Source organism: Bradyrhizobium canariense (assembly GCF_018130465.1).
Lineage (GTDB): Bacteria > Pseudomonadota > Alphaproteobacteria > Rhizobiales > Xanthobacteraceae > Bradyrhizobium > Bradyrhizobium canariense_C.
Genome location: NZ_JAFCKJ010000008.1, coordinates 1 through 54,487, shown reverse-complemented (window position 1 = coordinate 54,487; position 54,487 = coordinate 1). Strand labels below are relative to the sequence as shown.

The 54,487-nt window shown below is 64.3% G+C and carries 59 protein-coding genes (1 of these 59 cut by a window edge); 30 read left to right on the top strand and 29 right to left on the bottom strand.

The window, feature by feature from the left end:
- The 3 genes in view from rnr to JQ591_RS21265 are tightly spaced (at most 33 nt apart) and all read left to right on the top strand, a layout consistent with a single transcriptional unit that may run on beyond the window.
- Positions 1-1,161: the end of a ribonuclease R gene (gene rnr, locus JQ591_RS21275; RefSeq protein WP_211397952.1), read on the top strand. It extends 1,188 nt beyond the left edge of the window; 1,161 of the gene's 2,349 nt are visible here — the last part of the coding sequence; its start codon lies beyond the left edge, outside the window; it ends in the stop codon at positions 1,159-1,161.
- Positions 1,155-1,589 (top strand): DUF983 domain-containing protein, encoded by a 435-nt coding sequence (locus JQ591_RS21270; protein WP_211397951.1) that lies wholly within the window; start codon positions 1,155-1,157, stop codon positions 1,587-1,589. The genes rnr and JQ591_RS21270 overlap by 7 nt, the downstream gene beginning before the upstream one ends.
- A 33-nt stretch (positions 1,590-1,622) precedes the next feature.
- Positions 1,623-2,384, top strand: a complete 762-nt coding sequence (locus JQ591_RS21265) for an NUDIX hydrolase (protein ID WP_211397950.1) — start codon at positions 1,623-1,625, stop codon at positions 2,382-2,384.
- Here the strand turns inward: JQ591_RS21265 and JQ591_RS21260 are convergent.
- Positions 2,381-3,745 (bottom strand): metallophosphoesterase family protein, encoded by a 1,365-nt coding sequence (locus tag JQ591_RS21260; RefSeq protein ID WP_211397949.1) that lies wholly within the window; start codon positions 3,743-3,745, stop codon positions 2,381-2,383. The genes JQ591_RS21265 and JQ591_RS21260 overlap by 4 nt on opposite strands.
- Before the next feature lie 73 nt (positions 3,746-3,818).
- A complete protein-coding gene (locus JQ591_RS21255) occupies positions 3,819-4,361 on the bottom strand; it encodes a hypothetical protein (protein WP_211397948.1) in 543 nt (180 codons plus the stop codon).
- A gap of 215 nt (positions 4,362-4,576) precedes the next feature.
- Between JQ591_RS21255 and JQ591_RS21250 the strand changes: the two genes are divergently transcribed.
- The 6 genes from JQ591_RS21250 to arsA all read left to right on the top strand — a co-directional run bounded on the left by JQ591_RS21250 (position 4,577) and on the right by arsA (position 11,908).
- Positions 4,577-5,902 (top strand): LLM class flavin-dependent oxidoreductase, encoded by a 1,326-nt coding sequence (locus JQ591_RS21250; protein WP_211397947.1) that lies wholly within the window; start codon positions 4,577-4,579, stop codon positions 5,900-5,902.
- 124 nt (positions 5,903-6,026) lie between these two features.
- Positions 6,027-6,194: a 50S ribosomal protein L33 gene (gene rpmG / locus JQ591_RS21245; protein WP_007603295.1), complete on the top strand. Its 168-nt coding sequence runs from the start codon at positions 6,027-6,029 to the stop codon at positions 6,192-6,194.
- Positions 6,195-7,491: 1,297 nt separating this feature from the next.
- Entirely contained in the window at positions 7,492-8,712 is a 1,221-nt protein-coding gene (locus JQ591_RS21240) for an acyltransferase family protein (protein WP_249137433.1), read from the top strand.
- A gap of 114 nt (positions 8,713-8,826) precedes the next feature.
- Positions 8,827-9,579 carry a DUF6064 family protein gene (locus JQ591_RS21235; protein ID WP_249137431.1) on the top strand — a complete coding sequence of 251 codons (753 nt, stop codon included), beginning with the start codon at positions 8,827-8,829 and terminating at the stop codon, positions 9,577-9,579.
- Positions 9,580-9,645: 66 nt separating this feature from the next.
- A complete protein-coding gene (locus JQ591_RS21230; RefSeq protein ID WP_211397946.1) occupies positions 9,646-10,098 on the top strand; it encodes a DUF6789 family protein in 453 nt (150 codons plus the stop codon).
- 55 nt (positions 10,099-10,153) lie between these two features.
- Entirely contained in the window at positions 10,154-11,908 is a 1,755-nt protein-coding gene (arsA, locus tag JQ591_RS21225; RefSeq protein ID WP_211398195.1) for an arsenical pump-driving ATPase, read from the top strand.
- Positions 11,909-11,950: 42 nt separating this feature from the next.
- Here arsA and JQ591_RS21220 read toward each other — a convergent pair whose 3' ends face one another.
- Positions 11,951-13,189 carry an MFS transporter gene (locus tag JQ591_RS21220; protein ID WP_211397945.1) on the bottom strand — a complete coding sequence of 413 codons (1,239 nt, stop codon included), beginning with the start codon at positions 13,187-13,189 and terminating at the stop codon, positions 11,951-11,953.
- Between the two features lie 129 nt (positions 13,190-13,318).
- On the opposite strand from JQ591_RS21220, the gene JQ591_RS21215 reads away from it, so the two are divergent.
- Positions 13,319-13,930: a TetR/AcrR family transcriptional regulator gene (locus JQ591_RS21215; protein ID WP_211397944.1), complete on the top strand. Its 612-nt coding sequence runs from the start codon at positions 13,319-13,321 to the stop codon at positions 13,928-13,930.
- A gap of 310 nt (positions 13,931-14,240) precedes the next feature.
- On the opposite strand, the gene JQ591_RS21210 is transcribed toward JQ591_RS21215, so the two are convergent.
- Both JQ591_RS21210 and JQ591_RS21205 read right to left on the bottom strand, forming a co-directional pair.
- Entirely contained in the window at positions 14,241-15,614 is a 1,374-nt protein-coding gene (locus JQ591_RS21210) for a PleD family two-component system response regulator (RefSeq protein WP_211397943.1), read from the bottom strand.
- A gap of 14 nt (positions 15,615-15,628) precedes the next feature.
- Positions 15,629-15,994, bottom strand: a complete 366-nt coding sequence (locus tag JQ591_RS21205) for a response regulator (protein ID WP_211397942.1) — start codon at positions 15,992-15,994, stop codon at positions 15,629-15,631.
- 228 nt (positions 15,995-16,222) lie between these two features.
- Between JQ591_RS21205 and JQ591_RS21200 the strand changes: the two genes are divergently transcribed.
- On the top strand, positions 16,223-16,534 hold the full coding sequence (locus JQ591_RS21200; RefSeq protein ID WP_211397941.1) for a DUF3572 domain-containing protein: 312 nt from the start codon (positions 16,223-16,225) through the stop codon (positions 16,532-16,534).
- Positions 16,531-17,820, top strand: a complete 1,290-nt coding sequence (locus JQ591_RS21195) for a DNA polymerase IV (protein WP_211397940.1) — start codon at positions 16,531-16,533, stop codon at positions 17,818-17,820. The genes JQ591_RS21200 and JQ591_RS21195 overlap by 4 nt, the downstream gene beginning before the upstream one ends.
- A gap of 16 nt (positions 17,821-17,836) precedes the next feature.
- On the opposite strand, the gene JQ591_RS21190 is transcribed toward JQ591_RS21195, so the two are convergent.
- Positions 17,837-17,992, bottom strand: a complete 156-nt coding sequence (locus JQ591_RS21190) for a hypothetical protein (protein ID WP_211397939.1) — start codon at positions 17,990-17,992, stop codon at positions 17,837-17,839.
- Between the two features lie 197 nt (positions 17,993-18,189).
- Here JQ591_RS21190 and JQ591_RS21185 point away from each other — a divergent pair, with 197 nt between their 5' ends.
- Both JQ591_RS21185 and JQ591_RS21180 read left to right on the top strand, forming a co-directional pair.
- Complete coding sequence (locus JQ591_RS21185) at positions 18,190-18,597, top strand: ACT domain-containing protein (RefSeq protein WP_211397938.1); 408 nt, start codon at positions 18,190-18,192, stop codon at positions 18,595-18,597.
- Positions 18,598-18,665: 68 nt separating this feature from the next.
- The gene (locus JQ591_RS21180) at positions 18,666-19,076 is read left to right on the top strand and encodes a nuclear transport factor 2 family protein (RefSeq protein WP_211397937.1); all 411 of its coding nucleotides are present in this window, start codon (positions 18,666-18,668) and stop codon (positions 19,074-19,076) included.
- Here JQ591_RS21180 and JQ591_RS21175 read toward each other — a convergent pair.
- The 3 genes from JQ591_RS21175 to JQ591_RS21165 all read right to left on the bottom strand — a co-directional run bounded on the left by JQ591_RS21175 (position 19,053) and on the right by JQ591_RS21165 (position 20,958).
- The gene (locus tag JQ591_RS21175) at positions 19,053-19,493 is read right to left on the bottom strand and encodes a MerR family transcriptional regulator (protein ID WP_211397936.1); all 441 of its coding nucleotides are present in this window, start codon (positions 19,491-19,493) and stop codon (positions 19,053-19,055) included. The two genes, JQ591_RS21180 and JQ591_RS21175, sit on opposite strands and share 24 nt — an antisense overlap.
- Positions 19,494-19,542: 49 nt before the next feature.
- Positions 19,543-19,944, bottom strand: coding sequence for a RidA family protein (locus JQ591_RS21170; RefSeq protein WP_211397935.1), 402 nt, complete (start codon positions 19,942-19,944; stop codon positions 19,543-19,545).
- Positions 19,945-20,112: 168 nt separating this feature from the next.
- Positions 20,113-20,958, bottom strand: coding sequence for a cell envelope integrity EipB family protein (locus tag JQ591_RS21165; protein ID WP_211397934.1), 846 nt, complete (start codon positions 20,956-20,958; stop codon positions 20,113-20,115).
- Positions 20,959-21,202: 244 nt separating this feature from the next.
- Between JQ591_RS21165 and JQ591_RS21160 the strand changes: the two genes are divergently transcribed.
- From JQ591_RS21160 to JQ591_RS21145, 4 genes are read left to right on the top strand one after another with little or no spacing between them, the layout of a single operon-like run.
- Complete coding sequence (locus tag JQ591_RS21160; protein ID WP_007611287.1) at positions 21,203-21,670, top strand: RidA family protein; 468 nt, start codon at positions 21,203-21,205, stop codon at positions 21,668-21,670.
- Positions 21,671-21,675: 5 nt separating this feature from the next.
- Entirely contained in the window at positions 21,676-22,422 is a 747-nt protein-coding gene (locus tag JQ591_RS21155; RefSeq protein WP_211397933.1) for a glycerophosphodiester phosphodiesterase, read from the top strand.
- Between the two features lie 54 nt (positions 22,423-22,476).
- A complete protein-coding gene (locus JQ591_RS21150) occupies positions 22,477-23,718 on the top strand; it encodes a GNAT family N-acetyltransferase (RefSeq protein WP_211397932.1) in 1,242 nt (413 codons plus the stop codon).
- 52 nt (positions 23,719-23,770) lie between these two features.
- A complete protein-coding gene (locus JQ591_RS21145; protein WP_211397931.1) occupies positions 23,771-24,199 on the top strand; it encodes an HIT family protein in 429 nt (142 codons plus the stop codon).
- Between the two features lie 118 nt (positions 24,200-24,317).
- Here the strand turns inward: JQ591_RS21145 and tsaA are convergent, their stop codons facing one another.
- The 4 genes from tsaA to JQ591_RS21125 all read right to left on the bottom strand — a co-directional run bounded on the left by tsaA (position 24,318) and on the right by JQ591_RS21125 (position 27,065).
- Complete coding sequence (gene tsaA, locus JQ591_RS21140) at positions 24,318-24,809, bottom strand: tRNA (N6-threonylcarbamoyladenosine(37)-N6)-methyltransferase TrmO (protein ID WP_211397930.1); 492 nt, start codon at positions 24,807-24,809, stop codon at positions 24,318-24,320.
- Positions 24,810-24,840: 31 nt separating this feature from the next.
- The gene (locus JQ591_RS21135; protein ID WP_007603256.1) at positions 24,841-25,191 is read right to left on the bottom strand and encodes an AzlD domain-containing protein; all 351 of its coding nucleotides are present in this window, start codon (positions 25,189-25,191) and stop codon (positions 24,841-24,843) included.
- Positions 25,188-25,928, bottom strand: coding sequence for an AzlC family ABC transporter permease (locus tag JQ591_RS21130; RefSeq protein ID WP_211397929.1), 741 nt, complete (start codon positions 25,926-25,928; stop codon positions 25,188-25,190). Before JQ591_RS21130 ends, JQ591_RS21135 begins: the two co-directional genes overlap by 4 nt.
- Positions 25,929-26,045: 117 nt before the next feature.
- Positions 26,046-27,065 (bottom strand): lytic transglycosylase domain-containing protein, encoded by a 1,020-nt coding sequence (locus JQ591_RS21125; RefSeq protein ID WP_249137424.1) that lies wholly within the window; start codon positions 27,063-27,065, stop codon positions 26,046-26,048.
- A gap of 39 nt (positions 27,066-27,104) precedes the next feature.
- On the opposite strand from JQ591_RS21125, the gene JQ591_RS21120 reads away from it, so the two are divergent.
- Entirely contained in the window at positions 27,105-28,157 is a 1,053-nt protein-coding gene (locus JQ591_RS21120) for a TRAP transporter substrate-binding protein (protein ID WP_211397928.1), read from the top strand.
- Positions 28,158-28,212: 55 nt separating this feature from the next.
- On the opposite strand, the gene JQ591_RS21115 is transcribed toward JQ591_RS21120, so the two are convergent.
- On the bottom strand, positions 28,213-28,413 hold the full coding sequence (locus JQ591_RS21115) for a hypothetical protein (RefSeq protein WP_211397927.1): 201 nt from the start codon (positions 28,411-28,413) through the stop codon (positions 28,213-28,215).
- A gap of 78 nt (positions 28,414-28,491) precedes the next feature.
- Complete coding sequence (locus JQ591_RS21110; protein ID WP_211397926.1) at positions 28,492-28,788, bottom strand: hypothetical protein; 297 nt, start codon at positions 28,786-28,788, stop codon at positions 28,492-28,494.
- 232 nt (positions 28,789-29,020) lie between these two features.
- Here JQ591_RS21110 and JQ591_RS21105 point away from each other — a divergent pair, with 232 nt between their 5' ends.
- Positions 29,021-29,659, top strand: a complete 639-nt coding sequence (locus JQ591_RS21105) for an HAD family hydrolase (protein ID WP_211397925.1) — start codon at positions 29,021-29,023, stop codon at positions 29,657-29,659.
- A 4-nt stretch (positions 29,660-29,663) separates the two neighbouring features.
- Here the strand turns inward: JQ591_RS21105 and JQ591_RS21100 are convergent, their stop codons facing one another.
- Positions 29,664-30,704, bottom strand: a complete 1,041-nt coding sequence (locus tag JQ591_RS21100) for a phenylacetaldoxime dehydratase family protein (RefSeq protein WP_211397924.1) — start codon at positions 30,702-30,704, stop codon at positions 29,664-29,666.
- Positions 30,705-30,731: 27 nt separating this feature from the next.
- A complete protein-coding gene (locus tag JQ591_RS21095; RefSeq protein WP_211397923.1) occupies positions 30,732-31,748 on the bottom strand; it encodes a carbon-nitrogen hydrolase family protein in 1,017 nt (338 codons plus the stop codon).
- A gap of 197 nt (positions 31,749-31,945) precedes the next feature.
- Here JQ591_RS21095 and JQ591_RS21090 point away from each other — a divergent pair, with 197 nt between their 5' ends.
- The 5 genes from JQ591_RS21090 to JQ591_RS21070 all read left to right on the top strand — a co-directional run bounded on the left by JQ591_RS21090 (position 31,946) and on the right by JQ591_RS21070 (position 36,484).
- Positions 31,946-32,902 carry a helix-turn-helix domain-containing protein gene (locus tag JQ591_RS21090; protein ID WP_211397922.1) on the top strand — a complete coding sequence of 319 codons (957 nt, stop codon included), beginning with the start codon at positions 31,946-31,948 and terminating at the stop codon, positions 32,900-32,902.
- Between the two features lie 98 nt (positions 32,903-33,000).
- A complete protein-coding gene (locus tag JQ591_RS21085; RefSeq protein ID WP_211397921.1) occupies positions 33,001-33,237 on the top strand; it encodes a hypothetical protein in 237 nt (78 codons plus the stop codon).
- Positions 33,238-33,353: 116 nt separating this feature from the next.
- Positions 33,354-34,379 (top strand): aldo/keto reductase, encoded by a 1,026-nt coding sequence (locus JQ591_RS21080; protein WP_211397920.1) that lies wholly within the window; start codon positions 33,354-33,356, stop codon positions 34,377-34,379.
- Positions 34,380-34,645: 266 nt separating this feature from the next.
- On the top strand, positions 34,646-34,984 hold the full coding sequence (locus JQ591_RS21075; protein WP_211397919.1) for a c-type cytochrome: 339 nt from the start codon (positions 34,646-34,648) through the stop codon (positions 34,982-34,984).
- Positions 34,985-35,062: 78 nt separating this feature from the next.
- On the top strand, positions 35,063-36,484 hold the full coding sequence (locus JQ591_RS21070; protein ID WP_211397918.1) for an MFS transporter: 1,422 nt from the start codon (positions 35,063-35,065) through the stop codon (positions 36,482-36,484).
- Between the two features lie 75 nt (positions 36,485-36,559).
- Here JQ591_RS21070 and clpA read toward each other — a convergent pair whose 3' ends face one another.
- On the bottom strand, positions 36,560-38,965 hold the full coding sequence (gene clpA / locus JQ591_RS21065; protein WP_211397917.1) for an ATP-dependent Clp protease ATP-binding subunit ClpA: 2,406 nt from the start codon (positions 38,963-38,965) through the stop codon (positions 36,560-36,562).
- A gap of 290 nt (positions 38,966-39,255) precedes the next feature.
- Complete coding sequence (clpS, locus tag JQ591_RS21060; protein WP_018455182.1) at positions 39,256-39,588, bottom strand: ATP-dependent Clp protease adapter ClpS; 333 nt, start codon at positions 39,586-39,588, stop codon at positions 39,256-39,258.
- A gap of 487 nt (positions 39,589-40,075) precedes the next feature.
- On the opposite strand from clpS, the gene JQ591_RS21055 reads away from it, so the two are divergent.
- On the top strand, positions 40,076-41,428 hold the full coding sequence (locus JQ591_RS21055) for a TadE/TadG family type IV pilus assembly protein (protein ID WP_211397916.1): 1,353 nt from the start codon (positions 40,076-40,078) through the stop codon (positions 41,426-41,428).
- Between the two features lie 75 nt (positions 41,429-41,503).
- Here the strand turns inward: JQ591_RS21055 and JQ591_RS21050 are convergent, their stop codons facing one another.
- Positions 41,504-41,842 carry a phasin family protein gene (locus JQ591_RS21050; RefSeq protein ID WP_211397915.1) on the bottom strand — a complete coding sequence of 113 codons (339 nt, stop codon included), beginning with the start codon at positions 41,840-41,842 and terminating at the stop codon, positions 41,504-41,506.
- A 389-nt stretch (positions 41,843-42,231) separates the two neighbouring features.
- On the opposite strand from JQ591_RS21050, the gene JQ591_RS21045 reads away from it, so the two are divergent.
- Positions 42,232-44,082, top strand: coding sequence for a D-alanyl-D-alanine carboxypeptidase (locus JQ591_RS21045; RefSeq protein ID WP_211397914.1), 1,851 nt, complete (start codon positions 42,232-42,234; stop codon positions 44,080-44,082).
- A 223-nt stretch (positions 44,083-44,305) separates the two neighbouring features.
- Here JQ591_RS21045 and JQ591_RS21040 read toward each other — a convergent pair whose 3' ends face one another.
- The 4 genes from JQ591_RS21040 to JQ591_RS21025 form a co-directional block, all read right to left on the bottom strand.
- Positions 44,306-45,031 (bottom strand): DnaJ domain-containing protein, encoded by a 726-nt coding sequence (locus tag JQ591_RS21040; protein WP_211397913.1) that lies wholly within the window; start codon positions 45,029-45,031, stop codon positions 44,306-44,308.
- Positions 45,032-45,098: 67 nt separating this feature from the next.
- On the bottom strand, positions 45,099-45,848 hold the full coding sequence (locus tag JQ591_RS21035; RefSeq protein ID WP_211397912.1) for a VWA domain-containing protein: 750 nt from the start codon (positions 45,846-45,848) through the stop codon (positions 45,099-45,101).
- Between the two features lie 120 nt (positions 45,849-45,968).
- Positions 45,969-46,829 carry an alpha/beta fold hydrolase gene (locus JQ591_RS21030; RefSeq protein ID WP_211397911.1) on the bottom strand — a complete coding sequence of 287 codons (861 nt, stop codon included), beginning with the start codon at positions 46,827-46,829 and terminating at the stop codon, positions 45,969-45,971.
- Positions 46,830-47,173: 344 nt separating this feature from the next.
- Entirely contained in the window at positions 47,174-48,097 is a 924-nt protein-coding gene (locus tag JQ591_RS21025) for a division plane positioning ATPase MipZ (protein WP_007603231.1), read from the bottom strand.
- 281 nt (positions 48,098-48,378) lie between these two features.
- Between JQ591_RS21025 and panC the strand changes: the two genes are divergently transcribed.
- Together panC and JQ591_RS21015 are read left to right on the top strand one after the other, a co-directional pair.
- Complete coding sequence (gene panC, locus JQ591_RS21020; RefSeq protein ID WP_211397910.1) at positions 48,379-49,230, top strand: pantoate--beta-alanine ligase; 852 nt, start codon at positions 48,379-48,381, stop codon at positions 49,228-49,230.
- 75 nt (positions 49,231-49,305) lie between these two features.
- Complete coding sequence (locus tag JQ591_RS21015) at positions 49,306-50,058, top strand: hypothetical protein (RefSeq protein ID WP_211397909.1); 753 nt, start codon at positions 49,306-49,308, stop codon at positions 50,056-50,058.
- Positions 50,059-50,061: 3 nt separating this feature from the next.
- Here JQ591_RS21015 and JQ591_RS21010 read toward each other — a convergent pair whose 3' ends face one another.
- The 5 genes from JQ591_RS21010 to JQ591_RS20990 form a co-directional block, all read right to left on the bottom strand.
- Positions 50,062-50,502 carry a DUF1489 family protein gene (locus tag JQ591_RS21010; protein ID WP_211397908.1) on the bottom strand — a complete coding sequence of 147 codons (441 nt, stop codon included), beginning with the start codon at positions 50,500-50,502 and terminating at the stop codon, positions 50,062-50,064.
- A 42-nt stretch (positions 50,503-50,544) separates the two neighbouring features.
- Positions 50,545-51,519 (bottom strand): hypothetical protein, encoded by a 975-nt coding sequence (locus JQ591_RS21005; RefSeq protein WP_211397907.1) that lies wholly within the window; start codon positions 51,517-51,519, stop codon positions 50,545-50,547.
- Between the two features lie 159 nt (positions 51,520-51,678).
- Entirely contained in the window at positions 51,679-51,882 is a 204-nt protein-coding gene (locus JQ591_RS21000; protein WP_007611353.1) for a hypothetical protein, read from the bottom strand.
- 177 nt (positions 51,883-52,059) lie between these two features.
- Entirely contained in the window at positions 52,060-52,428 is a 369-nt protein-coding gene (locus JQ591_RS20995) for a YidB family protein (protein ID WP_211397906.1), read from the bottom strand.
- Positions 52,429-52,516: 88 nt separating this feature from the next.
- The gene (locus JQ591_RS20990; RefSeq protein WP_211397905.1) at positions 52,517-53,179 is read right to left on the bottom strand and encodes a glutathione S-transferase family protein; all 663 of its coding nucleotides are present in this window, start codon (positions 53,177-53,179) and stop codon (positions 52,517-52,519) included.
- 125 nt (positions 53,180-53,304) lie between these two features.
- Between JQ591_RS20990 and JQ591_RS20985 the strand changes: the two genes are divergently transcribed.
- Entirely contained in the window at positions 53,305-54,018 is a 714-nt protein-coding gene (locus JQ591_RS20985) for a DUF599 domain-containing protein (RefSeq protein WP_211397904.1), read from the top strand.
- The last annotated feature ends 469 nt before the right edge of the window (positions 54,019-54,487 follow it).

The following is a 54,487-nucleotide window of genomic DNA, read 5'->3' as shown; positions in this document are numbered from 1 at the left end:
GGCCGGCCGGACGACACCACCGGCCCCCTGCTCGATCCGATCCTGCGGCCGCTCTATGCGGCCTATGCCTGCGTCAAGCGCGCGCGAGACGAGCGCGATCCGCTCAATCTCGATCTGCCCGAGCGCAAGATCCTGCTGAAGAGCGACGGCACGGTCGACCGCGTCGTCGTGCCCGACAGGCTCGACGCGCACAAGCTGATCGAGGAGTTCATGATCCTCGCCAATGTCGCGGCAGCCGAGATGCTCGAGAAGAAGTCGCTGCCGCTGATCTACCGCGTGCATGACGAGCCGACCCTGGAAAAGGTCCACGCGCTCGCGGAGTTCCTGGAGACGCTGGACGTTCCGTTCGCGAAGGGCGGCGCGCTGCGCCCTGCTTTGTTCAACCGCGTGCTGGCGCAGCTCGAAGGCCACGACCACTTTCCGCTGGTGAGCGAGGTCGTGCTGCGCGCGCAGGCGCAGGCGGAATATTCCTCGGAGAATTACGGTCATTTCGGCCTGAACCTGCGCCGCTACGCGCATTTCACCTCGCCGATACGCCGCTATGCCGACCTCGTCGTGCACCGCGCGCTGGTCCGCGCGCTCGGCCTCGGCGAAGGCGCGCTGCCCGACAGCGAGACGCCGGAAACCTTAAGCGAAGTCGCAGCCCACATCTCGGTGACCGAGCGGCGCGCGATGAAGGCGGAGCGCGAGACCGTCGACCGCCTGATCGCCCATCACCTCGCCGACCGCATCGGTTCGAGCTTCCAGGGCCGCGTCTCCGGCGTCACGCGCGCCGGCCTGTTCGTCAAGCTCGCTGAGACCGGCGCCGACGGCCTGATCCCGATAAGGTCCCTCGGCACGGAATATTTCAACTATGACGAGGGCCGCCACGCCCTGGTCGGCACGCGCAGCGGCACCATGCATCAGCTCGGTGACGTCGTCGACGTCCGCCTGATCGAAGCAGCACCCATCGCAGGCGCACTGCGCTTCGAGCTATTGTCCTCGACCGGCGAGACCGCGCCGCGGGGCCGCAGGTCATCCGGTCCGCAACGCCGCCCCTCGTTCAAGGCGCAGCCCGGACGCAGCCCGGCGAAGAAGCACAAGCCGGACAAGCCGAAGAAGCCCGGTAAGGGCAAAAAGACCAAGGGCAAAGGCAAGGGCCAGAAGGGCAAGGCATGGTGAGCACGGCGGCAAAGATCTGGACCCGCGAGACCGGCCTCGTCGAGAAACGCGACGTCTGGACTGCCATGAAGCGCGGCTTTCGCGGTCGCTGCCCGCGCTGCGGCGAGGGAAAGCTGTTCCGCGCCTTTTTGAAGACGGCGGACAATTGCTCAAAATGCAGCCTCGATTTCACGCCGCATCGCGCCGACGATTTGCCCGCCTATCTCGTCATCGTCATCGTCGGCCACATCGTGGTGCCGAGTATTTTGTGGATCGAGACCAACTACACCACGCCGGTCTGGATCAGCTTCGCGGCCTATCTGCCCTTCACCTTCGTCGCCTCGCTCGCACTCCTGCAGCCGGTGAAGGGAGCCGTGGTCGGATTGCAATGGGCTCTGCGCATGCACGGGTTTGACGAGAACCCGACCGATGGTATTCCGCCGGTGTAAGCAAAATAAACAAGAAGCGGTTTGGGTGAGGACATGACGGATACGTCGCAGGCAGCCGACAAGGCCAAGATCCACGAGGGCAAGGAAGCCGACCACCATCCCTATTTCCGCCCACGGGATGCGGCGACACTGATCCTGGTCGATCGCAGCGGCGCAACTCCAAAAGTCCTGGTCGGCAAGCGCCACGACAACGTGGTGTTCATGCCCGGAAAGTTCGTCTTCCCCGGCGGCCGTGTCGACAAGGACGACTATCGCGTGCCGTGCGCGGCGCCCGTCACCGCCGAGCTGGAAGCCAATCTCGCCAAGGGCAGCCCGAAGACGCCGGCCTCGCGCGCGAAGTCGCTGGCGATTGCCGCGATCCGCGAGGCCTGCGAGGAAACCGGTCTCTGCCTCGGGCGCAAGATTCAAGACAAGGCCGAGGGCAAGGCTAAACTCGAAGGCGCCTGGAAGCCATTTGCGGACGCGGGCCTGCTGCCCGATCCCTCCAGCCTGTTCCTGATCGCGCGCGCGATCACCCCGCCCGGCCGCGTCAAGCGGTTCGACACGCGCTTCTTCACGGCTGATGCCTCCGCGATCACCCACCGCGTCGACGGCGTGATCCATGCCGATGCCGAGCTTGTCGAGCTGGTCTGGGTCGAGCTCGGCTCAAAGCCGCTCGCCGATTTGCATCCGATGACGCGCAACGTGCTCAACGAGCTCGACATGCGCCTTGCCACCGGCCCGCTCCGCCACGATGCGCCGGTGCCGTTCTTCCATTTCTACGGCGGCAAGATGCAGAAGGATATTTTGAGCTAAGTCTCAGCGATTTGCACACGCAGGGCCGCACCTCTGAACGCGCGGTCTTCGCTGCCGCCTTGTCCGTGGCCGATGGCCCAATGCCGGGGCCACGAAAGCTGCTCCAGCCCTTGCGCCGACGCAGCGGTGAAGGACGACCAACGGAGAGAGGCGTGATGGCGGTACAGAAGACCGCCGGGACCCATATCCGGATAGAGGGTGACGTGAATATCGAAACTGTCGCCTGCTGGAAGATCAGGTCCAAACCAATAGGACGGACTGCGCCCCGGCGCACGACCAATAATGGCTGTCAGAGTTTGCTTGGGTCCCCGGAGCCCAAGCCAGAATGGCGCGATCGAACCAGGCGCGAAGGCCGTCAAAATCGTCTGGGCTGATGCGACATCGCTCGCGGCGCTTTGTCCCGTCAGTCTCAGCTCGATCCGACCTCCGCTCTGCACAATTCCGCTGAACGGCGCTTCAACATCTCCGAGCGGCAGCTCTCTCCACCGGGCGGGATCAGGGTCAGGCAACGGCCATTCCATCCTCTCCCTGACGACGCCGTCGACATCGAGCACCTGATAACGCAGGCCTTCCTCGTCAAGCGCTGCTTGAACGCAATGCAGATACTCGACGCCTTCCGGCATCCTGTGAGCCGTTCCCGCGCCCGCAGTGCAAATCTGCAGGACGCCGCGATGCGCCTGCACATCGAAGGCGAGGATGTGGCTGCACAGATAGGCAAGCACGTTTTCGTTCACCAGGATGTCCCAAAACGGACGGGAATATTCGTGGCCGATCTCGCGCTGATACGTCCCCGTAAAGCCGTTGATGGGAAACACCGGGTGATGGCCGAGGACCAGTCTATGTCGGGCATCGCCATGGTCTCTGAGCGTTGCTTCCAGCCACGCGAGCTCGACATGGCCCTCACCGCCAAGGCCGCTCCACAGCGTGTTGACGAACACCATCAGGAGGTCGCCGCGCCGCACGAAGTAGGAGAGACCCGCCTGCCCGGGCGGCCCATTGTTCGGCAGCTCCAGCACCGCGCGAAACACCGCCTCGCTCATCACATCATAGGTCGTGTGATTGCCGGTCGTGTGCCACATCGGAGTGGCCGTACGGTCGAGCCATGCCATTTCCGTGTCCAGCCAATATCGCCATTGCGCGCGCAGCGCGGCCGGATCCGGCGTCAGTCCGATGATTTCATCGCCCGGAAAGAGAATGAATTCGGGCTGCGGTCTGAGGCGTTGAACGATCGCGTTGACCGAGGCGAAGGTCTTTTCGTGCGGTGCCCCCGGTACGCCCGAGCAGGAGTCGCCATACAGGAGAAATTGATGGCCCTTGCCGCGCGATAGAATTGCAGGGATAGAATGATTCGTAGAGGTCATGGCCTTCCATCGCATTGATCAGCCGCGAGGATGGCAATTTCCGGAACGGGTAGCAACAGGTCGTGGCTGGACCTTAATCGGCATCAGGCTCGGTGCCGACATAGTCGCGCGCCGGCAGCTTGAGGACGCGGCCGATCTCGTTTGCGAGGCTGTTTGCCTCTTCGCGCCTGGTGAAGCTCATCAACGTAATCGGCTCGGTGCCCCTGTTGCCGCAGAGATTGACGTCATAGGCCGTCAGCTCCGGATCGCAGTCGTCGGTGATGCTGATGAAATGATAGTCGGCGAGATCGCGATGCTTGCGAATATTCAGCGGGCCGAACTGCCTGGTGATGACGATCTGGCGCAGCGTCTCGTTCAGCACGACGAAATAGCGGAAGGTGAGCAGGATGACGCCGGGGATGCCGACGAGCAGCCCGAGCCCCGTGAACACCAGCACCGGCACGAGATCGTCGGCGAGCCTTCCGAAGCCGGAGAAATCCTGGCGCAGGCCGAGCGCGACATTCCACAGCAGATAGCCGCTCGCCGCCAGCAGCGGCAGCGACAGCAGCCGCCCGACCCAGGGCATGGGCCGGTCGATGCGGACGATGCTGCCGTCCACGCTCATTGCACCTGCCATCGAAGGTCTCCTCGGGAGCGAAAGTCATGGCTTGGTCGGGGCGAGCGGCAGATCGGTTCGATGGGACTCCTCCGCCCTTCCGGGCGCGGCCCGGGATGACGCGAATGTGCTGAGCGGCCACCGAAAAACAAAATATTCTTCCCGCCTCCCCCGATGGCGGAGTTCCGCGGCGTGCCTATGTCTTCCCGAACGACACAAAGAACGGACACCGGGCGATGGCACAACGGCAACTCAAGCTTGGCGCGTTCATGCGCCCGATCAGCATCCATACCGGCGCCTGGCGCTATCCCGGAGCCTGGCCGGACGCCAATTTCAATTTTGGTCACATCAAGACGCTGATCCAGAAGCTCGAGGCCGGCAAGTTCGACGCCTTCTTCATGGCCGATCACCTCGCCGTGCTGAACATGCCGGTCAACGCGCTCAAGCGCAGCCACACGGTCACGTCGTTCGAGCCGTTCACGCTGTTGTCAGCGCTGTCCGCCGTCACCGAGCGGATCGGCCTGATCGCGACGGGCTCGACCACCTTCGACGAGCCCTATCACGTCGCCCGGCGCTTCGCCTCGCTCGACCATCTCAGCGGCGGGCGGGCCGGCTGGAACATCGTCACCACCTCGAACCCGGATGCGGCGCTGAATTTCGGCCTCGACGATCACATGGAGCACGCCGAGCGCTACAAGCGCGCCCGCGAGTTCTACGACGTCGTCACCGGCCTGTGGGATTCCTTCGCCGACGACGCCTTCGTGCGCGACGTCGAAAGCGGCCTGTTCTTCGATCCCGCGAAGATGCATGTGCTCGACCACAACGGCAAATATCTGAAGGTGCGCGGTCCCCTCAACATCGCCCGCCCGGTGCAGGGGTGGCCGCTGATCGTGCAGGCCGGCGCATCCGAAGACGGCAGGCAGCTCGCGGCAGAGACCGCGGAAGCCGTGTTCACCGGCGGCGGCAGCCTTTCTGACAGCCAGAAACTCTATGCCGACATCAAGGGCCGCATGGAGAAGGTCGGCCGCGACCCCGAGCACCTCAAGATCCTCCCCGGCGCCTTCGTCGTGGTCGGCGACAGCGTCGACGAAGCCAGGGAGAAGCGCGCCCTGCTCGACAGCCGCGTGCACTACGACAGCGCCATCGCCTCGCTCTCGGTCATCCTCGGCACGGATGCCTCCGGCTTCGATCCTGATGGACCGCTTCCCGAAATCCCAGAGACCAATGCCAGCAAGAGCGGCCGCCAGCGCATGGTCGATCTCGCCGCCCGAGACAAGCTCACGGTGCGCCAGCTCGCCCAGCGCGTCGGCGGCTATGGCGGGCTGTCCTTCGTCGGCACGGCCAAAACTATCGCCGACCAGATGGAGGAATGGCTGGTCGGGCGCGGCTCCGACGGCTTCAACATCATGTTCCCGTTCCTGCCCGCCGGCCTCGACGATTTCGTCGACAAGGTCGTGCCGGAGCTGCAGCGGCGCGGGATTTTCCGCAAAGAGTATGAAGGGCCCACTTTGAGGGAGAATCTGGGCCTGCCGCGGCCGAAAAACCGGTTCTTCGAGGGGTAATCGGGCCGATTTGAGCGCTTTTCGACCCGTAAAATCTTGACATCAGGCGGTTTCTGGCTAGGTTGCCGGCCAACGCGGGCCATTTGGCCGGCTCCAGATTCCCTTCATTCCTGAGGTTCTGAACATGGCCAAAGCGGTCACCATCAAGGTCAAGCTCGTGTCCTCGGCCGACACCGGCTTCTACTACGTCGCCAAGAAGAATTCGCGCACCATGACCGACAAGCTGGTCAAGAAGAAGTACGATCCCGTCGCGCGCAAGCACGTCGAATTCCGCGAAGCCAAGATCAAGTAAGAAGATCAAGTCAGATCGCGGATAGACTGAAGAACTTTTGCGGGGCCCTTTCGGGCCCCGTTTCATTTTGTACCCTCCTCTCTCGTGTCCCGGACGCGCTGCAGCGTGCAACGCTGCTGCGCAGAGCCGGGACCCGGAATGCAATACGGCACGCGGCGGAGACATGGGCCCCGGCTCTACAGCCGCACCGTCGAAGTGACGCTGCGCGGCGCCCGGGGCGCGAGAGCTGAGCTCTGCGGGGCGAGTCATCGGCAGATATTCTATCAACCCCCGGTTGCTCACTTCGAAATGCATGTTACCGTGCACTTACCGGCACGGCATTTCCGTCCCGGCATTGGAAGGACATGGTCATGAGATTCTCATCAAGCCTTGTCGTGCCTTCAGCCGCCGCTGCCTTGTCAACCGTCTTGCTGTGCGCGCCGGCAGCGTCGCAAATCCCGACTGGATCCGCCGCTACGATTCCACCTGTCACGGTCGACGCGCCGAAACAGGTGGCAAGGCCGCACGTGTCGGAGCGGGGAGCAAACACAACGGCGCCGCGTCGGACTGCGTCAACCGATCGAACGTCAACCGCGCGCACGCCTTCGTATGCGCCGGGTTCTGTGATGGGGAGGATTGCCAGCCTGGAGAAAGTCGCCAGCAGCTGCAACGGTGGCTGTGCATCAAGCTTCCCACAAGGCAAGGAGCCCTGGGTTGGATGCAGCGAGTCGGGCGGCAACATAGAATACGGACCTTTCTCGCCGACCTGCCGAGACACCATCACTCACAAATCCTATCTGGACTGCGTCGAGACCAAAACGTTCCTGGGCGAAAACCGAAACAAGGCTCACTGGTTGTGCAGCAGTCTGGCCGCCGGCAACAGGTTCAAGGTCGCCGATCTCAAGCGGCCAGGACGCGCGCGTTAGTCCATACCGCCCGCTGGTCGCGCACGAGCACGTCGGATTCAGCGAAGGCCAAGACCAAACAGGATCGCGGGATAGACTACAGAATTTCGACGGGGCCTTCTGGGCCCCGTTTTGAGTGCTCTCGTGTCCCGGGCGCGCTGCAACGCGTAAGCGTTGCTGCGCAGAACCGGGACCCAGAAAGCCGCACAATAGAACGCTGAGACGTGGGCCCCGGCTCTGCAGCGCACCGCTGAAGAAGCGCTGCGCTGCGTCGGGGGCACGAGAGCTGAGCCGGCAGTCCCCCAGCGGCGGAGCAAGTGTGACCCACCTCAAAGAGCCCAATGAAAGGATTCAATATCTCCAGCGGGATCGTTCAATGAATTTGGTTGATCCCCGTGAAGAGCCATTTGCCGTTGCTGGATCCGCTGCGCTTCTGGGCGGCTCTCGGCGTCGCCATTTTTCACCAGATGTTCTGGTCCTGGGCCTGGGTTTCGATTGACGTCCCGGGTTTCGAGCGCACCGTCGCAGCCGATGTTCTCTACCCGTCCGCCGCACCCTTCACATGGTTCGGCTGGGTCGGCGTTGAAATCTTCTTTGTCATCTCCGGTTTCGTCATCGCGAATTCCGCCAGCACATCTTCGCCGGGCGAGTTTCTTCTTGGTCGCGCACTCAGGATTTATCCGGCGGTCTGGGTTTGCGCCACCGCGACCCTCCTCGTTCTGCTTCTCTTTGGCAGTGGACCGGCATCCGAATTCATTCTGCCCTACATCCACGCCATGCTGATGGTTCCCAAGGGAGTCACGGGTCAATGGCTTGACGAGGTCTATTGGACGCTGGCGGCCGAGACGGCGTTTTATGGCCTCGTGTTCTGCGCAATGCTCACGAAGAAGGTCACCCTGCGGCACCTGGCCTGGGGTCTCACCATCTACAGCGCAATATTCAATGCCGTCGCGCTGCTGGTAGCGTCCTGCACGACGCCATCCGACCTGCCCTATCTCGTCATTCTGATGTTTCGGGTGCCGTGCGCTGCATTCCTGTTGAGCCATGGCTGCTTCTTTGCGCTGGGCATCTGGCTGTTCATATCCGCGAACAGAGAATTGACGAGGCTCGAACAGGTCGCCGTTGCCGTCACGTGTCTTTCGGGCGCAGCGGAAATCTACTTTTTCGCCTCCTTCTTCTTGACGTCCATCCCCGCCGTCTCGGATCAATCGGCTCTTGTGCCGATCACGGTCTGGGCGGCCGCGGTGCTCCTCATTGCTATTGCCGCGAAGCGAAGCAGGCGCTCTGCGGGCACAGCTTCTCCCGAAGCACCGCCCTATTTGAGAACGCTCGGACTGATCACCTATCCGCTCTATCTCACGCACAACGTCATTGGCACCGCGATCATTCGTGCCCTGGTCCAGGCCGGACTGGATGCCACCTCGGCCGTCTGGATCGCGCTGGGCCTGCTGGTGCTGGTCTGCTGGTTCATCTGCGCGAAGATCGAGCCCGTCGTCAGAGGCGCGCTGACACTGACCGTCGCGTATTTCGGAAAGCTGCCGGAGAGACAGCCGAAATCGAGACGTCCGGCGTTGGCTCCGGGGCTGCGCCTTCCGCTGCCCGTTTCGGTCAAGGTGAAGGTCGCGGCGTCCTAGCCGCGCTCTCACAAGAGCTCTGCTGCCCGCAAGGCCGTCAGCAAGACCGGTGCCGGCGACTGTGACGGGCAGCCTCCATGTCACCCCTCGGCCACGAGTTGACCCTGAGGGACGTTGATCCTCATCAAGCAGCGAAGCAACGCAGTCCTCTACGCTCAAACTATCGGGCAGGAGCGCACCATGCTTCCCTTCACGCTTGAGCAGTTCCTCAGCGTCTTCGCGGCCTACAATACGGCGATCTGGCCCGCGCAAGTTTTTGCTTATACGCTTGGAGCCATCGCCGTGGCCGCCCTTTTCCGGAAAGGCCGTGCCTCTGATCGCGTTGTCTCAGCCGTCCTCGGATTGATGTGGCTGAGCACCGGTATTTTCTATCACGGCGTCTTCTTCTCCTCGGTAAACAAGGCCGCGTTCGCCTTTGGCGCCTTGTTCGTCATAGAGGGCGTGGCACTGCTCTACACGGGTGTCGTCCGCGGCGGACTTCGCTTCGCGATGAGTTTCGGGATTCGAGCGGTGATCGGCGCGGGGTTTATTCTCTACGCATCTCTCATCTATCCGATGATCGGAATTGCAACGGGGCATTCTTGGCCGTCGTTACCAATGTTCGGTGTAGCGCCTTGCCCTGTTACCATCTTCACTTTCGGTCTGTTACTTATGACGCCCGACCGCTTGTCCTACTGGCTTCTGGTGATCCCCTTCATCTGGTCAATCATCGGCGGGAGCGCAGCTATCTTCCTGGACGTTCGGCAGGATTGGCTGCTTCTGGTTAGCGGTTTCATTGCCGTTCCGATCGTCGTCGTCGGGAACCGACATGCACCTGCCGTACATGCCGAGACGAGATTGACGCCCTCAACCGAAATGAGCCCATGATTGCAACGAGTGGCAGCGACCGCGCGCCCATGTTGGAAAGCTACTTCCGAGAATGGACGGCTTGGCATGCCTTCAGGCAACAGGATTTGGAAGGCAGTTATTGCAGGATTGTGCGGAAGCATCGCGCATTCGCTGCTGATGTACTTCAAGTTTTGGGCTGGACTACTTCCATCATTCCAGCCCTACGAAAGTTTCCAGACGACGCTGAGCCATGTGACCGGCACGGCAATCCATCCAGTCGTGCCGTGGCTACTTTCATTCCTGAATGGCTCAACCTTCGTCAGTCTCGCCTTTGGACATCTCTATCGATGGCTGCCAGGCAATATCGGAGCGATCAAAGGAATGGCATACGGCGTGCTCGGATGGGCGACCATGGGGTTGGTGTTCTTTCCCATGATCGGGCTTGGATTTTTCGCAGTGCAGGCCGGACTTGGCATTTCGCCAGCACTGTTCTCGCTGGCGATGCTCCTGACTTACAGCGTAATCCTGGGCATCGTTTACGACGCACTCAATTCCTGACTTGTTCGAATATGAGACCAGGCATATGACCGCTCCGGCCGCAGGACAGCCTATGATGCCGCACTTTCGCGCGCTGACCGCCCCAACCCCATATCTGTTTTTCACCGGAAAAGGCGGAGTCGGCAAAACCTCTCTTGCGTGCGCCACGGCCGTTGGCCTCGCGGACCGTGGACTGCGTGTTCTCATCGTCAGCACCGATCCTGCGTCGAACCTCGACGAGATGCTCGAAGTCACCTTGACCGATCGCCCTACGCCGGTGCCTGGCGTGACCGGACTTTCGGCAATGAATATTGACCCCGAGGCCGCTGCCGAGAGTTATCGCAAGAGAGTGCTTGAACAGCTTGGGCCAGAGGTTACAGCTGGCGAGCGATCGACTGTGCGCGAGCAGCTCTCCGGCGCCTGCACCACCGAAATAGCCGCCTTTGACGAATTCGTGGGACTGCTGGACGGCGATATAGCAGGGTTCGATCACATCATATTCGATACCGCTCCGACCGGCCACACGCTACGGCTCCTTAGCCTGCCAAAGGCATGGACCGGCTTTCTCAAGGACAACGATCGGGGCGCGTCCTGTCTCGGCCCGCATTCAGGTCTGAAGATCCAGGAGGACCGCTTTCGCAAGGCGCTCCTGGCCCTGGGTGATTCCAAGCAGACCACAATCATTTTGGTTACCCGCGCCGATCAGGGGGCGATCCGTGAGGCGGCCAGAACATCGGGCGAACTTGATGCGCTCAATCTCTCGAACCAGATTCTCGTGGTGAACGGGCGCTTCCACGCCACGGACCCCAATGATGTCGTCGCAGTTGCCCTTGAACGAGATCAGGACGAGGCGCTTGCCGCCATGCCCGCGTCGCTCAAGAAGCTGTCGCGAGACGAAATTCCTTTGCTTGGCTTCGATATCGTCGGCGTGAAGGCCCTGAGGGCGCTCCTTTCGCCATCCAATCAACCATCGGTTTTATCCAGCGGGTCAAATGCAGAAGCGGTCGACCTGCCGGGCCTGGACCGGTTGGTCGATGACATCGCGCAGGGCAAGCGCGGCCTCATCATGGTCATGGGCAAGGGCGGCGTCGGAAAGACGACGATCGCTGCCGCCATCGCCGTGGGGTTGGCGAAGCGGGGTCATGCCGTCCATCTCAGCACGACCGACCCCGCAGCTCACGTCAGTTTCGTCGTCGATGGCGTCATGCCAGGTCTGACGGTCGACCGGATCGACCCCCGGGTCGAGACGGAGCGGTATGTCGCGAAAATACTGGCGAGCCGTGGCCGTGACCTCGACGAACAGGGCAAGGCCCTGCTGCTCGAGGATCTTGCATCGCCGTGTACCGAGGAGGTCGCTGTTTTTCATGCCTTCTCGCACGTCGTTGCGGAGGCCCGGAGTGCCTTCGTGGTGCTCGATACGGCGCCGACGGGCCACACACTCCTTCTGCTCGACGCGACCGGCGCCTATCACCGCCAGATGACAAGCCAACTTGCACCGACCGGTGCGGGACGCATCGTTACCCCGCTGATGAGGCTCCAGGATCCGACCCACACAAAGGTGATCCTGGTGACGCTGCCGGAGACGACGCCGGTTTCCGAGGCCGCTTCCCTTCAGGATGACTTGCGGCGCGCCGGCGTCGAACCGTATGGCTGGGTCATCAACAAGAGCCTCACCGTCTCGGGCACCCGCGATCCTCTGCTGCGGCTTCGGCTCGACAAGGAGCAGACGCAGATAGCTCGCGTACAGAGCGGGCTCGCAAAACGCGCCTTTATCATCGGGTGGCGAGCAAAGCCGCCAACCGGTGTGGAACAGCTTCGTGCTCTAACATGAACGTTGCGAAGGCTCAGAAAGCCGGCACCTATGAGCCCGCCCCTACGCCGTCCGCAACACCGGCGCCGGCGGCTGCGACGGCCGGATCAGGGCGAACGCCACCTGGATGATGCCGCCGGCAAGGCCCAGCGCCACGCCGATGCGCCAGGCCATGGTGTAGGAGCCGAGTGCGTCGTAGAGCACCCCGCCTCCGTAGGCGCCGAGGAAGCTGCCGATCTGGTGGCTCATGAAGGCGAGGCCCTGGATCATCGCCTGCCAGCGCAGGCCGAACATCTCGGCGACGGCGCCCGCGACCAGGGGACCGACGCCCATCCACAGGAAGCCCATGATGGCGCCGAACAGCAGCGTCGAGGCAGGCGTCGCCGGCAGCATGAAGTACCAGGCGAGCGCGAGCGAGCGCAGGACGTAGATGGCCCCGAGCAGCGCCAGCTTGTTCCAGCGCTGGCCGGCCCAGCCGAAGAACAGCGAGCCGAGCACGTTGAAGCCGCCGATCATGCCGAGCGTCTGCGCGCTCAGCATCGGATCGAGGCCGCAGATGGCGAGATAGGACGGCAGGTGCGTGGTGAGGAACACGAGCTGCATGCCGCAGACGAGATAGGCACAGGTCATCACCACGAAGGACGCGTTGCCGAACGCGGTCTTCGCCGCGGTCACGGCCGTGGCATCTCCGATATCGTCGGCGGCCGGCTTCGGCAGCGGAATCGCATCGACGCGCCCGGCATACCAGGCCGCGGGAATCATCAGCACCGACATGATGACGAAGCCGGCGAGCCCGACGCGCCAGCCAAAGCCCTCGTTGAGCATCTGCCCGATCGGCGCCGACAGCAGCGCGCCGAGCGAGCCTGCGCCGGAGACGATTCCGAGCACGGTGGAGCGCACCGTCGCGGGCACCGCGCGCGCCGCTACCGACATCGCGATCGCAGCCGCGGTGCAGGCGAGCGAGGTGCCGATCAGAACACCGGCGCCGATCATGATGGCGACGAGACCGTTCGCGGTCGCCATCAGCACCAGGCCCGCGATGTACATGAACGAACCTGCGATCATGATGGGACGGAAGCCGTAGCGCGTGGTCATCGCGCCGGCGAGCGGCTGGAGAAAGCCCCAGGCGAGGTTCTGCACCGCCAGCGCCAGCGTGAAGTCGGAGATCGACAGATGAATGTCGTGGGTCAGCGGCTGCATGAAGATGCCGAGGCTCTGCCGCAGCCCCATGCTCAGCGTCAGCATGATCGAGGCGCCGATCAGGATGGGCAATGTCGGGCGCAGGACCTGCAACAGGGGCATTTTCTTCTCCCTTATCGGCGCGGCGCGAGCGCCGTCGTCTGCAATATCAGTTGATTTTGGTTACACAGACCTGTGTACTTAGGCTATGGATGGCGTGCGCTGTCAAGCGAACAGGACATTCACCACCGCATGGCTCCCCCGCCCGCCCCACAGACGATGAAACAGCGGATCCTCGAGACCGCCGACAAGCTGTTCTATCTGCAAGGCATTCGCGCCATCGGCGTCGACACCATCGCGGCCGAGATCGGCATCTCCAAGCGCACGCTCTACAACCACTTCCCCTCCAAGGACGCGCTGATCGCGGCCTATCTGGAGCGCCGCTTCGTGCAGCCTCGCCCCTCGGACAAGCCCCCGGCCGAGCAGATCCTCGCCACCTTCGATTCGCTGGAGCATCGCTTCGCCGCAAAAGATTTTCGCGGCTGCCCGTTCGTGAATGCAGTCGCCGAGCTTGGCCCGGCGGACCGCGCAGTGAAGAAGATCGCGATCGCCTTCAAGGAAAGCCGCCGCGTCTGGTTTCGCGACCGGCTGAACGAGCTCGGCGTGACGAACGCGGAGGCGCTTGCAACGCAGCTCGTGCTGCTGGTCGACGGCTCGATCGCGCAGGACCTCGTCCGCGACGACCCAGCGATGGCGCGTGCCGCCAAGGAAGCGGCGACGGTGCTGCTGCGCAATGCCGGGGTGGAGGTGGATGGTGATGCTGCGAAGCCGGCGATAAAACGTGGCAAGCGCGCGCCGCAATAACTTCTGTCGTCCCGGCGAAGGCCGGGACCCATACCCACAAAAAGCAGTTTGGCGAAGACTCGTGGTTAGCTGTTCAAGCCACAACCCCTCGCGGGGTTATGGGTCCCGGCCTTCGCCGGGACGACACTGAGCGTTAGGCCTCAGTGTTCATCTCAATTCGCGATCCTACCAAAATGCGCCTGTTTTGCCCGACGAGTCAAACGGCTTTGCTGATGCATTTGCTCACGCATAAGCCATTGATCCGGCTAGCGTCGGCTACTGTGCATGGGGTTGTTTTCGCGTTTTTTTGCGCCGGCCTGTGCGAGCGGCCTCACGCCGCGTGCGACACCACGCGATTGCGGCCGTCGTGCTTGGCGCGATACAGCGCGGTGTCGGCGCGCTTGAGGACGTCGCCAACCGCCTCGCCCTTCTGCTCCAGCGTGGTCAGGCCGATCGAGATCGTGACCTCGATGCGCTTGGTGCCCTTGTGGATCGCAAAGGGCTCGCCGGCGATCGAGCGGCGCAGGCGCTCGGCGACCATGCCGGCGACGTGGAGATCGGTCTCCGGCATCACGATGACGAATTCCTCGCCGCCGTAGCGGCAGGCCAGGTCAATGCCGCGGATCGACTTGCGCACCCGCACGGCGAATTCGCGCAGCACGTCGTCGCCGGCGTCGTGGCCGTAATTGTCGTTGATCGACTTGAAGTAGTCGATGTCCAGGATCATCAGCGCCAGCGGCTTGCCGCGGGTCGAGGCTTGCTCGGCGAGCGTCGCGAGATGGCTCTCCATGTAGCGGCGATTGTGCAGCCCGGTGAGCGCGTCGGTGATCGCCATCTCGATCGAGTTCTGCACGTTGTCGCGCAGATGATCGGTGTAGCGGCGGCGGCGGATCTGGGTGCGGGCGCGCGCCAACAGCTCGATCTTGTCGATGGGCCGCAGCAGATAGTCGTTGACGCCGATCTCGAGGCCGCGGAGCAGCCGCGTCGAGTTCTCGGGGTCGGCGATCGCCAGGATCGGCACGTGGCGCGTGCGCTCCAGCGAGCGCGCCTGGCTGCATAGCCGCAGGCCGTCGAAATTGTTGAGGTCGAGCGAGACGATCAGAAGGTCGTAATTGCCCTCGGCGGCGTGGAACAGCGCTTCCGTCGGGTTCGGCTCGACGTCGATGGTGTGCTCGGCGGCGAGGATCGTCGCCAGCCGCTCATAGGAGGACTGGCGGTCGTCGACCAGCAGGATGCGGCCGCCCTTGCCGGTGTCGGAGATCGCAGTGCGCTCGGGCGCCTGCATGCCGATCTCGAGCGAGGTGATGGCGCGCATGCGCAGCTCGTCGGTCATCATCTTCAGCCGCGTCAGCGAGCGCACGCGGGCGATCAGCACGACATCGGAGACGGGTTTTGTCAGGAAATCGTCGGCGCCGGCTTCCAGCCCGCGGTTGCGGTCGGACGGGCTGTCGAGCGCGGTGACCATCACGACGGGAATGTGGTGCGTGGCCGGATCGGTCTTGAGGCGGCGGCAGACCTCGAAACCGTCCATGTCCGGCATCATGACGTCGAGCAGGATGATGTCGCATTCGGCGCGGGCACAGATCGCCAGCGCCTCGGTGCCGTTCGCGGCGGTCATCACGTCGAAATATTCGGCGGACAGGCGGGCTTCGAGCAGCTTGACGTTGGCAGGGACGTCATCGACGACGAGGATACGCGCGGACACTGTGAACTCACTTCCTATCCGATGAAACGCCGGACCGTCTCGATAAATTTGCCGACCGAGATCGGCTTGGACAAATAGGCCTCGCAGCCGCCCTCGCGGATGCGCTCTTCGTCGCCCTTCATCGCGAACGCCGTGACGGCGACGACGGGAATACTGCGCAGCTCCGGATCGTCCTTGATCCAGCGCGTCACCTCCAGGCCCGAGACCTGCGGCAATTGGATATCCATCAGCACGAGGTCGGGCCGCATCGTGCGCACGAGGTCGAGCGCCTCGTAGCCGTTGCTGGTGCCGGAGGTCTGGTAGCCGTGCGCCTCCAACAGGTCGCGGAAGAGCTTCATGTTGAGCTCGTTGTCTTCCACGATCAGGACGGTCTTAGCCATCCCGCCCTCCTGATTGGTCCGCAGACCGATACATGTGACGCCTCAGGCGCCGCTCGCCGGCGCTTCGAAAACTGGATTCAAACTAGCCTCAGATTTGCTCCAGTTTCGTTAAACCCGAGGGCCGACTTTCTGCGATGTGGTTTCCACTTGCTTGTCGGCGGTCTTGAGACTCGGGCATGATGGTTTCAAAGTAGACACCGAAAGTTAACGGAAAGGCAAACCGCCCCCTTGAAAAAGCCTGTTCACAACCCTCGCGAAGTCGCTGAAATCGTTGCGATTCAGGCGCTGTCCTTCGTTGCCGGCGATCCCGAGCGGCTGGGCCTGTTCCTGGCTGAGACAGGGGTCGGACCGGAGACGCTCCGGAATGCGGCCTCGGACCCGAATTTCCTGCTCAGCGTACTCGACTTCGTGATGCGCGATGATGCCACCGTGAAGGCCTTTGCCTCGTCCGCGGAACTGCATCCGACCAACGTTGCCGCAGCGCGGCAGGTCCTCGGCGACGCGCTCGGCGACCCCAATTGGGAGCGCGACGTGCCGTGACCTCCCTGGAGACGGCCGGGCCCCGCTGCTTCTGCCGGGATTGTCTGGCCGATCTGGACATGGGTGTAAGGCGCTGCGGGGCTTGCGGTTCCCCTCGCCTCGTCCGCCACCGCGCGCTGGCGAGCCTGACCATCGCCCATATCGACTGCGACGCCTTCTACGCGACCGTCGAGAAGCGCGACAACCCTGACATCGCCGACAAGCCTGTCATCATCGGCGGGGGCAAGCGCGGCGTGGTGTCGGCCGCCTGCTACATCGCGCGCACCTACGGCGTGCGCTCGGCGATGCCGATGTACAAGGCATTGGAAGCCTGCCCGCATGCGGCCGTGATCCCGCCGGACATGGCGAAATATGTCCGGGTCGGGCGCGAGGTGCGCCAGGCCATGCAGGCGCTGTCGCCGCTGGTCGAGCCGCTCTCGATCGACGAGGCTTTCCTCGATCTGTCCGGCACCGAACGGGTGCACGGCATGATCCCGGCCAAGGTGCTGGCGCGGTTCGCACGCAACATCGAGCGCGACATCGGCATCAGCGTCTCGGTCGGCCTCTCCTGCAACAAGTTCCTGGCCAAGATCGCCTCCGACCTCGACAAGCCGCGCGGGTTTGCCGCGCTCGACCAGGAGGAAGCGCGTTCGATGCTGGCGGAGAAGCCGGTCGGCTTCATCTTCGGCGTCGGGCCCGCGACCCAGGAGCGTCTGGTGCAACGCGGCTTCCGCATCATCGCCGACCTGCAGAAGGCCGACGAGATCGAGATGATGCGGCAGTTTCCGAGCGACGGCCGCAGGCTGTGGCGGCTCGCGCGCGGCATCGACGACCGCCGCGTCGAGCCTGATCGGGGCGCCAAGACGATTTCGAGCGAGACGACGTTCGAGACCGACATCCGGGACTTCGCGACGCTGGAGAAGATCCTGTGGCGGCTCTGCGAGAAGACGTCGTCTCGCCTCAAGAGCAGCGAGCTCGCCGGCTCGACCGTCACGCTGAAGCTGAAGACCGCCGATTTCCGCCAGCGCACGCGCTCGCAGTCGATCGCGGCCCCGACGCAGCTTGCCGCAAAGATCTTCTCGATCTGCCGCGAGATGCTGGCGAAAGAGATCGACGGCACCGCCTTCCGCCTGATGGGCGCCGGCGTCAGCGCGCTGCGCGAGGGCTCAGTCGCCGACGACACCGACATGCTCGACCGCCGCGCCGCCCACGCCGAGCGCGCGGTCGACAGCTTGCGCAAGAAGTTCGGCAGCGCCGCAGTGATCCGCGGCATCGCGTATGAGGGGCCGGAAAAGGCGCAGGAGTGATTTAGCCCGGCTGAAATCAGTCGCGTTCGAAGATCCTGGCGCCCGGATAGTTGCGTCGGGCGTACTGAACGACCAGCTGCCGGTCCTGGGTCTCCAGGAACGGAGTTCGGATTTGACAGGACCCGATGATGAGGTGCCACAAGCCGTTAAGCTTTCGAATGATGACGTTCATTGAGCCTCCTCGCAGTGATCCGAGTTTGCTCAATGTGTAAGAAGCCACCGTCCTCGATCAATTGTACGAGCGTAAGAGCAGCGCATGAGAAGGGATAGAGGATATAGACAAAGGTATGTTGGCGAGGCCCCGTCAGTTTGCGGTGCTGACGGGTTCCGCAAGGGCTCACTCACTTTACGCGCCGGGAGGCTGACACGGTGACAGGCGAACGCGATCTCAACGCGCTGTTGAGGGACATGAAGCCGGAGATGCAGCCAGGCGCCTTCGTATTCTGCACGATCCCGCCCAACGAGCCCATTCCCGCAGCCGTCAATCCGCTGCTGACATTCCGCGAGCACGAAGGGACGACGCTCGTGATCCGGCGCGAAGAGGCCGAACGCGTGGGACTACGCTACGCGTTCGCCTCTAGCCTGATCACCCTGACGGTTCACTCCTCGCTGGAAGCGGTGGGCTTTCTCGCAGCGATCACTGCTCGCTTGGCCGAAGCCGGCATCAGCGTGAATGCGGTTTCGGCCTTCCACCACGATCATCTTTTCGTACCTGCCGACAGGGCCGATGAAGCGATGGCTCTCTTGCATGACAGGTTCAGACAGAAACAGGGTTGATTGAACTTGATCTAGAGTATGCTCTAGCCTGTATGGAGATGGCTGGCCTCGATTCAAGGAGACAGCCCATGACAGTGACCGACAACAAGGCGCTCATTCAGGACATCATGGATGCGCGCGCACGGCGCGACCCCAGCCCGTTCATCGCCGCGATGACAGATGACTTCGTTTGGCGGATCACCGGCTCGACAGCATGGTCCGGCGAGTATGTCGGCAAGGCCGACGTGCTAGAGCGCCTGATGCAGCCTCTCCACCGACAATTCACCGCTCCCACCAGCCTCACGGCATCCCGCATCATTGCTGAAGGCGATTACGTCGTCGCCGAGTGCCGGGGCAATGCGACGACGCTTGCCGGCGAACTCTACGCCAACACCTACTGCTTCGTCATTCGCATGGCGGACGGAAAACTGCGCGAGCTGACCGAGTACATGGACACGGCATTGGTCGAGAGGGTGCTAAGGCCGCCCGGCAGCCAATGAGGCGGGCGCAGCCTTGAGACGTCCATACGGCGACACGGCGGGTCTTTCCCCACTGACGATCCACTCCTCATAGAATTCGACCTTGGCTTCGATCAGCGCCAAAGCCTGCGACCAACGGTGGATGTTGTCCTGCACGCGCTGCTGGTGGGCTGCGAGCAGCGCGTGACGCTCGTTCAGCGCTGCTTCGCCTCGTTTCGCAAGCGCCGCATATTCGCGCATCTGCTTGACCGACATGCCGGTGCCGCGCAGGCGCTCCATTAGATCCAACCAGCTAACGTGAAAATCGCTGTAGACGCGCCGTCCACCGCGATCCCTGATAACGCCGGGGATCAAGCCCTGAGCTTCATACCAACGGATGGTGTGAATACTGCGGCCGGTTCGGCTGGCGACCTCTCCGATGCGAAGCTCCCGCGACATGGTCTTCCCTCTCGTTCGAAACCGCCTCGCAACATCCTGCGAGGTCGCCTCAATCCGCGACCGCCACCGCCTCGATCTCGATCATCCATTCCGGCGCGGCGAGCGCCGAGACGCCGACGAGGGTAGAGGCCGGCGGCTCCATGCCTTCGAAGAAGACCGAGCGGGCCTTGCCGATGATCGGGCGCAGCTCCGGCTTGTAGTTCACGACGAAGGTCGTGATCTTCACGATGTTGGCGTAGCTCGCGCCGGCTGCCTTCAGCGCGTGCCCGAGATTTTGCATCACCTGCGTGGTCTGCGCGGCGATGTCGCCCTCGCCGACGATCCGCCCCTCCTCGTCCACCGACACCTGGCCGGAGATGTAGATCGTCCGCGCCCCCGTGGCGGTGACGACGTGCGAATAAGCGGGGTTGTGATGCAGGCCGCTGGGGCGGAGATGATCGAGCTTGGGCATGACTAGCCTCCCGTATGTTTGTGGTTGGGAGGGAGCGTAGCTGGAGAGGGAGCGGAGGGCCAGCCCCGTCATTGCAAGGAGCGCTTGCGACGAAGCAATCCAGAATTTTTCCGCGGAGGAGTTCTGGATTGCTTCGCTTCGCTCGCAATGACGAAGGAAAGAAAACCCTCAATTGCAGGGCTTGCTGTCCTTCGCGTCGAACTTGCCCATCGCGCCCGAAATCACAAAATCGTTGTAATCGAGCACAAGCTGGCGCGAGACGCCGTTCTCGTAGAGCTCGAATGCCATCGCGTAGACCGGCGTCTGCTCGCCTTCCTTCTGCTGGGCTTCGCGGTCGAAATAGCTGACGGTGACGGGCCAGCGCTTGAGCGACTTCATGTGCTCGTCGGACGTTGAGGGATCGGGGGAGCCGGCGCGCTCGGCGGGGATCGGCTGGCCGATCACGGTCAGCGTGTTGTAGACCTTCTGGCCGTCGTCGGAGCCGTCATAGACGGAGAGCTCGAGCAGCGACTTGCCGTCCTTTGCGGCGGCAATGATGCGCTGGATCTGTTCGGTCGGAAACACGATCTTGCCGTCGAGCGTGAAACTCTTCGGCGCCGGCAGCTTCAGCTTGACGTTGATGTGGTCGCCGTCGCGCTCCGCCGAGCCGTCGACCCGGCCGGCATCCGCCTCGTTCATCCGCGTCTCGATCTTGAAGCGGTAGCTTTTGCCGGCGGCGTCTTCCCAGGAATTGGAGCGGAGGTCGCTGAGCGTGACCTTGCCCTCGCCGCTGTCGAGCTCGGAGACCTGGCGGAATTCGGAGGTGTAGCCCTCGCACGAACTTCCAGTGAAATTGTAGAGGATGCGGCCGCGCGCGCTGTTGATCGAATTGGAGCGCGATTTCACCAGGCTCAAATCATAGAGCGCCTGATGCGCGAGGAACGGACCGTTGGCGGCCACCGCGCCGCCTCCGGGGCCGAGAGCGGCCGCCGCGAGCACCGTCACACCGAGCGAAGTCCGGAAAAGGTGCAGCATGTCTGGTTCCTGAGGAAAGCGCAGATTCGACATTTTAATGACCGTTCCATTGCGTCGCAACTGAGGCCGTTTCACGTAAAGTTGCGGCCCTCGCGTTGAACCTCCTGCCCTGCCTCAACAAAATGCACCCGCATGCAGTCCCTTGGGGCTGCTTGCATGTGGCGGCACGATGGGCGAAACAGGGCGCGCCCGGCCTGCAACGGATGCGCCCGGGCGGATGGATTTTTGGACAACGAGGTCGGACATGGCGGGCACGGTCGAGCAGAAGCTGGCGGAACAAGGCATCAAGCTGCACGAGGCCCCCACCCCCGTGGCCAATTACGTGCCGTTCGTGCGCACCGGTAATCTGCTGTTCGTCTCCGGCCAGGTTTGCTTCGATCCAGCCGGCAAGCTGATCGCCAAGGGCAAGCTTGGCGCCGGCGTGACCATCGAAGACGGCGCCGCGGCCGCCCGCGGCTGCGCCGTCAACCTGCTGGCCCAGGTCAAGGCAGCGCTCGGCGACCTCGACAAGGTCGTGCGCGTGGTGCGCCTCGGCGGCTTCATCAACTCGGCGCCGGACTTCCTGGACGGGCCGAAGGTCCTCAACGGCGCCTCCGACCTGATGGTCGCCGCCTTCGGTGACAAGGGCCGTCATGCCCGCACCACCGTCGGCGTCGCCTCGCTGCCCGCGGATGCGGCGGTCGAGGTCGAAGGCGTGTTCGAGGTCGCCTGAGGCGAATGCGCGCTCCTGATTGGCTGACAGCCCGCCCGGTCGCCCATCGCGGCCTGCATGACATTTCCCGCGGCATCGTCGAGAACATGCCGGGCGCGGTAGAGGCTGCGATTGCGGGCAATTTCTCGATCGAGGTCGACATCCAGCTCTCCGCCGACGGCGAGGCCATGGTGCATCACGACCATGCGCTGGGCCGCCTGACCGAAGCCACCGGCCAGCTGGTCGAGAAGACTGCCGCCGAGCTGAAGGCCGTCACGTTCAAGGACACGACCGAGCGGATGATGTCGCTCGGCGACCTCTGCAGCATGGTGGCCGGCCGCGTGCCTCTGGTCATCGAGGTGAAGAGCCATTTTGACGGCGACCGCAAGCTGGTGAAGCGGATGGCCGAGGTGCTGGCGTCCTATCAGGGACCTGCGGTCGGCATGTCCTTCGATCCCGACCAGGTGCTGGCGCTGCGCGAGCTGTTGCCCTCCCGCCCGCGTGGCATCGTCGCGCAGCGGAGCTATGAGGACGAATACTGGGCTTACCTGACCCAGCAGCAGCGCGACAGCATGCTGCACCTGCGTCACGGCTTCCAGACCCAGCCGCATTTCGTCGCCTTCAAGGTCGACCACCTCCCGGCCCCGGCGCCCTGGATCGCCCGCAATGTGTTCGGCTGCGCTCTGCTCGGCTGGACCGTGCGTACGACCGAGCAGCGGACGAGGGTCGGGCAATATGCGGATCAGATGATCTTCGAGGGCTTCGTGCCGTAGGCTTGATGTTCCCCACTCTTGAAGTCGCTGCTGCAATGCACGATCTTGGGCACGATGGCACCATCCGAAATCACCCTTGAGGCCGTACCTTCCATTGGCCAAGTATCGCCGGACGACTGGGACGCCTGCGCCAATCCCGGCGGCAAGTGCAACGGGCGTGGCAAGGGAACCTCATCCGGGCTTCCAGGCGATTCCCTCGACCTCTCAAGGCCTGCCTATAACCCCTTCGTCTCCCACGCATTTCTGTCCGCGATTGAGAAATCGGGTTCGGCAACAATCCGTACCGGCTGGGGGCCGCGGCATCTCGTAGCCAAGGTCGACGGCCGCGTCGCCGGCGTCGTGCCCTGCTATCTGAAATCGCACTCGCAAGGCGAATATGTCTTCGACCGCGGCTGGGCGGATGCCTATGAGCGCGCCGGCGGGCGTTATTATCCGAAGCTGCAGGTTTCGGTTCCCTTCACGCCGGCCACGGGACCGCGGCTGCTGGTCCGCGACGGCGTTGACCACGAGCGCATCACGGAGGCGCTGGCGAGCGGGCTGGTGGCGCTGTGCGGCGTCAGCAAGGCCTCCTCCGTGCACGTCACCTTCGCGCGCGAGGCGGAGTGGAAGCTGCTCGCCGAGCACGGCTTCCTCCAGCGCACCGACCAGCAGTTCCACTGGCACAACGAGGGCTTTGCGAGTTTCGACGATTTCCTGGCGACGCTGAATTCGCGCCATCGCAAGTCGATCAAGCGCGAGCGGCGCGATGCGCTGGCAGCCGGGGTCACCATCCACTGCCTCACGGGCAAGGACATTACCGAGGATGCCTGGGATGCGTTTTTCATGTTCTACATGGAGACCGGGTCGCGCAAATGGGGGCGGCCGTACCTCACCCGCGAATTCTTCTCGCTGATCGGCGAGACCATGAGCGATGACGTGCTGCTGGTGATGGCCCGCCGCAACGACCGCTGGATCGCGGGCGCCATCAACTTCATCGGCTCGGACACGCTGTTCGGCCGCAACTGGGGCGCGGTCGAGCATCATCCCTTCCTGCATTTCGAGGTCTGCTATTATCAGGCGATCGACTTTGCGATCAAACACGGCCTGGGGAATGTCGAGGCCGGCGCGCAGGGCGAGCACAAGATCGCGCGCGGCTACCTGCCGCGGACCACCCACTCCGCTCACTTCATCGCCGATCCGGGCTTGCGCCGCGCCATCGACGATTACCTCAAGCGCGAGCGCGCCTATGTTGCGGAAGCCGGACGGGAGCTGGCCGAGCTCGGCCCGTTCCGCAAAGGCGCCGACGAGGCGCCTTGACGGTTCGCCGCGGCTGGTGACAGTAAGCGCAAAATTCCAGGGAGCCGCCGCCATGACCGCCTACGACACCAACAACATCTTCGCAAAAATCCTGCGCGGCGAATTCTCCTGCCACAAGGTTTACGAGGATGAGCACGTGCTCGCCTTCCTCGACATCATGCCGCGGGTACCGGGCCATACGCTGGTGATTCCAAAAGCCCCTGCCCGCAACATCCTCGACATCAAGCCGGACGACTACGCCCATGTCGCCCGCGGCGCGCACAAGATCGCTGCCGCAGCGATGACGGCGTTCAAGGCCGACGGCATTACCGTGCAGCAGTTCAACGAGGCGGCCGGCGGACAGGTGGTGTTTCATCTCCACATGCACGTGATGCCGCGCCACGAGGGCGTGGCGATGCTGCCGCCCGCCAGCCGCAAGGAAGACGTCAAGGTGCTGGAAGAGAACGCGACCAAGCTGATCGCAGCGTTGAAGGCGGGGTAGATCTCTCTGCTCATCATTGCGAGCGAAGCGAAGCAATCCAGATTCTTTCCGCAACGGCAGTCTGGATTGCTTCGTCGCAAGAGCTCCTCGCAATGACGGGGTTGGAGCGGAGTGCCCCTCACTCCGTCTGGAAATCCCCAGCTTGCGGCGCGGCCAGTGGCGTGAACTCGCAACGATCTGGTTTGATGTCGATCAGCGGCGTGTTGTCGAGGCAATCGAGCCCGCGCACCAGAATCGCGTTGCCCTCGATGCCGACGAGCTTCACGATTGACGTGCCGATGGGATTGGGGCGCACCGGCGAGCGCAGCGAAAACGTGCCGCGGGTCTTCTCGTTGTTCTTCGGGCTCTGCAGGATGATGTCGCGGCGCGACTTGTCGAGCCAGTAGAGCACTTCGAGATTGCTGTAGAAGTCGACGCCCTTGATCGCCGGCACGAACGGCTCGAAGATCTCGAGACGGCATATCGGGCCGTCTGTCCGGCCCTGTCGCGGGGTCTCCATCCGCGAGGTCCAGGGCGTGCGGATGCGGCCGATGAAGACGAGGCCGGCATCCTGCGTCGCTGGCAGCTCGATGGAGACTTCACCCTCGCGGAGTTCGTTTTCGCGAACCATATTTCCAATTCCCTGCTGTTCGCTGGCGGTTTTAGCCCAACCACCACTTGCCGGCCAGCATGAAGACTTCGCCCGCGACCACGCCTGCGAAGATCGAACGGCGGGTCAGCAGGAAGACGACGAGACCGGCGCCGACCGCACCATACCGCAGGGCATCCGGCACGCTCGCAAGCGCCCCAGGCGGCTCGACCACGATCTGGGCGATGACGCCGGCCAGGATCGCAGTGGCGACCGCCCGTACCCAGACCAGAAGCTCGGAGCCCTCGTCGATGCCGCCGCCGAACCACAGGCCCAGCATCCGCCATATCTGGTTAGGAACGACGCCGGCGACGAACAGCACCGCCAGCGCGTGCCAGTCGCCAATGAGCTGCGCAAAGCTCATGCGCGCACCTCCCGCCACCAATGCACGCCGTAGGCAATCGTGCCCGCTACGAGGCCGCTGACGAGGATGTCGAGGCCGGAGTTCATCTTCGCGGCCAGTGGATACAGCAATATGCCCAGCGCGAGCGCGACGACATCGGCGACCTCACGGCTGTTGCGCGCGGTCGAGAACAGGAAGGACAGCGGCGTCAGCAGCAAGATCGCCGCTCCAAGCGTCTGCGTCAGATTCGCGGCAAGGAAATAGCCGACCGTGTTGGCGGTGAGGCACACCGAGACCAGACCAAAGCCAAGTCCGTTGACGAAGGCGATGCGCCGCTCGCGTGGCACCTGCGGCAGGAAGCGATGGCATTCGACCCACAGCGTCACGGCCGTGAGATGCGCCGCGAAGAACAGCTCGCGCCGCTTGGTCGCCGGCGTACGCATCAGCGGCAGCACCGAGACCACCATCGGAAACAGGCGGATCGCACTGACGGTGACCGCGATCGCGGACTGGATGATTGTCGCGCCGGAGCCAAGCGTGGTGATCAGGATGATCTGCGCCGGACCCGCCCAGACGAACAGCGTCGAGCAGAGCGCCCAGAGCAGGCTGAAATGGCTGTCGTGGGCGAGCGCTCCGATGCCGAGATAGGTCACGAACAGCACGACGGTGAGGATCGTCTGCGTGATCGAGCGCAGCCCCCACGCAAAGGCGCGCCAAGGACTTTGCCATTGAGGTGAATCGAGCGGAGGAAGCGCCACGGGAGTCTTGAACGGTGAGGAATCGTGCCTGCATAACGGGCAATACGGCGGCTGGCGTCAAGAAAGCGCGCGGCGGGGCTGGCATGCACGCGTGGCTGTCATTCCGGGGTACGTCCCCTACCCGCTCACGCCGCGGTTCTTCAGCACGAAGCACGCCCCGCCAGCCTTGCGGATGCGACCGCAGAGTTCATCCGCCTCGCTCCGCGTATCGGCGCCGATGCGCACCTGGTAGAACGCGCGCGTGCCGCGGCTGCGCATCACCGAGCTGAGCAGGCTCGGATCACGTTCGCCGATCACGGCGCTCAGCCGCGTGACCGCCCGCGAATACATCGCCAGCGCCCGGTTGCGGTCGAAGCCGGCGGCGAGCTGCACGCCCCAGATCCTTGCAGCCGCAAGCTCCACATGCTGCTCGAGCTCGGCGACGAAGGCATTCGGCGCGCGCTTCAAAAGCGCCATCAGATCGCGGCAACTGGTCGGTGGCGCGCTCGGCGGCCCCTTGCCGGTCGCGCCTGCCTTGGCCCAGGCATCGACTGTAGCGCCTGTAATGGCAAGAACGTAATTGCGTGTCTGGTCCGGCATCGGGCCGGTGCCGGCGAGCCACTCCTGCACCCGGCGCGGCCCGGCATTGTAGGCGGCGGCGGCCAGGCCGAGATTGCCGAACTGGTTGCGCAGCTCGTTCAGAAATTCCGCCGACTTCGGCAGCGCCTGCACCGGATTGAAGGGATTGAGCAGCCCGCGCTCGCTCGCGGTGCCCGGCATGAACTGCGCGATCCCTTGCGCGTGTTCGCCGCTGCGCGTCATAGGCCCCACCGCATCAGCCTGGAAGCGGCTCTCCTGCCAGATCACGCGGGCGAAGAACTCCAGCGGCAGATTGGCATCGCGCGCCGCGGCCTCGACAATCAGGCAGATCGATTCCCGCGTGTCGCTCTCGCGCGCATCGGGCTTCTCCGGCGGCACCGCGAGCTCCTCGACGCTGGGGACGGCAACACCGGTCTTTGCGGGCGAGCTGTCCCACGCTGCGACCTGTGTCGCCGAGACGAGCAGCGCGGTGATGATGCACGCCGCAATGTGCCCCCATCTCGTGCAGGCACAGCGGTGGCGTACGCGGGCGCGACATGCGACAAAGTGATCTGCCATGTTGTGGCATCGTGCCATGGTTTGACGAGTTGCCAATATATGCTGCCTGACCTGCTTCTCCCAATGCGCTACCCCGCCAAACGGATCCGCGCGACCCTTGCCCTCGCCGCACTCATCCTGAGCGTCGCGCCAGCCGCCGCGCAGGTGACGTCTCAAGTCACGTCTCAGGTCGCGTCTCAAGTCATTTGGCGGATGACCACGGAATATCCCGAAAATAACATTTCCGGGATCGGTCTTGCGACCTTCGCCAGCCGCGTCTCCGAGCGCACCCACGGTTCCGTGACCGTGACGAACGCCTTCGACAACGCGCTCAAGATCAACTCAGGCGAGATGCCGCGCGCGGCGCTGGACGGCCGGATTGCGGGCGGCGATGCCTTCGCGGGTGCGCTCTCGGGCCTCGACCCAGTGCTCGGATTGTCCACCCTGCCCTTTCTCGTGCAATCGGTCGACGTCGCCCGCGCCAGCAATTTGCGGGCGCGCCCGCTCTATGAGAAGGCGCTCGCGGCGCGCGGCCTCAAGCTGCTCTATGTGACGATCTGGCCGGCCACGGGCCTCTGGTCGGAACGGTCGCTCGGCAGTGCCGACGACCTGCCAAAACTGAACTTGCGGACCTACGACGCAAATTCCACCAAGGTCATGCGCGCGGCCGGCGCGAACGCGCAATTCCTGCCGATGGACGCGGCGCTCGCCGGACTGAAGGAGCACCGGCTGAATGCCTTCCTCACCTCCGGCGACGGCGGCGCAGGGCGCAAGTTGTGGGACTTCCTGCCGCATTTCACGGCCATCAACTACGCGATGCCAATCTCGATCGCCTTCGTCCGCAGCGACGCCTTTGCCGAACTGTCCGAGCCAGTGCAGCGCGAGGTGCTGGCCGCGGCAGCCGAGACAGAGCAAAGCCAGCTCGCGCTATTGACCCACCGCACCATCGAGAATTATGCGCGCATGCGCGACAACGGCGTCCGTATCGTCGAGCCGGCGCCTGCGTTCCTTGTCACGGAGCTGCGGAAGGCAGCAACGGACACGATCGCCGTCTGGGAAACCCAGGCGGGCGCGGAGGCGACCGCAATCGTCGAATGGGCGAGACAGCAATGAGGGAGTGGTAGCGGCAGCTGTGATGAACGCTCCGCTGGCGTCGCTGCTTACCGCCCTAGTTTTCGACCGGAACCGGGATCTCGCCCCGGATGGCGCTGTCGAGGGCATCGATCAGCGCCTGGATCTCGATGAACTTGTTGCGCGCTCGCTCGGCCGTGTCGCGCACAAAGGGAGCGGCCAGCACTTTCGCATGCGCGTCCCTGTCCTCGATCATGCGATCACGGGCCTTCTTCAGAGTTTCAAGTCGCTCACTCATCCGGCCTCTCCTGAAATAATTGTCTCGATCTCCCGTCCGGACTCGCCCATCAAAGAGAACACGGCGAGCGAGCCACCCTCAACAGCCGCGGCAGATGTTCTTCAGCTTCGCTGCGGTTCTGGCCTCTTCCGCAACGAACGGGTCCTTGTAGGCGCCACGGGACGCATCGTTCTCCGCGGCAGAGGGCTTTTTCTCCTGCGGCGGAAACGCAGCATCGTAGCAGGCGAGACGTCCGCTCGTGCTTTCGATCGCGCGGCAGTCCGGTCCCGCCGCGACAGCGCCTTGCGGCAGTGTGCCAAGTATCAATGTGCCAAGCATCAATGCGACAAGAAGCGCTCTCCGGCGGATCCAGTCGACCAGACGAAATCGAGTCATGCACGCTCCTGCTTAGTCGGCGGGAGCGCTGGTGACCCTCAGTCACCGGTCGATGCCAATGGAAGGCGGTGATGCCACGACTCTACGCTTCCCTCCCGAGAATAGCGAGCTTTAAGGGATACGCGGTATCAAGAAGGCCATTTTCGGCGTGACAATGGTTGCGCGTTTGCCTTGGCCCGCGGCCTCGTTTAGGTCAAGCAATAGAGGGCGGTATCAACACAGGCGCGGCAACATGGTTACAATTTATTTCGATCTCGACGGCACGCTGACCAACCCGAAGCCCGGGATCACACGCTCCATCCAGTACGCCCTGGAGCGGCTCAACCAGCCGGTCCCGAGCGAGGACGAGCTGACCTGGTGCATCGGCCCGCCGCTGCATCCCAGCCTGCAAAAGCTCACGGGCAGCGCGGAACTCGCCGACCGGGCGCTGCTGCTCTATCGCGAGCGCTTCAGCGATGTCGGCCTGTTCGAGAATGAAGCCTATGCCGGCATCATGGACACGCTGACAACGCTTGCCGCGACAACACCGCGCATGTTCGTGGCGACCAGCAAGCCCGCGGTCTACGCCACCCGCATCGTCGAGCATTTCGGCCTGAAACCGTATTTCGAGCGCGTGTTCGGCTCCGAGCTCGACGGCACCCGCGTCGACAAGCGCGACCTGCTGCGCTACGCGCTCGACGAAGCCAAGGTCGATCCGGCCAGCGCAATCATGATCGGCGACCGCAGCCATGATGTGGTCGGCGCCCGCACCAACGGCATGACAGCGATCGGCGTGCTCTATGGCTATGGCAGCGAGGCCGAACTGCGGGACGCCGGCGCGCATCACATCTGCGCCGCGCATCCCGAGCTGCTCGGTCACTGCGTGATCTAGCCTGTCAAGCGCCGACGGTCTCCACCGCCGCCAGCATGCCGGTACTGGCGTGACAATTCAGGTATTCGAAGAACTGCTCGTCGGCAGCCGCCACGGTGACCTCGTGATAGAGCCGCAGTTTTGCCGAGGGGCCGAGCGTCGACAGGTACTTCATCGCGGCACCGAATATCTTGACGTGGGTCGGATGCGATTCCGCCCACCGCTCCAGCGCAGCCAGGCTCCTCCACCAGCTTTGACCGTAGGACTTTTCGCTCGCGTCCCCGTCGGCTGCAAGCACGCGCATGTAGCGGTTGGCGTAGCAGCCGATGCCGAGGCCGTCATCGCGCAGGAAATCCATGCCCTCGCGCAATACCGGTTCAACGTCGTCGAGATAGAGCTTTCGCTCCGACGCCTCGGTATCGCTCCAATCCTGGCCTGATCGGATCAGGCAGAGATTGTCGTGCGCCTGCACGCGCAGCCGCGCGCCGTCGCGGATCAGCTCGGGATTGCCGCCCGGCGACATCGGATCGGTCTGCGACAGCGGGATACGGTCGCGCATGCCACCCCAATAGGCGTGCTCCTGCACCTCGCCGCTCATGCCCTGCGCAATCGCCGCAACGCCCTCGGGCCGGCCGAGCGAGGAAAACAGCGTCTCGTGCCGCGCCACCCTGGGACGCAGCACCTCGATGAAAGTGCCGATGCCCTCGCGCTGCGTGCCGGTCCAGGCCTCGCGCGCCGGTGCAAACCATTGGTCGAACCGCGCGATGTCGTCCCAATAGGCCACCGAGACGACGTTCTCGTAGCCGGCCTGATCGAAGTAGCGGGCGCGGTCCCAATGCGAGGGCCCGCCTTCCGCGGCAAACCGCACCGCGATTTCAGCGAGCGCGTCGGTCGCAGCCGGCGGCGCCGTACCGCGATATTGCAGGCCGAAATAGGCCATCACGACGCGGTTCACGGCAGGCTTATAGCGCGCCACGAAGGACGGGTATGGCGGCTGGTAATCATCCGGCACGCGCTTGTGGCGCGTGCGCGGAGTCTCGAGATGCAGAGGAATTGCGGATTCCATGATCGTGCCTCCCCTTGATTCCGGCGATCAGCTCGCCGCCGCGGCAATGTCCGTGAGCTCGACGGTGTCGACCGGCAGCGCAAACTGCTCGACGCGCTGATATCGCTTCTTGTTGAGCAGGAGCCGCGTCACGTCGGGGCGCGAATAATGCCCGGCTGGATCGGCGGCGTTCTTGGCGACACCGATGGCGCCAAGATCGATCTCGGCGATCAAGAGACCCTCCTGGTCCGGCGCGAGCTTGTCGCCAATCTGGCTGCCGTCGGGGCCGTAGATCGCGGCGAAGCCACCGCCGGCATGCAACAGCGCGTGCTTGTCCGGCCGATCACAGAGCTCGTCGATCATCGCTTGCGAGACCGTTGCGCAAGGGGCGAGCACGAAGCAGGAGCCCTCGACCGCGTAGACGCGCGAAGCGGCGTTGTTGACCTCGGCGCCGAGCGCCGGCGCGAAGGGATCGTAGAGCGAAAAGCTCGGCCAGGCCGCGACATGGACCTGCTCGTTCTGGGCATACATGGCGTATTTCGACAGCGGCTGGAGATGCTCCCAGCAACACAGCGCGCCGATGCGACCGATGTCGGGCCGGGCGTGCACGGCAAGATCGCTGCCGTCGCCCTCGCCATAGACCGTGCGCTCGGCATGGGTCGGCCGCAGCTTGCGGCGCTTTGCGATGGTCTCGCCGTCCGGCCCGATCAGCCATTGCGCCAGATAGAGACTGCCGCCGTCGCGCTCGGACAGGCCGAGCACGGCAGTGAGCTTGGCCTTGCGTACAGCGTCGCGCAGCCGCTCTGCCTGCGGACTGTCATAGGACAGCGAATTGTCGAAATAGCGCTGCACGAAGCCGCGGCCGATCGCCCAGGCCGGCGAATCCATCCAGATGTGCCAAGGGTAGCCCGGGATGAAGGCTTCCGGAAAGGCGATCAGCTTGGCGCCCTTCTCGGCGGCGTCCCTGATCAGGGCGATTGACTTGTCGATCGAGGCGTCGAGATCGAGCCAGGCAGGCGCCGCCTGCACCACGGCGACCTTGTATTTCGGATGTTCGATGCCCATTGCCGCCTCCCTTGCCGGTTGATCGGAAGCCAGGTCCGATGCAGTCTATTTGGCCAAGCCGGGCGGCGGGCGCTCGACCGCGGCGGAACAAAAACTCGACCGGACGGGATCGCCGAGCCGGTACGGGATTTGCCTCCGGTCAGGCGGGACCTGCGCCAACATGCGATTTTGCGGGATGTGAAAGGGAGGCTTTGCAGATGCCAATCCAGTTCACCACGGACGACAGCCCCGGCCACCGCCGCCTTGCGCTCTGGCAGGATATCGTCTGCGACGTCTTCGTCGGGCTCGACTGCAAGTCCGATCTTGGCAGCGCCTTTCGCGGCTCGGTCACCCGGGCGCCGCTGGGCAAGGCGGAATGCTCCGAAGTCTGCTCCGACCGTCAGCATGTGTTGCGCACGCCCTCGCGCATCGCGCGCTCGGATCAGGATTTCATCCTGATCGCGCTCGGCAATCGCGGCGCCGGCGGCGTGGTGCAGGACGGCCGCGAGGCCGTGGTGCATCCGGGAGAGTTTGCGCTCTATGACACCACCCGTCCCTACGAGCTGAAATTCGACGGCATCTTCACGCAAACCATCTTCAAGGTGCCGCGCGAGATGCTGCAGCGCCGGCTCGGCGCGACCGAAGCCCTTACCGCCAGCTCTTTCGGACCGGACTCGCCGCTGCAGAGGATCGCCTACGATTTCATCTATCGGCTTTGCCAGAGCGCGGATCAGATCGATCCGCACCACGCCGCCGCCCTGTCGGAACAGGCCGTCGATGTGCTCGCGATGGCTCTGGGTGAGCGGCTGGGCAAGACGCCGCTGCCGTCCTCGACCCATCGCTCCGCCCTGCTCTACCGGTTGAAGGCGCATATCCGGGCTCATCTTGCCGATCCCGACCTCTCGCTGTCCGAGACCGCAGCGGCGCTCGGCATCTCGTCCCGCTACGTCAACGATCTCCTCGCCGACCAGGACACCTCGTTCCAGCGCTACGTCCTCGGTGAGCGCCTCGCTCAATGCAGGCGCGACTTCGCCTCCCCCGTGCTCGCCCACCGCCACATCAGCGAGATCGCCTTCGCCTGGGGCTTCAACGACCTCTCGCATTTCGGCCGCGTCTTCCGTGAGCATTTCGGGATGTCGCCGCGCGACTTCCGGCAGAGCCAGTTGCGGCATTGACGTCCCGGCAGCCATTGGCTCGAGCCTTCGCTTCAGACGAAGGCAATGCTCGTGAATTCCAGATTGTCAGGTGCTGCCGCCGGGATCAGGCTCCGCACATGAGAACCAACGCCACGATAAGCGGATCGGAGCTCTTGCTGGGCGTGATCGCGATCCGGCTCGCGGTGCTGGTCGCGGTGGGCTGGGGCCTGACGCTCCTGCCGCGGCAGGCGCGCGATGACGAGGCCGCCTGCCTTCCCTCACCTGCAACGAGGAGCGCGGCTCGGCTTCCGGCGACGGCGGCCGTCCCGCGCGTGACTGACGCTGCATTCGATGACATGCGTCTGCACGACTAGGCCGTTTCCAAGCAAGGCCGGTATGTGAGCGCGTGGTAGGACACGGCGCACGCTTGCACTACCATCCGGCACAGAGGTCGCAGAGATCGATCAACGGCCAGCCGAGGAGCATATCGATGGAATACCGCCGCTTGGGCCGCTCAGGCCTCATGGTGCCCGCCTTGAGTCTTGGAACCGGCACCTTCGGCGGTGTTGGCCGCCTCGCTGCGTGGGGCACGACTGACGCGACCGAAGCGCGGCGCCTTCTGGATATCTGCCTCGATGCCGGCGTGTCGATGTTCGACACCGCGAACGTCTATTCGCTCGGCGAATCCGAGCGCGTTCTCGGCGAGGCCATCAAGGGCCGCCGCGACAAGGTGCTGGTCTCGACCAAGGCGACGTTCCGCTTCGGCGACGGCGCCAACGACATCGGATCGTCACGGCAGCATCTGCTCGCGGCCGTTGATGCTTCGCTGAGCCGGCTTGGTACGGATTACATCGATCTGTTCCAGCTCCACGGCTTCGACGCCTTCACCCCGCCTGAAGAGGTGCTGGCGACCCTCGACGTGCTCGTGCGCGCCGGCAAGATTCGCTACGTCGGCGTCTCGAACTTTTCCGGCTGGCACCTGATGAAGTCGCTTGGCGTTGCCGACAAGCACGGCTTCCCGCGCTACGTCGCCAACCAGACCTACTATTCACTGATCGGGCGCGACTACGAATGGGAGCTGATGCCGCTCGGCCTCGACCAGGGGTTAGGGGCCGTGGTCTGGTCGCCGCTCGGATGGGGACGCCTCACCGGAAAGATCCGCCGCGGCCAGCCAAAGCCCGAATTGAGCCGCCTGCCCAAGACGGCCGAGTTCGGCCCGCCAGTGCCGGACGAGCACGTCTATCGCGTCGTCGATGCGATCGACGAGGTCGCCAGGGAAACGGGCAAGAGCGTCTCGCAGATCGCGCTGAACTGGCTGCTGCAGCGTCCGACCGTCTCGACGCTGATCATCGGCGCACGCAACGAGACGCAGCTGCGCGAAAATCTCGGCGCGGTCGGCTGGTCATTGACCAAGGACCAGGTCGCGAAGCTCGATGCCGCGAGCAAGGTGACGCTGCCCTATCCCTACTGGCACCAGCGCACGACCTTCACAGACCGCAATCCGCCTGCGGTGTAGGGCGCCCAGCTGGACCGCGAATCGCGCCTTGAGCTGTATCAAGCCGACCCGCAGCGACCATGGCATCGTACGGCCCTCGCGAGGCCTCCGATGCGCCGATTTGCCATGAAGGCTCTGTTCACGGCTCTCACCTTCAGAAGGGGTGAGAGAGAGGACCGATTCGGATCGTCGCATCCTGATCCTCTCGACGGCGGTAACGATCGTCTTGATCGCAATCTACGTCTGGGGCAAAGCAAACTCGCGCTGGTAGTGACGGGGAATGCGCGATGAAGAGGTTCACGCCGGCGTTGCTGGCCGTTGGCGTGCTATGGAGCGCCAATGGTCAAGCCATAGAACTCGAGCAGCGGCACGCTGAAGCACTGTTGCAGCGGATGTGCTCGCGGTGCCACGCAGTCGGCCGGACCGGCACGAGCCCGAACAAGGTGGCGCCCCCGTTTCGCCGCCTCGGCGAGAACAAGCTCTACGATCCCGATTTCATGCAGCGCCTTCAGGACGGCTACAGCAGCATTCACCGCTTCATGCCGACGTTTCGATTCGGCCGCGACGACGCCGAGGCCGTGGTAAACTATCTCAGGGCGATTCAGGAGCCGCAGAAGCCGAAATAGCCATCGGCCTTGCTGGAACCATCCCGGGTCGGATCAAGTTGCGGACGAGCAACCGCGCCTCAACCGAACACGTTTACCATGTCGTCAACCACGATCGTGCACGCCGACGGCCTGCCGCAGCCACAGCGCAACCAGGCGGTCCTGACCATTGCGCTCGGCATCATCATGGCCGTGGTCGACAGCGCCATCGCCAACGTCGCGCTGCCGACGATCGCGGCCGACCTCGACGCGAGCCCGGCGTTCTCGATCTGGATCGTCAACGGCTACCAGCTCGCGATCACGATCTCGCTGCTGCCGCTGGCTTCGCTCGGCGAGATCGTCGGCTACCGCCGCGTCTACCTGGTGGGGCTGGTGCTGTTCACGCTCGCGTCGGCCTTCTGCGCGCTGGCGCATACGCTGCCGCTACTGACGATCGCGCGCATCATCCAGGGCTTTGGCGCGGCCGGCATCATGAGCGTCAATTCGGCGCTGGTGCGCTTCACCTACCCGCGCAGCCAGCTCGGCCGCGGCATCGGGCTCAACGCCCTCGTGGTCGCCTTCTCGGCCGCGGTCGGCCCGACGCTCGCCGCCGGCATCCTCGCGGTTGGAAGCTGGCCCTGGCTGTTCGCCATCAACGTCCCGCTCGGCGTGGTGACACTGGTAGTGGGCCTGCGCAGCCTGCCGCACACCAAGCCCGCGAGCCATTCCTTCGACTGGCAGAGCGCGGGGCTGTCCGCGATCACCTTCGGCGTCGGCATCGCAGCGATCGACAGCGTCGGTCACGGCGAGGCAGCGCTCACCTGCCTCATCCAGTTCGCCGTCGCTCTCGTCGCCGGCGCGCTGCTGATCTACCGCGAGACCCACATGGCCTCGCCGCTGCTGCCGGTCGACCTGTTGCGCATCCCGGTGTTCGCGCTGTCGATCGCGACCTCGATCGCCTCGTTCTGCGGGCAGATGCTGGCCTTCGTCGCGATCCCGTTCTACCTCCAGAGCCGCTTCGGCTATTCGGCGGTGCATATGGGCCTCTTGATCACGCCGTGGCCGATCGCAGTGGCGTTCGCGGCCCCCCTCGCCGGCCGCCTGGTCGAGCGCTATCCGGCAGGCCTGCTCGGCGGCATCGGCCTCACGCTGTTCGCCTGCGGGCTCGGCGCGCTCGCCCTCCTGCCGGCGGCCCCGACGCCGCTCGACGTGATCTGGCGGATGGCGCTGGCCGGCGCCGGCTTCGGCCTGTTCCAGACCCCCAACAACCGCACCATGATCGCGGCCGCCCCGCGCGAGCGCGCCGGCGGCGCCAGCGGCATGCTGGGCACGGCGCGGCTGCTCGGCCAGACCACCGGCGCGGCGCTGGTCGCGCTGTTCCTCGGCCGCTATCCGATCGAGGGAACGAGGATCGCGTTGCTGACCGGCGTCGGCTTCGCGCTCTGCGGCGCGGCGCTGAGCATGTTGCGGCTGTCGCCCGCGGGCGCGCGCGGCGCCGAGCAGGTTCGCGTGCAAGACGATCAGCGCCTGCGCGGCGATTGATGCCTGACGGGCATGATGGTGGACAAACAAAAAGGCCGGCTCTTCAGCCGGCCTTTTCAATTCATCGCGTGCAGATCAAGCCTTGACCAGCGGGCTCTTGGTCGGGCCCTTCGAGCCGCCGGGGCCGCCCGGCTTCGACTTGCCCGGCGGACGCTTGCGGGCACCCGGGAGCTTCTCCTGCTTCGGCGTGACCGGGCCCTCGACGAACTCGAAGCCGATCTTGTCCTTGGTCTCGTCGGCCTCGTCCTTGACCAGAACGACGCGGACATGGCCGCCACTCTTGAGCTTGCCGAACAGCACCTCGTCGGCCAGTGGCTTCTTGATGTGCTCCTGGATCACGCGAGCCATGGGACGTGCACCCATCTGCTCGTCGTAACCATGCTGCACCAGCCAGGTCTTGGCGGGCTCGGACAGCTCGATGGTGACGTCGCGATCGCCGAGTTGCGCTTCGAGCTGAAGCACGAACTTCTCGACCACCGTACCGATCACCTCGACACTGAGATGGCCGAACGACACGACGGCATCGAGACGGTTGCGGAATTCCGGCGCGAACTGCCGGTTGATCGCCTCGTGGTCGTCGCCTTCCCGCTTCGAGCGCGTGAAGCCGAACGCCTGCTTGGCGAGATCGGACGCGCCTGCATTCGTGGTCATGATCAGGATCACGTTGCGGAAGTTGACCTGCTTGCCGTTGTGGTCGGTGAGCCGGCCGTGATCCATGATCTGGAGCAGGACGTTATAGAGATCGGGATGCGCCTTCTCGATCTCGTCGAGCAGCACCACGCAATGCGGATGCTGGTCGACGCCATCGGTGAGCAGGCCGCCCTGATCGAAGCCGACATAACCGGGAGGTGCGCCGATCAGGCGCGACACGGTGTGGCGCTCCATGTATTCGGACATGTCGAAGCGCAACAGCTCGACGCCGAGCGATGCCGCGAGCTGCTTTGCGACCTCGGTCTTGCCGACGCCAGTCGGACCCGAGAACAAATAGCAGCCGATCGGCTTCTCCGGCTCGCGAAGGCCGGCTCGCGCCAGCTTGATCGAAGCGGCGAGCGACTCGATCGCCTTGTCCTGGCCGAACACGGTGCGCTTCAGGGTCTGCTCGAGATGCTTGAGCACCTCGGCATCGTCCTTCGACACGCTCTTCGGCGGGATCCGCGCCATCGAGGCGATCGTGGTCTCGATTTCCTTGATGCCAATGGTCTTCTTGCGCTTGTTCTCGGCGACCAGCATCTGCGCCGCGCCGGATTCGTCGATCACGTCGATCGCCTTGTCCGGCAGCTTGCGGTCGTGGATGTAGCGCGAAGAGAGCTGCACCGCGGCCTCGATCGCCTCATTGGTGTATTTCAGCCGGTGGTAGTCTTCGAAATACGGCTTGAGGCCCTTGAGGATCGCGATCGCGTCCTCGACCGTCGGCTCGTTGACGTCGATCTTCTGGAAGCGCCGCACCAGCGCGCGGTCCTTCTCGAAGTGCTGGCGGTATTCCTTGTAGGTGGTCGAGCCCATGCAGCGGATGGTGCCGGAAGCGAGCGCGGGCTTGAGCAGGTTCGAGGCATCCATCGCCCCGCCCGACGTCGCGCCCGCACCGATCACGGTGTGGATCTCGTCGATGAACAGGATGGCGTTGGGATGCGCCTCGAGCTCCTTCAGCACCTGCTTCAGGCGTTCCTCGAAGTCGCCGCGATAGCGCGTGCCGGCGAGCAGCGTGCCCATGTCGAGCGAGAACACGGTCGCAGCCGCCAGCACCTCCGGCACCTCGCTGTCGACAATGCGCTTGGCAAGGCCCTCCGCGATCGCGGTCTTGCCGACGCCGGCCTCGCCCACGAACAGCGGATTGTTCTTCTGCCGGCGGCACAGCACCTGGATCGCGCGGTTGATCTCGGAATTGCGTCCGATCACCGGATCGATCTTGCCGTCGCGCGCCTTCTTGTTGAGGTTGACGCAATAGGTCTCCAGCGCCTCGCCCTTCTTCTTGGCGTCCTCGCTGCCCTTGGTCTCGGTCTCCTCGTCGACACCGCGCACCGGCCGCGCCTCGGAGACGCCCGGCCGCTTGGCGATGCCATGGCTGATATAGTTGACGGCGTCGTAGCGCGTCATGTCCTGCTCCTGCAGGAAATACGCGGCATGACTCTCGCGCTCGGCGAAGATCGCGATCAGCACGTTGGCGCCGGTCACCTCTTCGCGGCCGGACGACTGCACGTGGATCACCGCGCGCTGGATCACGCGCTGGAAGCCTGCAGTCGGCTTGGCGTCGTCGGCGCCGTCCGTCACCAGGTTCTCGAATTCGGTCTCAAGATAATTGACGAGGCTCGCACGGAGCTTGTCGAGGTCGACGCTACAGGCGCGCATGACGGCGGCTGCATCGGAGTCGTCGATCAGGGAGAGCAAAAGATGCTCGAGCGTCGCGTATTGGTGATGACGCTCGTTTGCGATCGCCAGTGCACGATGCAGGGATTGTTCAAGGCTTTGGGAAAAAGTCGGCATTCGCGTCCTCTATGGCCCCCACCATCATGATCGTCATCGCCCGGTCAGGCAACAACAACCTTTGTCACATATAGTTATACAAAATCGCGGCGAAAGACCGGTTCCGCGACTCAGGCGGCTGCACAGCTGCGGTATTTTTCGATGCAAAACCCGTTCCGACTTGGGCGCGATCGGCACCGGTCCGGAATTCCGTAGTTTTGCCGTCTGCAACGAACATCGCGCGCAGACATCACGCGGCAATCACACTGCGACATGCACGAGAACCGGCTTCGAACGCGCCGTAACGTGTCCTACTTCTTTTCCATCACGCATTGCAGCGGATGCTGGTGCTTGCGAGCGAAATCCATCACCTGCGTCACCTTGGTCTCGGCGATCTCGTAGGTGAACACGCCGCACTCCCCGATCCCGTGATGATGGACGTGCAGCATGATCTTGGTCGCGGCCTCGGCGTCCTTCTGGAAGAATTTCTCCAGCACATGAACGACGAATTCCATCGGCGTGTAATCATCGTTCAGGATCAGCACACGGTACAGATTCGGCCGCTTGGTCTTCGGCTTGACCTTGGTGATGACGGACGTGTTTGGCGCAGAGGGACCGCCGGAACGGTTCTCGTCGTTGCTCATCCGGGGAGCGTGGGCGGCGGTGGCCGCGGACAGATCTGGTCTGGAAGACAGTTGCGGCATGGCTCAGGCGTTCAAATTCCCCACGGAAGCGTATGACGGTTCGCCGCGCAGCCCCGACCTTCGGAGCTTCGCACAGGCGCACCGCCTTGTTGGATCGCCGCTTCCAACCGGTCCGGCCCAAGCCGGATCGGCTTCACCGAATATGGGCCTGCCCCCGGCTCGCCGCAAGCGTGCGACGGCTCGGCCGATGCGGCCACGGCGGTCCCGATTCCCGGGTCCGGGCGATCCCTGCCAAGGTTAATCAATCCGGACCGATTTGACAAAAACTTCCGCCCCGCCCGTTTAGAAGATGTTGACCAGGAACCCGGCCCGGAAGGCGGCTGCGGCGGTTTCGCGCGGGCTATCTCCGGTTTTCTACGGACCAATTTACCCTGCGTTCAATGGCGTGGCGCGAAAACGGGCAAAGTCACAGATTTCGGGGATCGTCATGTCTCGCCTGCCCCTCGTCAACCATATTGGTCGACACCTCGCCCGGTTTGCAGCGGCCGAACAAGGCAATATCGCCGTGATCTTCGGCATCGCGCTGCTCCCGGTTTTGAGCTTCGTCGGAGCCGCGGTCGATTACAGCCGCGCGGTCCAGGCTCGTTCCGCGATGCAGGCGGCCCTCGATTCCACGGCGCTGATGGTCTCCAAGGATCTGTCGTCCGGCACCATCACGACGTCGCAGATCAGCACCAAGGCGCAGGCTTATTTCACCGCCCTGTTCACCGCCACCAACGCCCTGCCGTCGGTCAGCATCGCGGCCACTTACACCGCAAGCACCAGCATGGGCTCCACGATCCAGGTCAAAGGCACCGGCACCTACACGACCACCTTCATGAAGGTCGCGGGCTTCCCGACGCTCGACGTCGGCGCCGATTCCACCAGCGCCTGGGGCCTGGTGCGCATGCGCGTCGCCTTGGTGCTCGACAACACGGGGTCAATGGTGAAGGACGGCAAGATGGCGGCGATGCAGACCGCAGCGAAGAGCCTGGTCGACCAGCTCAGTGCGCTCGCCAAAACCAGCGGCGACGTCTACATCTCGATCGTTCCGTTTGCCAAGGACGTCAACGTCGGCGCCAGCAACAACAGCAAGTACTGGGTCGATTTCAGCGATTGGGACGCGGCCAACGGCAGCTGGAGCTGCACGTCAGGCAGCAACAACAACTGCAACAATTGGAAGTGGACACCGGCCAACCACGACACCTGGACAGGGTGCGTGGTCGACCGCGACCAGGATTACGACACCAAGAACACGACGCCCACGAGCGGCAATGCGGGGACGCTGTTCCCGGCCGAACAGTACTCCTACTGCAACACCGGCAGTTCGTCCTATCTACAGCCGATCATGCCGCTGAGCTACGACTGGAGCTCGCTCAAGAGCAGGATCGACGACATGAAGCCCACCGGTAACACCAACCAGGGCATCGGCCTCGCCTGGGGCTGGATGACGCTGTCCACCGGCGATCCCATGAATGCGCCGGCCAAGGACACCAACTACACCTACAAGGACGCGATCGTGATCCTTTCCGACGGCCTGAACACGCAGAACCGCTGGTACAGCAACGCCTCGCAGATCGACGCGCGGCAGAAGAAGCTGTGCGACAACGCCAAGGCTCAGCCCAGCAACATCACGATCTATACGGTGCAGGTGAACACCGGCAGCGACCCAACCTCCAGCGTGCTGCAATATTGCGCGAGCGGCACCGACAAGTTCTATCTGGTGACGAAGGCAGATCAGACCGTCTCGGTGTTCAAGGACATCGGCACGTCGCTGTCGAAGCTGCGCGTGGCGCGCTGAGACCGCCCCCCGCGACAAACAAAAAAAGCCCGGCTGCTTCAGCCGGGCCTTTGATTCCAGGACGCCCAGGAAACGTTAGCTGGCGGCCGGCGTGAACTTCGACACGATGGTCTCGACCGGCTTGAACGCCTGCTTGGCGAGGTCGCTGTAGAGGCCGGCGATCTTCTGCGATTCCGCGACGAAGGTCTCGTAGGCGGAACGGGCGAAATCGGTCTGCGCTTCGACGGCCTTGTCCAGCGACTTCACGCCGGAAAGCTTCTCGACGAAGGACTTGGTGTCTTCGAACGACTTCTTGGTGTAGTCGCCATAGGCGCTGGCGATCGCCTGGAGGCCGTGCTGCACCGTGGTCGCGGAGGCGACGTACTGCTCGAAGTGCTCTTTCCCGTAGCTCTGAAAGTCTTCAACCTTGAACATTTCGGAATCCTTTTCCCTAGCTCTCGTCGGGAAGCCCCGGCTCCCTGACTCTGCTCACAATTAGTGCAACGCACAAAAAAGTCAAGAATCTTGTGCGTCGCACAAAAATGCATGCAAATTCGCGGAGATTTCCGGGGTTTCCCGCAATGGTTCCTTAAGCTTTTGGAAACCGCAGCGCCCTACCTTGATTCCCTGGACGTGTTCAACTTCCACAAGCGGCCAAAAGCCGTTGGAGAACATCACCTTAGCCAGAACAGCGGCTCGGGCCCAACGTCCCCCGCGGCGGACACCTGCGGAGGGGCAGCTTGAGCAGGTAATGATCCCGGGTCCGTTGGGCACAATTTTGCCTCACGAGCCGGTGATCAAGTCAGAAACGGGGACGGGGTTTCATGCTTCGTAAAAACTTGTCTTCCTCGCGCTTGGCGCGGGTTGGCGTTTTTGGGCTTCTTACGGTCACCACTGCAGTCATCTTCACCACCGATGCTGCCGAGGCGCGGCGCCACCGGCGTCACTACGCGCACCACCGCGTGCAGCGCGATGTGTCCGAGAGTTCCAGCCCGAAATTCGCGTCGATCATCGTCGACGGCAATTCCGGCTCCGTGCTTCAGGCAACGAGTCCCGACGGGATCCGCCATCCCGCCTCGCTGACCAAGATCATGACGCTCTATCTGCTGTTCGAGCGCCTCGAGTCCGGCAAGATGAAGCTCGACACCGAGATGCCGGTGTCGCAGCACGCCGCCGATCAGGATCCGACCAAGCTGAACCTGCGTGCCGGCCAGACCATTCGCGTCGAGGACGCGATCAAGGGCCTCGTCACCCGCTCCGCCAACGACGCAGCCGTTGTGATCGCGGAAGCGATTGGCGGCGACGAGGACGACTTCGCCCAGATGATGACGCGCAAGGCGCGTTCGCTCGGCATGTCCAAAACGGTTTACCGCAACGCCAACGGCCTTCCCAACGACGAGCAGGTCACGACCGCGCGCGACCAGGCCACGCTCGGCCGCGCCATCCAGGAGCGCTTCCCGCGCTACTATCGCTATTTCGCGACCTCGACGTTCAACTGGCGCGGACAGTCGATCCGGAACCACAATCATCTGCTCGGCAATGTCGAGGGCGTGGACGGCATCAAGACCGGCTACACCCGCGCCTCCGGCTTCAATCTCGTGACCTCGATGCGCCGCGGCAACCGCCACCTGATCGGCGTGGTGCTGGGCGGCCGCAGCGGCGGCTCGCGCGACGCCATCATGCGCAACCTGCTCGCGGAGAACCTCGACAAGGGCGCGACCACCCACACCGTCGCCGCGGTCACCGAGCGCAACGTCTCCGACGCCGCTGCCGAGGTCGCCGATGCGTCGGATACGGCGGCCCGCTCCGCTCCGCAGGTCCAGGCTGCGGCCGCTCCTGCCCCCGAAGCAGCCCCGTCGCGTCTCGCCGCGCGGCTGTCGACGCTTGCGGCTGCGACCGCCGCGGTGCCGCCGGCTCAGCCCAGATCCGAAGCCAACAAGCCTGAAGTTCGGCCGACTGAATCCAAGATCGAGCCTGCGCCGCTTACCAATGGCGTGATCTCGAGCCAGCCGCTCTCGATCATCCCCGGCTCGTCCGAGCCGATGAAGCCGGTCCGGGTCAAGACCGTCCAGGTCAAGGCCGGCGCGGTGAAGGTCGCCTCCGCCGCCCCGGCTCAGATCGCACCGCAGGTCACGAGCACGATTGCGCCCCGCTCCGACGTCGCCGAAACCTCCGGTGCCGTCGTCGCCCGCGCAGACCTCATCAACAGGCCCGAGATCGCCAGCCAACCGGAAGCGCCGAAGGCCGAGATCGCCCGTACCGAGCTGCCGCGGCAGCCGGCGGGCTTCGGCACCGGCAACGGCATCCTCGGCGTATTGCCGGCCGCAACCGCCGCAGCACCCGCCCCGGCCGCAGCGAAGCTCGCCTCAGCCGACCCGACGCTGCAGCCGATCCAGATGAGCGCCACCACCAGGCCGGTCGTCACCCACAGCGGCTGGATCGTCCAGGTCGGCGCGCTCGAGAGCGAGAATGAAGCCCAGCAGCGCATCGACGCGGCGCGCAGCTCGGCCCGCGGCCTGCTCAGCAAGGCCGACCCGTTCACCGAGCCGGTCGTCGCGAAAGACAATCGCAAGCTCTACCGCGCCCGCTTCGCCGGGCTCGACCGCGACCAGGCCGAAGCCGTCTGCCGCGCCCTCAAGCGCGCCGATATCTCCTGCATGACCGTCCGCAACTGAATTTCGCACCGCTCCAACCAAAATGCCCGCGCCTTGCGCGGGCATTTTCATTTTCGGGACGCGGTGACCGACGAGGCTGTTCCACGACAACCTCTCGTCAAGGATTTACGGTTAAAACTTTACGCAAGGGATCGACCACGCCGACAATGGCGGGCATCGGGGCGACGGCAAACAGAGCGAGCGGGGCTCACACGGGACGAGCGTTTGTAGCGTGGTGCCGGAGTTAGCCGTTATGCGTGCGAAGCAGAGTATCCTTGGCCTCGTTTACACGGGCAGCGAGATACGTCGAGCCCCCCTGGTCGGGATGCAGTTTCTTCATCAGGGACTTGTGAGCACGGCTGATGTCGTCACGCCCCGCCCCCGGCTGCAGGCCAAGGATCTGATAGGCCTCCTCCGTCGTCATTTTGCCGCTCGCCACCGTGCGGCGCTGCCCCCCTGCCGCGTCGCCCTGCGCGTTCTGACGCCAAGCGGGAAACCGGCGGTCCAGATAGCTTTCAAGTAGGGCCACGCTCTCGGCGTCGAACGCCGGGACCATTGCCAGCAGGGCTGCGAGATCGAACTCATCGAGATCGCGCCCGGCGTGAGGCCCGGCGACGATCCGGCCTCCGAGCTGGCCAGAATCGTGATCGAGCCGCATATCCAGGAATGGCGAGCGCACGCGCGAGGTCTGACCGGCCGGGCGCGTCGCGCCTCCGCCGAACAGCCCGCCGATATTGCCGAGGCCGGCGTTTGCCAGCGGTGTCCAGCCCAGGAGCCCGGCGCCGAATATCCCGAGCGGGATCGCCACCACCAGTTCGCCCCGCAAGCCCGTGAACGCTGCGACAGCCAGCGCCACCACGCCGCCACCGAACCTGATCGCGCGTGCCAGCACGGCCGGATTGGCCGAACGGAACATCTGGAGCAGCAAATAAAGGGTGATAACGGCGATAGCACCGGCAATCAGGGTCATGGCCGGAATATAGTCGGCCTATCGTCAAAAAGCATCGTATCCTTGTCCCCCGCAGACCGCGCCAGCGCTACTTCATCTGGCCGATCAGCCTGGCCGCGCCACCGGCGGTCTTCGCCAATTGCAACAGCGCCTCGCGTCCGCCGGCCGCATAAGCCGCGGCTGCGCGCAACAGCTCGCGCAACTGCGCCGCGGCGCCCGGATCGAACCGGCACCAGGCACCGCCGGTCAGGCGCGCGATCTCGCGAAAGGCCTGCTCAGCCACCGCGTCGTGGCCTTCCTGAAATACGAACACAGGCACCTTGAGCATGCCGAGCTCGCCGGCCTTGGCGCAGAGCTCGTCGACGTTCTCCTCCATGGCGTCGCCGACGAAGACAACGGCGCGCACGCCGGATGCGACCGCCTCGCGCCGCGCCTCGCTCAGCACCTTGCCGATCTGGGTGTCGCCGCCACGGCAATCGATCTTGCTCATCAGCGCCGCAAGCCTGGCGCTGTCGGAGATCCATCCCGTGGCGCGGCACTCGTTGAAGCCGCGATAGTAGACGAGCCGGATGTCGAGACTGCCGAGCGCGGCGGTCTCGCGGAACATGTCGGCCTGAAGCGCGCAGGCCATGTCCCAGGTCGGCTGCCGGCTCATCGTCGCATCCAGCGCGAAGATCAGCCTCCCCTTTGCACCGGGAGCATGCGGTGACAGCGCGCGCGCGTTTGCGACGAAGGCGGCGATGTCCTCCGAGGTCGAGGTCCCCGCCTGCGGCACCGCGCCGCCTGGTTGCGCCGAGACGGCATCGCGGCCGCGCGGTTTGATGGGTTCGCCCGACATCCCTTGACCCTGCGTGAGCGGCTAATGTGGTCAGCGCGTGCAGCCCGGTCAATGTGCAAAGCCCCCGCAGGCGGAAGCCGGCGGAGGCTTTGAAAATCGGTACCGACGACGAGGGAGACGTCAGCTCTTGGCAGGCGCCATCAAAGCGACCGGCCCGGGCTCGAGAATCTTGGGCGGGGAGGATTGCGTGTCGACCGGCCCCACTTCGCTGTCGGTCGCGCTCAGGAACTTGTCGAGCATGCCCTGGATCGAGTTCTTGGCGGCGTCCGGACCGGTGTCGCGCATGTCGTTGTGCTGGAATTCGGTCTTCACGACCTGGATGCCGGCCTTCTCGCATTCCTCGTCGGTCGGAATCACGCCCGCGTCGGCCTTGAACTGCGGATCGGTGGAGCGGAACGACAGGATCTTGAACTTGCCGGCGGTGACGAAGGGCACGCGAAGATTGTCGAGCGTGACGACCTTCTTGACCTCATCCGGATACTGCTTGGCGAAATACATCGTGATGTCGCCGCCCATGGAGTGACCGACCATCGTCACCTTGTCGTAGTCGGCGTTGGGCTGAACCTTCTTCATCTCCTGCATGGCGAGATGGATGTTGGCGACGCCGCGCAGGATCTGCGGCAGCCGGCCGACATAGATCTCGCCGGGCTTGGTCACCATCGGAGGATCGGTCGGCAAATCATGCTGCGGGCTGACGACGAGGTAGCCGCGCGCAGCGAAAATGTTGGCGAGGAAGCCGTACTCGGTGTTCTTGACGGTGTTGCCGTGGTTGATCACGGCGACCGGCATCGTGATCATGCCGGCATTGGCCTGCATTTCCTTGTCACGACGGATCGCGATGTCGACGGGCACCGCACGGTTGTCGCGCGAGGCATCGTAGAAGGTGATGGTCTCGTGCCTGATTGCCCACTTGCTCGCCGTGAAATAGGCGACGCCGCAGAGGGCACTGACCGAAACCAGAACGGCAATTCCACGCTTCATTTTCGTCCTCAGCCTCAGGCTCTTGCGGCCTGAATCCCTGTTGAAAATCGTGTTCTTCCGGAGCTCTTCGGCCCCTGGTCGCCTATTCCCTAATATATGTCACAGCCGCGTGACAGGAAGGCCAAATATTGTGAACTGGCAGCCCTTTCATTGTGCGGCGCACACGTTTCTTGGGCATTCCGCTTTCATACGGCTACGTCAGGGTGCACGTCACCATCCGACGCAACCTGTCTCGATCGGGTTCACTTTTGCAGTAAACGCAGGATGAAAACGGCCGAGCGCAGGCTCGGTTCCCACGGAGACCGGCCGCTTTGATCGGCTGGAAGTAGCGATATACCGCTGCCTCAAGCGCCGAGGATGTCGTGAACCTCGAGCGGCTTGTCGACCTGATTGAACCACTCGGCGCGGTTGGCCGCGCGGCGGCGTCCGCGCTCGTCGAGGGGGAGCTTGAGCTGGCGGAGCAGGCTCGTCACCTCCTCCCGCGCGGTGAGATGGCCGAGATTGGGCCGCATGCCGAGCGTGGCCTCGTCGATCTCGTCCAGCGCGGTCAGGCCGCGCGGGAAGAACTCGCGATAGACGACGCGTTCGGCGAAGCCGTCGACATAGCGGAAGCCGAGCCGCAGCGACAAATCCTTCAATCCCTCGGCAACGAGCTGCTTGTTGCGGGAGCCGAGCATCGACAGGCGGTTGCGCACGACGATCCAGTCGGTGGTCGCGCCGTCGAGCTGGCGGCGCTTGCGCCTGACATCCCGCACCATCTCGGCGTAGTGGCTCTCGCCCGTCACCGCGTAGTTGGCGGGATCGACGGTGCCGAGCACATCGAAATCGAGGAAGCTGTCGTTGATCGGGGTCACCAGCGTGTCGGCCATCGAGTGCGCGAGCCGCATCAGGTAGCTGTCGGTGCCGGGCGTATCGATGACGATGAAGTCGAAACTGCTCTCGACCGCCGAGACCGCCTCCATGAACTGAAGGAACTCCGAATTCTCGTTCTCGGCGACCTGCATGGTCTCGCCGAGCTTGATGCAGCGATGCAGCGGCAGTTCGAGGTCGAGTTTGGTGCGGCGCGCCCAGGCGGAACGGTTGTTGATGTAGTGAGTAAAGCTCTGCTGGCGGCAGTCGAGATCGATGGTGGCGACGCGCTGGCCGGCTTTCAGAAGCGCGACTGCGATGTGCAGGGCGGTGGTCGACTTGCCGGAGCCGCCCTTCTCGTTGCCGAGCACGACCACATGCGCCGAGCCGGACTGGCCTTGGCTAGCTTGCACAAGCATCGCGATCCTCAACACCCCTAACGAATATCTTCGAGTTGGCCGCGTCTGCGGTCAAGTGAAATGCGTGACAGGCAATACAAATCGCGACGTGCCGTCCTTCATCATGAATCGCTGCGCCACTTTGCGTCTGTGATCCAGCCCACAATGTCGCGACCTGCTGCGTGGCTTTGCGCGGGATGCTGTGCCGCATCCGGATGCATGGCGTCCACGATCGCCGCTTGTTAAGGTTAGCCTGCCGGGCGCCGGGACGCGCCCGCCGATTCCCAACCCGTCGAGTTCTGATGTCACGCAGCCCCTTGATCGCCCGCACGGTCCCCACCTTGCGACGCGCCGTCGACAATCTTCGCAAGCGAAAGGCCACGATCGCGCTGGTCCCGACCATGGGAGCGCTCCATGACGGCCATGTGTCGCTGGTGCGCCTGGCCAAGCGGCGCGCGAGCCGCGTCGTGGTGTCGATCTTCGTCAACCCGACCCAGTTCGCTCCGACCGAGGATTTTGGCGCCTATCCGCGAACCTGGAAGGCCGATCTCGCCAAGCTCGCCGCCGAGGACGTCGATATCGTCTGGCACCCCGGCGCCGAGGCCATGTATCCGGAAGGCTTTGCGACCCGCATCGTGCCGGAGGGACCGGCGCTGGCCGGCCTCGAGGACCGCTTCCGCCCGCATTTCTTCGGCGGCGTCGCCACCGTCGTCGGCAAGCTGTTCACGCAGTGCCGGCCGGATGTCGCGATCTTCGGCGAGAAGGATTTTCAGCAGTTGCGGGTGGTGGCGCAGATGGCCCGCGACCTCGACCTCGGCGTCAAGGTGATCGGTTCCCGCACCGTGCGCGAGCGCGACGGGCTCGCGATGTCCTCGCGCAACGTCTACCTGTCGCCACAGGAGCGGCAGACCGCAACCACGCTGTACCGCGCCATGAAGGAGAGCGCCGGGCGCATCCGCAGCGGCGAAGCGGTCGCGGCCGCAATGACGCGCGGTGCCGCGATGATCACGGCGGCCGGCTTTGAGCTCGACTATTTCGAGGTGCGCCATGCAGCGACCCTGGCGCCTGTCACCTCGCGCAAGGACGGCCCCTTGCGAATCCTGGTCGCGGCCAAGCTCGGCACGACCCGGCTGATCGACAATATCGCGGTGTAACCGCTAAGGTTGATCTTGCGCCTTTGCTCGCCCGGATGGATGATCGGCGCGAGGAAACGGGCCGACCGGCAGGGCATGTCATCCACCAGCGCGAGGATCGTGAGCGGCGTGCTGGCGCTTGTCGCCGCAGGCGCCGTGCAGGCACAGCAGCGTCCGCCGATCGGTGTCTTCGGCTCGCCGCCCGACGCCATGATCTTCTACGTCGCCCATGGCACGGCCGATTCCTGCGGACCGGGGTGTTCCGACTGGATTGCCGCCGAAGGGGCTGTGCAGTGGGACAGCTACAAGCGGCTGATCGCGATCCTCGACCGTCAGGCCGGGCGCAAGCTGCCCGTCGTGATCCATAGCTGGGGCGTATCCAATCTCAAGGTCGCGAGCAGCCTCGGCCGCATCCTGCGCGACCGCGGCCTCGACGCCACGGCCGGGACGACCGAGGTCGCAGCCTGCGTCGGGAAACCGGACGCCGAATGCTTCACGCTGAAGCGTCCGGGCGGACCGCTCGATGCGAAGTTGTCGGTGTCGGATCTGATTTGCGATTTCGCCTGCGTGCTCGCGCTGGCGGGCGGCGTGCATCGCAGCCTGCCGCAGGCCGCGAAGGTGGTGCTGAGCGGCCGCTCCGTCCGGAACCGGCTCGCGGCCAACATCCCGGCTGCGCAGCGCGAGAGCCTGACGGAGTATTTTGGCGAGCAGCACCGAAAATATCTGCACGAGATGGGCATCGCGCCCGATCTCGTCGACATCGTGGATGGCATCGGCGAAGGCGGGCGGCCCATCGTCATACCGTCGTCCGACTGGGCGCGGATGCACATCGTGACGCCCCGGGAATAGCGACTACAACAGCCCGAGATCGCGCAGCTCGCGCCGCATCGGCTCCGGCATCGCCGCGATAGAGCCGGCGGCGGACTTGCCGAGATCGGGCGGCACGGAATCGTCGGCAAGATAGCGCCAGCCCTGGAACGGGCGCATCGGCCGCGGCGACACCGGGATCACCTTCGGCTGCATCACGATCCGGCAGCGTCCGATGCCGTCCTTGTCGCGGAACGGCTCGATGCCGATGATCTTTTCGCGCGCGGCGACCTCGCCCTTGATCACCCAATAGAGCGACCCGCCCGACAGAATCTCGGCGTCGCGCTTGGGCACCATGCGGGTAATGTGGATGTGGTGTTGCGGCAGACCCTTTTTCTTGGCGGTCCGCATCCGTTCGGCGGTCCACTCCTTCAATTCCTTGACGGATTCGCAGCCGACGGCGAGCTTGATCAGATGTAGTGGCATGCCCAAGCATTAGCCGGGCAGCCACGGATTTGGAATGCCGATCTACTCGTTATCCGCAGCCGGGGGAGCCGCGGCCGGCGGCGCGAGCGGAACCGGTGCTGCCGCCGGCGCCCGCGCAGCCTTCGGCGCAGGCGGCTTCTTCGCGGCGGGAGCTGCGGCCTGTGCCGAAGCCGCTGCCGGGGCGCGCGGAGCCGGCGCGGCCGCTGCGTTTGCGGCGGGCGCCGCCTGGCGCGTGGGCGGCTCCGGATTCATGATGCTGATTGGCGGCGTCGACGAGGCACTCGGGAACTCCGCAGCGGTCGGCTTGCCCGTCGGCATCGACGGCGGCAGTCCGGCAAGCGCGGCGGTGGCCGGCAACGATTGCGCCGCTGCAGGCGTATTCCAGGTCGGCGCGTAGCGCGCGACCAGCGTGTCGTAGAGATGGGAATCCATGTTGGCGGCGACCTGCTGCTGATCGGTCAGCGAGCGGAAGGCCGCACAGTCGAACTGCGTGCAGCCGTCGCGCGCGACCAGCACCTGCGCGACCAGACCGTAGCGATCACGCTCCAGCGATCTGCGCAGCACCTTGATGTCGAGCGTCAGGTTCTTCTCGGCGGTCGCGGCATCGCCGAGCGCCATCAGCCGGTCGATCCTGGCCGCGGTGGTGGAGACGGCCGCAGCCGCCGCGTCGGGCGCGCCGAACAGCGCCTTCTCGCAGCCGATGGCCACGGCATCGCCGGCGAGATCGTCGAGACAGGACAGCGCCGGCAGGCTCGCGATGACCGCGGCCTGCGCGCGCGCCTCGGTCGGCGTGGCGTACCCCGCCGGTCCATCGACGCGCACATTGGCAGCCAGCGCCATGGCAATGGCGAGCAGTGAAATGACGGTCAGCGCGCCGTTGGCGACCGACCTCTCGGCGCGCAGCAGCGTGACCAGGAGGATCAGTCCGAAGAAGCCGGCAGCCGCCAGCGTCATCCACACTGGAAAGGCCGGCGAGCGCCAGATTTGGTCGAGCGACGAGGCCCATGCCCAGTTCATGCGCGACGTCCCCTCACGCGAGCAGAGAGCGAATGGTCAAAGCGAGCACCGAGAGTCGGCAACTGCCCCCGGCCCACCTTGTGAAGGTGAAGCGGGCCTTTTGACGGCAGCAGGATACAATTCCCCGGGGACGCGCCAATGCGCGGATAGCGTCGGCCTTCAGGACAGCGCGAGCTGGCTTTCCTTGGCGACGCGTTCGAAGGCTTCGGTCGAGCTCTTGATCCGGTACTGGCAGTCGTCACCATCCGTCGGCAGGAGGCGGATGACCTCATACGAGCCGCTGGCAGCGGGGCGTGCGACGTTGCTGGCCGTGAACAATACGCGCGCGCCAATAGGGAATTTGTGCTTCAACACCCTCTCCATCACTCAAACAACGCCTGCCACGCCCATGGTCCCACTGCGTCGGCCGGCCGGAAACCCGGCGCTATATAGCATGCGGCCTGCCTTTTTGGCCAGCAGTATGCAGCATGGCAAACGTGCCAATTTTGCAGTTATTTCAGAGTGATGGGGCCGGCCAGAGATACCGCTGGAACCGGTTCCTCAGGCGCTATGGGGCAAATGGCCGTCGGGGCTGGCGTGATCCACGGCCTTGGGCAGTTCCTGGGCCAGAATCTGGCCCAGCTGGTCGACCGGGATGTTGTAGCGCGCAGCCAATTGGCGGACGGTATCGCTGCCGAGCACGCTGCGGAGCTGGTCGGCCGAGATCGGCAGGTTCTGGCCGTTGCCGAGCCAGGATTTGACCTGGTCACCGAACCCCGCCTGCTGGAGTTTTGCGACGATCGCGCCGAGGCCGCCCTGATTGTTGCTGCCGAGCACCTCGTTCAGCACGGCCGGCAACACGGCTGCGCCGAGCTGGCCGAGCGCGCTCCGCAGCGCCGGGTTGTTCTCCAGCGAGTCCAGGATTCCCATGACTGTGCCCTCTCCTAGGCCGTAGCTCCGCCACGATTGAGCGCCGCCATGCGGCGTGCCGTCAAGCCGCGCTCAATCACATTCGCGACTACACGTTCTCGAACTTTTCGATGACAAGCGTTTCGGCGAGCCCGTCCCGGGTCCATTCCTGGAACGCCGGCAGCGCCAGCATCGTGTCCATGTAGGCCTTGGTCTCCGGCGTGACCTCGATCGCGTAGGTGCGGAAGCGGTGCACCACCGGGGCATACATCGCATCCGCCGCGCCGAAGCGCCCGAACAGGAACGGTCCATTGGCGCCATACCGGATCCGGCACTCGCGCCAGATCTCCTGCACGCGCGCGACATTGGCCTCGGCGTCCGCCGACAGCGTCACGGGGCGCACCGGGCGGTGCAGGTTCATGCCGCATTCGTTGCGCAGGGCCATGAAGCCGGAATGCATCTCGGCGCACACGGAACGGGCATGGGCGCGGGCGGCGGCGTCGTCCGGCCACAGCTTCACTTCCGGGTAGCGCTCGGCGAGATGTTCGATGATGCTCAGCGAATCCCACACCGTGATGTCGCCGTCGACCAGCACCGGCACCTTGCCGGCGCGGCTGAACGAGATGATCTGCTCCTTGTCCGCGGGATTGTCGGTATAGAGCGGGATCAGGGTCTCCACGAACGGGATGTCGTTGGCGCGCAGCGCGAGCCAGGGCCGCATCGACCATGACGAGTAGTTCTTGTTGCCGATTGCGAGTTTCAGCGCAGCCATGTCATCAGTCCTTCCCGAGACGTCTTGAAACGAGCTGCTTTTAACGCCATCGCCTGCCGCCAATCAATCGTTGCCGCACCTCGCCATGCGTGGCAATCGTTTGCGATCCTCGCCAGGAGACGGACATGAGCAGGCATTGGGTCGACATCACCGCGGTCGGCTTCTTCATCATCGAATGGCTGGTCTACGCGCTGACGCTGGAGCATTCGGCCTATGGCCGCGACAGCCTGTCGGCGCGCATGAACCGCTACCGCGAGGTGTGGGTGCGCCGGCTGCTCGACCGCGACGCGCGCATGGTCGACATGCAGATCATGGCCTCGCTGCAGAACGGCACCGCCTTTTTCGCCTCCACCAGCCTGATCGCGCTCGGCGGCGCGCTGGCGCTGCTGCACGCGACCAACGACGCCATTGCGATTCTGGGCAAGCTGCCGATCGACCTCAGCCCCTCGCCCGCGCTGTGGGAGCTGAAATGCGTCGGCCTCGTCCTGATCTGCGTCTACGCGTTCTTCAAATTCGCCTGGTCGTATCGCCTGTTCAACTATGTCGCGATCCTGTTCGGCGGCATGCCGCCGGCCTCGCTGCGTGGCACGCCCGAGGCCGAAGCCCACGTTATCCGCACCTCGCGCCTGTTCGAATCCGCCGGCCGCCATTTCAACCGCGGCCAGCGCGCCTTCTTCTTCGCACTCGGCTATCTCGGCTGGTTCGTCAGCCCCTGGGTGTTGTTCGTGACCACGGCAGCCGTGGTGATCGTGACCTGGCGACGGCAATTCGCGTCGAGCGCGTGGGCTGCGATGGCCCCGGAAGTGGTGGATGGCGACGTGATGAAGCGCGGTCATTGATCTCGATATCCTCATTGCGAGCGCAACAACAGAAAATCCGTTCCGTCATCCTGAGGTGCGAAGCTTGTGATGCGAAAGCATCGCAAGCGGAGCCTCGAAGGATGCGCGGCCGAGATGCAGCCGGGCCGTCGCCCTTCGAGGCTTGCCCTGCGACTGCGCCGCAGGGCGCGCACCTCAGGGTGACGGTGAGAGAAACGCGTTCGTAGTCTCCACATCGTCGTTGCGAGCAAGGGGCGGCATCGCCGTCCTCCGATGCATATTCCAAACCGCAGACATACCTTCGCATCCTCGCGGCGCAATTCGCCCGAGCTTTGCATGGTCGCTCCGCCCTCTCATCCAAGAGGGCGCAGGGAAGGCCGGGTGCCGGCTGGCACCCGCGGTCCGCTGCGCGAAAAGCACACGCAGAAAAACCGCACAGCAGCATACAGGTGTAGCCAATCACTCGGCCTTCCCTGCGCGATGGTTGGAC

Excerpts from the sequence above, each read along its gene's own strand:
- JQ591_RS20995 (WP_211397906.1), bottom strand. The coding sequence starts at position 52,428 with ATGGGAATCCTGGACTCGCTGGAGAACAACCCGGCGCTGCGGAGCGCG.
- panC (WP_211397910.1), top strand. The coding sequence starts at position 48,379 with ATGTCACGCAGCCCCTTGATCGCCCGCACGGTCCCCACCTTGCGACGC.
- JQ591_RS21180 (WP_211397937.1), top strand. The coding sequence starts at position 18,666 with ATGACAGTGACCGACAACAAGGCGCTCATTCAGGACATCATGGATGCG.
- JQ591_RS21145 (WP_211397931.1), top strand. The coding sequence starts at position 23,771 with ATGACCGCCTACGACACCAACAACATCTTCGCAAAAATCCTGCGCGGC.
- JQ591_RS21155 (WP_211397933.1), top strand. The coding sequence starts at position 21,676 with ATGCGCGCTCCTGATTGGCTGACAGCCCGCCCGGTCGCCCATCGCGGC.
- JQ591_RS21265 (WP_211397950.1), top strand. The coding sequence starts at position 1,623 with ATGACGGATACGTCGCAGGCAGCCGACAAGGCCAAGATCCACGAGGGC.
- JQ591_RS21000 (WP_007611353.1), bottom strand. The coding sequence starts at position 51,882 with ATGGAGAGGGTGTTGAAGCACAAATTCCCTATTGGCGCGCGCGTATTG.
- JQ591_RS21175 (WP_211397936.1), bottom strand. The coding sequence starts at position 19,493 with ATGTCGCGGGAGCTTCGCATCGGAGAGGTCGCCAGCCGAACCGGCCGC.
- JQ591_RS21090 (WP_211397922.1), top strand. The coding sequence starts at position 31,946 with ATGCCAATCCAGTTCACCACGGACGACAGCCCCGGCCACCGCCGCCTT.
- tsaA (WP_211397930.1), bottom strand. The coding sequence starts at position 24,809 with ATGGTTCGCGAAAACGAACTCCGCGAGGGTGAAGTCTCCATCGAGCTG.
- JQ591_RS21150 (WP_211397932.1), top strand. The coding sequence starts at position 22,477 with ATGGCACCATCCGAAATCACCCTTGAGGCCGTACCTTCCATTGGCCAA.
- JQ591_RS21205 (WP_211397942.1), bottom strand. The coding sequence starts at position 15,994 with ATGGCTAAGACCGTCCTGATCGTGGAAGACAACGAGCTCAACATGAAG.
- JQ591_RS21230 (WP_211397946.1), top strand. The coding sequence starts at position 9,646 with ATGCCTTCAGGCAACAGGATTTGGAAGGCAGTTATTGCAGGATTGTGC.
- JQ591_RS21105 (WP_211397925.1), top strand. The coding sequence starts at position 29,021 with ATGGTTACAATTTATTTCGATCTCGACGGCACGCTGACCAACCCGAAG.
- JQ591_RS21035 (WP_211397912.1), bottom strand. The coding sequence starts at position 45,848 with ATGTCGGGCGAACCCATCAAACCGCGCGGCCGCGATGCCGTCTCGGCG.
- JQ591_RS21010 (WP_211397908.1), bottom strand. The coding sequence starts at position 50,502 with ATGCCACTACATCTGATCAAGCTCGCCGTCGGCTGCGAATCCGTCAAG.
- JQ591_RS21170 (WP_211397935.1), bottom strand. The coding sequence starts at position 19,944 with ATGCCCAAGCTCGATCATCTCCGCCCCAGCGGCCTGCATCACAACCCC.
- JQ591_RS21045 (WP_211397914.1), top strand. The coding sequence starts at position 42,232 with ATGCTTCGTAAAAACTTGTCTTCCTCGCGCTTGGCGCGGGTTGGCGTT.
- JQ591_RS21125 (WP_249137424.1), bottom strand. The coding sequence starts at position 27,065 with ATGGCAGATCACTTTGTCGCATGTCGCGCCCGCGTACGCCACCGCTGT.
- JQ591_RS21115 (WP_211397927.1), bottom strand. The coding sequence starts at position 28,413 with ATGAGTGAGCGACTTGAAACTCTGAAGAAGGCCCGTGATCGCATGATC.
- JQ591_RS21040 (WP_211397913.1), bottom strand. The coding sequence starts at position 45,031 with ATGACCCTGATTGCCGGTGCTATCGCCGTTATCACCCTTTATTTGCTG.
- clpA (WP_211397917.1), bottom strand. The coding sequence starts at position 38,965 with ATGCCGACTTTTTCCCAAAGCCTTGAACAATCCCTGCATCGTGCACTG.
- JQ591_RS21075 (WP_211397919.1), top strand. The coding sequence starts at position 34,646 with ATGAAGAGGTTCACGCCGGCGTTGCTGGCCGTTGGCGTGCTATGGAGC.
- JQ591_RS20985 (WP_211397904.1), top strand. The coding sequence starts at position 53,305 with ATGAGCAGGCATTGGGTCGACATCACCGCGGTCGGCTTCTTCATCATC.
- JQ591_RS21055 (WP_211397916.1), top strand. The coding sequence starts at position 40,076 with ATGTCTCGCCTGCCCCTCGTCAACCATATTGGTCGACACCTCGCCCGG.
- JQ591_RS21270 (WP_211397951.1), top strand. The coding sequence starts at position 1,155 with ATGGTGAGCACGGCGGCAAAGATCTGGACCCGCGAGACCGGCCTCGTC.
- JQ591_RS21070 (WP_211397918.1), top strand. The coding sequence starts at position 35,063 with ATGTCGTCAACCACGATCGTGCACGCCGACGGCCTGCCGCAGCCACAG.
- clpS (WP_018455182.1), bottom strand. The coding sequence starts at position 39,588 with ATGAGCAACGACGAGAACCGTTCCGGCGGTCCCTCTGCGCCAAACACG.
- JQ591_RS21255 (WP_211397948.1), bottom strand. The coding sequence starts at position 4,361 with ATGGCAGGTGCAATGAGCGTGGACGGCAGCATCGTCCGCATCGACCGG.
- JQ591_RS21025 (WP_007603231.1), bottom strand. The coding sequence starts at position 48,097 with ATGCTTGTGCAAGCTAGCCAAGGCCAGTCCGGCTCGGCGCATGTGGTC.
- JQ591_RS21135 (WP_007603256.1), bottom strand. The coding sequence starts at position 25,191 with ATGAGCTTTGCGCAGCTCATTGGCGACTGGCACGCGCTGGCGGTGCTG.
- JQ591_RS21165 (WP_211397934.1), bottom strand. The coding sequence starts at position 20,958 with ATGCTGCACCTTTTCCGGACTTCGCTCGGTGTGACGGTGCTCGCGGCG.
- JQ591_RS21005 (WP_211397907.1), bottom strand. The coding sequence starts at position 51,519 with ATGAACTGGGCATGGGCCTCGTCGCTCGACCAAATCTGGCGCTCGCCG.
- rpmG (WP_007603295.1), top strand. The coding sequence starts at position 6,027 with ATGGCCAAAGCGGTCACCATCAAGGTCAAGCTCGTGTCCTCGGCCGAC.
- JQ591_RS21260 (WP_211397949.1), bottom strand. The coding sequence starts at position 3,745 with ATGACCTCTACGAATCATTCTATCCCTGCAATTCTATCGCGCGGCAAG.
- JQ591_RS21015 (WP_211397909.1), top strand. The coding sequence starts at position 49,306 with ATGTCATCCACCAGCGCGAGGATCGTGAGCGGCGTGCTGGCGCTTGTC.
- JQ591_RS21095 (WP_211397923.1), bottom strand. The coding sequence starts at position 31,748 with ATGGGCATCGAACATCCGAAATACAAGGTCGCCGTGGTGCAGGCGGCG.
- JQ591_RS21215 (WP_211397944.1), top strand. The coding sequence starts at position 13,319 with ATGGCTCCCCCGCCCGCCCCACAGACGATGAAACAGCGGATCCTCGAG.
- JQ591_RS20990 (WP_211397905.1), bottom strand. The coding sequence starts at position 53,179 with ATGGCTGCGCTGAAACTCGCAATCGGCAACAAGAACTACTCGTCATGG.
- JQ591_RS21250 (WP_211397947.1), top strand. The coding sequence starts at position 4,577 with ATGGCACAACGGCAACTCAAGCTTGGCGCGTTCATGCGCCCGATCAGC.
- arsA (WP_211398195.1), top strand. The coding sequence starts at position 10,154 with ATGCCGCACTTTCGCGCGCTGACCGCCCCAACCCCATATCTGTTTTTC.
- JQ591_RS21050 (WP_211397915.1), bottom strand. The coding sequence starts at position 41,842 with ATGTTCAAGGTTGAAGACTTTCAGAGCTACGGGAAAGAGCACTTCGAG.
- JQ591_RS21085 (WP_211397921.1), top strand. The coding sequence starts at position 33,001 with ATGAGAACCAACGCCACGATAAGCGGATCGGAGCTCTTGCTGGGCGTG.
- JQ591_RS21080 (WP_211397920.1), top strand. The coding sequence starts at position 33,354 with ATGGAATACCGCCGCTTGGGCCGCTCAGGCCTCATGGTGCCCGCCTTG.
- JQ591_RS21190 (WP_211397939.1), bottom strand. The coding sequence starts at position 17,992 with ATGAACGTCATCATTCGAAAGCTTAACGGCTTGTGGCACCTCATCATC.
- JQ591_RS21160 (WP_007611287.1), top strand. The coding sequence starts at position 21,203 with ATGGCGGGCACGGTCGAGCAGAAGCTGGCGGAACAAGGCATCAAGCTG.
- JQ591_RS21030 (WP_211397911.1), bottom strand. The coding sequence starts at position 46,829 with ATGAAGCGTGGAATTGCCGTTCTGGTTTCGGTCAGTGCCCTCTGCGGC.
- JQ591_RS21220 (WP_211397945.1), bottom strand. The coding sequence starts at position 13,189 with ATGCCCCTGTTGCAGGTCCTGCGCCCGACATTGCCCATCCTGATCGGC.
- JQ591_RS21100 (WP_211397924.1), bottom strand. The coding sequence starts at position 30,704 with ATGGAATCCGCAATTCCTCTGCATCTCGAGACTCCGCGCACGCGCCAC.
- JQ591_RS21120 (WP_211397928.1), top strand. The coding sequence starts at position 27,105 with ATGCTGCCTGACCTGCTTCTCCCAATGCGCTACCCCGCCAAACGGATC.
- JQ591_RS21110 (WP_211397926.1), bottom strand. The coding sequence starts at position 28,788 with ATGACTCGATTTCGTCTGGTCGACTGGATCCGCCGGAGAGCGCTTCTT.